Annotated in this window: 48 protein-coding genes (2 of these 48 cut by a window edge); 19 read left to right on the top strand and 29 right to left on the bottom strand. The window is 46.5% G+C overall.

What is annotated here, in order from left to right; genetic code table 11:
* The 4 genes from secA to GK108_RS24045 all read left to right on the top strand — a co-directional run.
* Positions 1-461: the 3' portion of a preprotein translocase subunit SecA gene (gene secA / locus GK108_RS24060; RefSeq protein ID WP_163953991.1), read on the top strand. Its footprint begins 2926 nt before the window's first position; the window shows 461 of its 3387 coding nt (coding positions 2927-3387); the start codon falls outside the window, past its left edge; the stop codon is at positions 459-461.
* Positions 462-552: 91 nt separating this feature from the next.
* On the top strand, positions 553-1635 hold the full coding sequence (locus tag GK108_RS24055; RefSeq protein WP_163953989.1) for a hypothetical protein: 1083 nt from the start codon (positions 553-555) through the stop codon (positions 1633-1635).
* Positions 1636-1676: 41 nt separating this feature from the next.
* Positions 1677-2807, top strand: coding sequence for a glycosyltransferase (locus GK108_RS24050; protein ID WP_163953988.1), 1131 nt, complete (start codon positions 1677-1679; stop codon positions 2805-2807).
* 143 nt (positions 2808-2950) lie between these two features.
* Positions 2951-3889 carry a 3-oxoacyl-ACP synthase III family protein gene (locus tag GK108_RS24045; protein WP_163953985.1) on the top strand — a complete coding sequence of 313 codons (939 nt, stop codon included), beginning with the start codon at positions 2951-2953 and terminating at the stop codon, positions 3887-3889.
* A 74-nt stretch (positions 3890-3963) separates the two neighbouring features.
* Here GK108_RS24045 and GK108_RS24040 read toward each other — a convergent pair whose 3' ends face one another.
* From GK108_RS24040 to GK108_RS23975, 14 genes are all read right to left on the bottom strand, one after another.
* Complete coding sequence (locus tag GK108_RS24040; protein ID WP_163953983.1) at positions 3964-5940, bottom strand: M1 family metallopeptidase; 1977 nt, start codon at positions 5938-5940, stop codon at positions 3964-3966.
* Between the two features lie 73 nt (positions 5941-6013).
* Positions 6014-6622, bottom strand: coding sequence for a cytochrome c oxidase subunit 3 (locus tag GK108_RS24035; RefSeq protein ID WP_163953981.1), 609 nt, complete (start codon positions 6620-6622; stop codon positions 6014-6016).
* A 94-nt stretch (positions 6623-6716) separates the two neighbouring features.
* A complete protein-coding gene (ispE, locus tag GK108_RS24030; protein ID WP_163954137.1) occupies positions 6717-7523 on the bottom strand; it encodes a 4-(cytidine 5'-diphospho)-2-C-methyl-D-erythritol kinase in 807 nt (268 codons plus the stop codon).
* Between the two features lie 100 nt (positions 7524-7623).
* Positions 7624-10023: a carboxypeptidase regulatory-like domain-containing protein gene (locus tag GK108_RS24025; protein ID WP_246225141.1), complete on the bottom strand. Its 2400-nt coding sequence runs from the start codon at positions 10021-10023 to the stop codon at positions 7624-7626.
* A 143-nt stretch (positions 10024-10166) separates the two neighbouring features.
* Positions 10167-12305: a gliding motility-associated C-terminal domain-containing protein gene (locus GK108_RS24020; RefSeq protein WP_163953977.1), complete on the bottom strand. Its 2139-nt coding sequence runs from the start codon at positions 12303-12305 to the stop codon at positions 10167-10169.
* A gap of 271 nt (positions 12306-12576) precedes the next feature.
* A complete protein-coding gene (locus GK108_RS24015) occupies positions 12577-13977 on the bottom strand; it encodes an ATP-binding cassette domain-containing protein (protein WP_163953975.1) in 1401 nt (466 codons plus the stop codon).
* A gap of 64 nt (positions 13978-14041) precedes the next feature.
* The gene (locus GK108_RS24010; RefSeq protein WP_163953973.1) at positions 14042-14566 is read right to left on the bottom strand and encodes a hypothetical protein; all 525 of its coding nucleotides are present in this window, start codon (positions 14564-14566) and stop codon (positions 14042-14044) included.
* Between the two features lie 244 nt (positions 14567-14810).
* Positions 14811-16529 carry a GMC oxidoreductase gene (locus tag GK108_RS24005; protein WP_163953970.1) on the bottom strand — a complete coding sequence of 573 codons (1719 nt, stop codon included), beginning with the start codon at positions 16527-16529 and terminating at the stop codon, positions 14811-14813.
* Positions 16530-16614: 85 nt separating this feature from the next.
* Positions 16615-17256 (bottom strand): gluconate 2-dehydrogenase subunit 3 family protein, encoded by a 642-nt coding sequence (locus GK108_RS24000; protein WP_246225139.1) that lies wholly within the window; start codon positions 17254-17256, stop codon positions 16615-16617.
* A gap of 152 nt (positions 17257-17408) precedes the next feature.
* Complete coding sequence (locus tag GK108_RS23995; RefSeq protein ID WP_163953968.1) at positions 17409-18473, bottom strand: hypothetical protein; 1065 nt, start codon at positions 18471-18473, stop codon at positions 17409-17411.
* A gap of 10 nt (positions 18474-18483) precedes the next feature.
* A complete protein-coding gene (locus GK108_RS23990) occupies positions 18484-19926 on the bottom strand; it encodes an MBOAT family O-acyltransferase (RefSeq protein WP_163953966.1) in 1443 nt (480 codons plus the stop codon).
* Between the two features lie 229 nt (positions 19927-20155).
* Complete coding sequence (locus GK108_RS23985) at positions 20156-22375, bottom strand: sensor histidine kinase (protein ID WP_317166574.1); 2220 nt, start codon at positions 22373-22375, stop codon at positions 20156-20158.
* Positions 22376-22394: 19 nt separating this feature from the next.
* Positions 22395-23594: a M20 metallopeptidase family protein gene (locus GK108_RS23980; RefSeq protein ID WP_163953964.1), complete on the bottom strand. Its 1200-nt coding sequence runs from the start codon at positions 23592-23594 to the stop codon at positions 22395-22397.
* Positions 23595-23663: 69 nt separating this feature from the next.
* Positions 23664-24359 (bottom strand): RDD family protein, encoded by a 696-nt coding sequence (locus GK108_RS23975; protein WP_163953962.1) that lies wholly within the window; start codon positions 24357-24359, stop codon positions 23664-23666.
* A 142-nt stretch (positions 24360-24501) separates the two neighbouring features.
* Between GK108_RS23975 and GK108_RS23970 the strand changes: the two genes are divergently transcribed.
* From GK108_RS23970 to GK108_RS23935, 8 genes are all read left to right on the top strand, one after another.
* On the top strand, positions 24502-25446 hold the full coding sequence (locus GK108_RS23970) for a stage II sporulation protein M (protein ID WP_163953960.1): 945 nt from the start codon (positions 24502-24504) through the stop codon (positions 25444-25446).
* Positions 25443-26336 (top strand): hypothetical protein, encoded by an 894-nt coding sequence (locus GK108_RS23965; protein WP_163953959.1) that lies wholly within the window; start codon positions 25443-25445, stop codon positions 26334-26336. Before GK108_RS23970 ends, GK108_RS23965 begins: the two co-directional genes overlap by 4 nt.
* Positions 26320-27093: a DUF4129 domain-containing protein gene (locus GK108_RS23960; protein ID WP_163953957.1), complete on the top strand. Its 774-nt coding sequence runs from the start codon at positions 26320-26322 to the stop codon at positions 27091-27093. Before GK108_RS23965 ends, GK108_RS23960 begins: the two co-directional genes overlap by 17 nt.
* A gap of 10 nt (positions 27094-27103) precedes the next feature.
* Positions 27104-28285 carry a DUF4350 domain-containing protein gene (locus GK108_RS23955; protein WP_246225137.1) on the top strand — a complete coding sequence of 394 codons (1182 nt, stop codon included), beginning with the start codon at positions 27104-27106 and terminating at the stop codon, positions 28283-28285.
* 119 nt (positions 28286-28404) lie between these two features.
* Positions 28405-29379, top strand: a complete 975-nt coding sequence (locus GK108_RS23950) for an AAA family ATPase (protein WP_163953955.1) — start codon at positions 28405-28407, stop codon at positions 29377-29379.
* Positions 29380-29397: 18 nt separating this feature from the next.
* Positions 29398-30543, top strand: a complete 1146-nt coding sequence (locus GK108_RS23945; protein ID WP_163953952.1) for a hypothetical protein — start codon at positions 29398-29400, stop codon at positions 30541-30543.
* On the top strand, positions 30540-31358 hold the full coding sequence (locus tag GK108_RS23940) for a tetratricopeptide repeat protein (protein WP_163953951.1): 819 nt from the start codon (positions 30540-30542) through the stop codon (positions 31356-31358). The genes GK108_RS23945 and GK108_RS23940 overlap by 4 nt, the downstream gene beginning before the upstream one ends.
* Positions 31355-32713 carry a DUF58 domain-containing protein gene (locus GK108_RS23935; RefSeq protein WP_163953948.1) on the top strand — a complete coding sequence of 453 codons (1359 nt, stop codon included), beginning with the start codon at positions 31355-31357 and terminating at the stop codon, positions 32711-32713. The genes GK108_RS23940 and GK108_RS23935 overlap by 4 nt, the downstream gene beginning before the upstream one ends.
* A 99-nt stretch (positions 32714-32812) precedes the next feature.
* On the opposite strand, the gene GK108_RS23930 is transcribed toward GK108_RS23935, so the two are convergent.
* From GK108_RS23930 to GK108_RS23915, 4 genes are all read right to left on the bottom strand, one after another.
* On the bottom strand, positions 32813-33034 hold the full coding sequence (locus tag GK108_RS23930; protein ID WP_212592866.1) for a hypothetical protein: 222 nt from the start codon (positions 33032-33034) through the stop codon (positions 32813-32815).
* Between the two features lie 80 nt (positions 33035-33114).
* Positions 33115-33969 carry a twin-arginine translocase subunit TatC gene (tatC, locus tag GK108_RS23925; RefSeq protein WP_163953946.1) on the bottom strand — a complete coding sequence of 285 codons (855 nt, stop codon included), beginning with the start codon at positions 33967-33969 and terminating at the stop codon, positions 33115-33117.
* Positions 33970-34062: 93 nt separating this feature from the next.
* The gene (locus GK108_RS23920) at positions 34063-35352 is read right to left on the bottom strand and encodes a serine hydroxymethyltransferase (protein WP_163953944.1); all 1290 of its coding nucleotides are present in this window, start codon (positions 35350-35352) and stop codon (positions 34063-34065) included.
* Between the two features lie 236 nt (positions 35353-35588).
* Positions 35589-36458, bottom strand: a complete 870-nt coding sequence (locus tag GK108_RS23915) for a helix-turn-helix domain-containing protein (protein ID WP_163953942.1) — start codon at positions 36456-36458, stop codon at positions 35589-35591.
* A 146-nt stretch (positions 36459-36604) separates the two neighbouring features.
* Here GK108_RS23915 and GK108_RS23910 point away from each other — a divergent pair, with 146 nt between their 5' ends.
* Both GK108_RS23910 and GK108_RS23905 read left to right on the top strand, forming a co-directional pair.
* A complete protein-coding gene (locus GK108_RS23910; RefSeq protein WP_163953939.1) occupies positions 36605-37438 on the top strand; it encodes a phytanoyl-CoA dioxygenase family protein in 834 nt (277 codons plus the stop codon).
* Between the two features lie 142 nt (positions 37439-37580).
* Positions 37581-39677 (top strand): protein-disulfide reductase DsbD family protein, encoded by a 2097-nt coding sequence (locus GK108_RS23905; RefSeq protein ID WP_163953937.1) that lies wholly within the window; start codon positions 37581-37583, stop codon positions 39675-39677.
* 105 nt (positions 39678-39782) lie between these two features.
* Here GK108_RS23905 and GK108_RS31345 read toward each other — a convergent pair whose 3' ends face one another.
* The 4 genes from GK108_RS31345 to GK108_RS23890 all read right to left on the bottom strand — a co-directional run bounded on the left by GK108_RS31345 (position 39783) and on the right by GK108_RS23890 (position 42683).
* Positions 39783-40163, bottom strand: a complete 381-nt coding sequence (locus GK108_RS31345; protein ID WP_246225135.1) for a hypothetical protein — start codon at positions 40161-40163, stop codon at positions 39783-39785.
* 6 nt (positions 40164-40169) lie between these two features.
* Complete coding sequence (locus tag GK108_RS23900; RefSeq protein ID WP_246225133.1) at positions 40170-41114, bottom strand: hypothetical protein; 945 nt, start codon at positions 41112-41114, stop codon at positions 40170-40172.
* Positions 41115-41224: 110 nt separating this feature from the next.
* Positions 41225-42256 (bottom strand): fatty acid desaturase, encoded by a 1032-nt coding sequence (locus GK108_RS23895; RefSeq protein ID WP_163953934.1) that lies wholly within the window; start codon positions 42254-42256, stop codon positions 41225-41227.
* A 250-nt stretch (positions 42257-42506) separates the two neighbouring features.
* Complete coding sequence (locus tag GK108_RS23890) at positions 42507-42683, bottom strand: hypothetical protein (protein WP_163953819.1); 177 nt, start codon at positions 42681-42683, stop codon at positions 42507-42509.
* A gap of 327 nt (positions 42684-43010) precedes the next feature.
* Between GK108_RS23890 and GK108_RS23885 the strand changes: the two genes are divergently transcribed.
* Positions 43011-43379, top strand: a complete 369-nt coding sequence (locus GK108_RS23885; RefSeq protein WP_163953931.1) for a hypothetical protein — start codon at positions 43011-43013, stop codon at positions 43377-43379.
* Between the two features lie 116 nt (positions 43380-43495).
* Positions 43496-45916, top strand: a complete 2421-nt coding sequence (locus GK108_RS23880; protein ID WP_163953929.1) for a TonB-dependent receptor — start codon at positions 43496-43498, stop codon at positions 45914-45916.
* Between the two features lie 76 nt (positions 45917-45992).
* On the opposite strand, the gene GK108_RS23875 is transcribed toward GK108_RS23880, so the two are convergent.
* The 3 genes from GK108_RS23875 to GK108_RS23865 all read right to left on the bottom strand — a co-directional run bounded on the left by GK108_RS23875 (position 45993) and on the right by GK108_RS23865 (position 48877).
* Positions 45993-47210, bottom strand: coding sequence for a pyridoxal phosphate-dependent aminotransferase (locus GK108_RS23875; RefSeq protein WP_163953927.1), 1218 nt, complete (start codon positions 47208-47210; stop codon positions 45993-45995).
* A gap of 77 nt (positions 47211-47287) precedes the next feature.
* Positions 47288-47767, bottom strand: coding sequence for a 2-amino-4-hydroxy-6-hydroxymethyldihydropteridine diphosphokinase (gene folK / locus GK108_RS23870; RefSeq protein ID WP_163953925.1), 480 nt, complete (start codon positions 47765-47767; stop codon positions 47288-47290).
* Positions 47768-47872: 105 nt separating this feature from the next.
* Positions 47873-48877, bottom strand: a complete 1005-nt coding sequence (locus GK108_RS23865; RefSeq protein ID WP_163953923.1) for a formylglycine-generating enzyme family protein — start codon at positions 48875-48877, stop codon at positions 47873-47875.
* 231 nt (positions 48878-49108) lie between these two features.
* Between GK108_RS23865 and GK108_RS23860 the strand changes: the two genes are divergently transcribed.
* Both GK108_RS23860 and GK108_RS23855 read left to right on the top strand, forming a co-directional pair.
* The gene (locus GK108_RS23860; protein ID WP_163953921.1) at positions 49109-51001 is read left to right on the top strand and encodes an ABC-F family ATP-binding cassette domain-containing protein; all 1893 of its coding nucleotides are present in this window, start codon (positions 49109-49111) and stop codon (positions 50999-51001) included.
* Between the two features lie 78 nt (positions 51002-51079).
* Positions 51080-51721, top strand: a complete 642-nt coding sequence (locus GK108_RS23855) for a DedA family protein (protein WP_163953919.1) — start codon at positions 51080-51082, stop codon at positions 51719-51721.
* A gap of 58 nt (positions 51722-51779) precedes the next feature.
* Here the strand turns inward: GK108_RS23855 and GK108_RS23850 are convergent, their stop codons facing one another.
* From GK108_RS23850 to GK108_RS23835, 4 genes are all read right to left on the bottom strand, one after another.
* Positions 51780-54215, bottom strand: coding sequence for a 3-hydroxyacyl-CoA dehydrogenase/enoyl-CoA hydratase family protein (locus GK108_RS23850; protein WP_163953917.1), 2436 nt, complete (start codon positions 54213-54215; stop codon positions 51780-51782).
* 67 nt (positions 54216-54282) lie between these two features.
* A complete protein-coding gene (locus GK108_RS23845) occupies positions 54283-54870 on the bottom strand; it encodes a nucleotidyltransferase (RefSeq protein WP_246225131.1) in 588 nt (195 codons plus the stop codon).
* Positions 54871-54883: 13 nt separating this feature from the next.
* Positions 54884-55354, bottom strand: a complete 471-nt coding sequence (locus GK108_RS23840; protein WP_163953915.1) for a MarR family winged helix-turn-helix transcriptional regulator — start codon at positions 55352-55354, stop codon at positions 54884-54886.
* A gap of 188 nt (positions 55355-55542) precedes the next feature.
* Positions 55543-56796 (bottom strand): peroxiredoxin family protein, encoded by a 1254-nt coding sequence (locus GK108_RS23835; RefSeq protein WP_163953913.1) that lies wholly within the window; start codon positions 56794-56796, stop codon positions 55543-55545.
* A 129-nt stretch (positions 56797-56925) separates the two neighbouring features.
* Here GK108_RS23835 and rsmH point away from each other — a divergent pair, with 129 nt between their 5' ends.
* A protein-coding gene (gene rsmH, locus GK108_RS23830; RefSeq protein ID WP_163953911.1) for a 16S rRNA (cytosine(1402)-N(4))-methyltransferase RsmH crosses the window boundary here: on the top strand, positions 56926-57671 show its 5' portion. 160 nt of this gene lie beyond the right edge of the window; only the first 746 of its 906 coding nucleotides appear in the window; it begins with the start codon at positions 56926-56928; its stop codon lies beyond the right edge, outside the window.

Here is a 57671-nt window from a genome sequence, read left to right as displayed (position 1 = left end):
TGCAGAATGCCGTATTTGAGCAGAAAGATCCGTTGCTCGTTTACAAATTCGAATCGGTCGAGCTGTTTAAGCGCTTCCTGAACAAAGTTAATTTTGATACGATTAGCTTCCTGACCAAAGCGGATATTCCGGCTCAGGCAGAAGAAGTGGAGCAGGAGATTCGCCAGGCACCAGCCCAACGTCGTCCAGAGCCTCAACCTGAGTTGCATACGAATATGGAAGATTTCGATGACGATCATCTGGCAACAGGTCCGGAAGAATATGCTCGTCGGATGGCCGAGAACGATGCTATGGGCGCCGGAGCCCCGCCAATGCCGCCACGTCAGCCAGTACGCGTCGCTAAGCTCGACCGCAACGCTCGCGTTAACGTACAATATGCCGACGGATCGGTTAAACGAGACGTTAAATTCAAAACGGTTGAGAACGACGTAGCAAGCGGCAAAGCTATGCTGATCGAGTAAATCAATCCTCTAAATTACTATTGCCAGAAAGCCTCCCAAATTGTATATTCGGGAGGCTTTCTGGCAATTAATAAAGACCACGTCAAATTGGATGCATAAAATTCTATGCGGATTGTTTCTGCTGAGTCTGTTTTCATTTCAGTCTCCTACCACCACGATTCGCCTTGCCCCTCAACCAATTTCCTTCACGCCTAAGGAATTTCATATCGCTACCATCACAGATCAACGTAGTGAAAAAGGCGCCATTGCCCGATTAGCTCTGGTGCTGAACCAACCACCTCAACCTGTCGATTTGCAAGGAGGAGTAGTAAACAGTTTTCGTACGTTTATCAATCAGAATCTAAAACAGAATCGGTCACTACGTCCGATTGCGGTTCGCATTCGGGAATGTAAGGTTACTGAAACGGCAGTAGGGAATCGAGTTACCGGCAACATTGCCTTTTTTGTAGCGTTTAAGCTACTGGGCAACGATGATTCTGGCGCTGAAACTAGCACCCGCCTAACCGAATATCGTAGTACGGCTAAATATACTCGTCCACTTGGCCAAATCGACGTTATCGGCACTACGATACGTCAGGCATTAGTTGCTTCCCTTACTAATCTTAATAATTATATGAATCGGGAAGCTGGCCAGAACGAAAAACTGGCCAAGGATCTGACCGTTACGTTTACCGATGACTCCCGAATTACCGACAACGATACTGTTTATTATAATCCAGATCGCAAGCTTACCTGGTCCGATTTCCGTGCTGTTCCGCGAGCGGGGAGCCGATACGCAGCGGAGGTCTTCACCAGCTTCGCTTATGAAGGTAAAAGCTCGGTCAAGAATGGCATTATCAATGTTAATCTGTTACTCAAAGCTTATATGCTTAAAAACTCATCTTGGGGCCGTGCAGAAGCCAAAACGCCCTATTCGCTGAATCATGAGCAACGCCATTTTGACATAACAAAAATCATTACCGAACGCTTTAAGCGAAAAATCCAGCCCGACAGTCTGACCCTGGAAGATTACAACAGCATTATCCAATACCAGTTTATCGAGCAATACCGAGAGATGAGCAAAATGCAGGAGATATATGATAGTGAAACAAACCACGGCATTAATCAGGCAGCACAGGAGCGATGGAATCAGCAAATTGATGCCGAACTACGTAGCTTTGGCGTAAAAAAATGAGGACGTTCTGTATGGTTCGCGAAGGAACGCTGTAGTCTTTCATGGAAAAAGTCCGCATTCTGCATATTAGTACTGCTCACCCTTACCAGGACCCACGGGTAACTAACAGAGTTATCCCTAGTCTTGCTCCGCATTATGATGTCATTGCCGCCTTACCTCATGCCCCAACTGGACGTAATAAGGGCGTTCACTACGTATGGCTCCCAAAATTCAGGAAGTTATTGTTCAGAGTTCTTTTTAGCCAGCCGTTAGCCTTTGGGTATGCTTTATACTTCCGCCCGAAACTTCTGCATCTCTACGATCCCGAACTAATTCCTTTGGCCCGGCTTATTCAACTGATTCTACGCATCCCGGTTATTTACGAGGTACACGAGAATTTCTATAAAAAGCTGGACACGAAGGCTACGAACCAGGGTTCATGGGCAATCTGGCCATTTAGATGGGCCGATAGACTAGCTCACCGACAATTTTATCTCATTTTCACTGAACATGGCTATCTGGACACCTATACCGATTTGCAGAACCCGTATTGTATCATCTATAATTTTCCGCAATTATCGTTTCTGGATCAATTTCGAAAAGCTTATTCACCTAATTCGATAGCTCCTGAATTTTTCTACATTGGCCAGATCAGTCTTGAAAGAGCTTTTGATACGTTGGTTGCTGGACTAGCTCTGGTAAAAACAAAATACCCTGGGTTTATAATGTATTTGTTTGGTGAGAGGCAACTACCGAAAAGCGAGCTGGATCAACTCCCTGGCTATGACTCCATTCGAGATAATCTGCGTTTTTATGGGTATACCGACCAACAAAAGGCTTTTCAGTATATAGACAACGTAACGGCTGGTCTGGCCCTGCTCAAACCAGTTGGCGATTATACGGAATCGTACCCGACTAAGCTTTTTGAGTATATGGCTTTAGGCTTACCCGTTATTACGTCGGATTTTCGGCTGTACAAAGATGTAGTAGAACGCTATGACTGTGGCTTTTGTATTTCACCACATGATCCTGTTCAGGTAGCGCAAGCACTTATCGAGTTGATTGAGAACCCAGAAAAAGCTTTTACGATGGGGCTAAACGGTAGACAAGCTGTGGAGCGTAAGTACAATTGGAGCAGCGAGTCAGAAAAGCTACTAAACTACTATACGCTTATACTTGACAAACGTATATGATGCGGGTAATTTTTTCGTTAAAATAAAAAATTACCAATACTTTATAGTATTGTTCTAATGTTTGATACCATACTTTCCCGGAAGGGTTTAACTTTCGGCGTTAATTCAGGTTATGCCTGCGTTAGCCTTACTTTTTTGACCTGATGTACATCCATGCAGTAAGTCACTATCTCCCAACAGAGATAGTTGGTAACGAACATTTTACGAGGCTAAACGGCCTTTCCAGCGACTGGATTATTGAACGAACCGGAATTGAAGAACGGCGTAAAGCAGCTCCAGGTGAGAATACGAATACGATGACACTCGATGCGGTTCGGCGGCTTATGCCTAAAGCAGACCTGTCGACGGTGGATTTAATCGTTGGAGCTACCTACACGCCTTACGATACCATTGTATCGTTGGCACACGAAGCTCAGCATCTTCTCCAGATTCCAGATATTCCCGTTATTTCAATTTCGACGGCCTGCTCTTCTTTGCTCAACGCCATTGAAGTAGTTGAAGGATATTTCGCACTCAATAAAGCAAGCCGGGCTCTGGTTATCGTATCGGAACATAATACGGCCTACAATAACGAACAGGATACGGTTTCCGGCCACTTATGGGGCGATGGGGCGGCCGCTTTGCTCATCACTAAAGAACGGCAGAGCGAAGGCGACTTTACTATTAAAACATTGTTGACGGGCGGAGCTGCTCATACCCCCAAAGCTACTACAGGGGTAATGATGAAACCGATAGATGGCGGAGTTACGATGCCGTTTGGCCGGGACGTATTCATCAATGCTTGTCAATATATGCCGAAGGGTATTCAGCAAGCGCTCGAACGTAGCAACCTGGCTCTATCTGACGTTGATTACGTATTGCCACATCAGGCTAATCTGCGCATCTCGCGGAACGTAATGAAAACGCTGAATTTACCGGAGGAGAAGCTAATTTCTAATATCCAGCGCTATGGTAATACTGGCTGCGCCGGTTGTGCCATCGCCCTTTCTGAAAATTGGGATACGTTCCAGAAAGGTCAGCACATTGCCGTTACGGTTTTTGGCGGAGGGTATTCATACGGCGCTATGATTATAGAAGTTTAATTGCCCATAAATAGCATCGGGGGCAGCAGTAAGATCGCTTACTGCTGCCCCCGATGCTATTTACTACGTATCATCTACTGAGATTCGGCCCGCCAGACATTATTTTTTTCGTTAATATCGGGGAGCTTTTCATCTGGATCGAGCACTACCGTTTTCAGGGAAGACGTCGAATTGTATTTAAACGTCCAGGAGCCTCCCCGCTGCCATATTTCTATTGGCAGATTCACACGACCTTTCTTACCGTTACTTTCTGTTACTTCAATAGTAGCGGGCATAGCGAACTTATCGAGGTTTTCGATCGTGATCAACGAGCCTTTTTCCGCAGAACCGTCAACGTATTTTACGTCTTTAATGGCCTGATCGAGTTTCCAGGTTTCGTAGAAAAAGCCACGCCAGAACCAGCCCAAATCCTCGCCTGCACCATCTTCTATGCTACGGAAAAAATCATACGGTGTTGGATGCTTAAACGCCCAGCGATTGACATAATTCTTGAATGCAAAATCAAATCGATCGGCACCTAAGACAACATCCCGAAGCAACTTAAGACCCATACCGGGTTTATAATAGGCCAGGATTCCTAAAGCGCGAGCCTGCTGCACATCAGGAATAGTCATGATTGGTTCTGTTGGGTAAAATAAGGCAGGAGCAATATCATGCATGGTGCCCCGCTCACGGTCATACTCGCCTTTGTTGAAGTTAGCCGTAGAGAGCGTATTGATAAACGTATTGAATCCTTCGTCCATCCAGGGAAATTTCCGCTCGTTGTTACCGACAATCATTGGAAACCAGTTATGGCCAAATTCGTGATCGGTTACGCCCCAAAGCCCATCTTTACGGCTTTTGTGATCGCAAAAGATAATACCCGGATATTCCATACCACCTACGATTCCCGCTACGTTAGTGGCAACCGGATAGCTATATTCATAGAGGTATTTGGAATAGAACTCAACGCATCCTTTAACGTATTCCGTTGAACGCCCCCAGGCGTCATTGCCTGCACTTTCAACCGGATATACCGACTGTGCCAACGCAACCTTACCACTTGGTAATGTCATTTTAGCCGCATCCCAGATAAACCCTTTTGAGGATGCCCACGCTACGTCACGGGTGTTTACGCAACGAAATTTCCAGGTTAAGGTACCCGATTTTTTGGGCCGTGAGCTGACATTGTTCACCTCATCTTTGGTACGAATCATGACCGTTTGATCGCTCTGACGGGCCTGCGCCAGGCGTTTGATCTGGTCGGCCGTTAATACGTCGTTAGGATTTAGCAACTCGCCCGAACCAACCACAATATGATCCCAGGGAACAGTAACGTTGTATTCCATATCGCCGTAATCGAGGTAGAACTCACCCGCTCCCAGATAAGGCAGTACGTTCCACCCCTCGATGTCGTCGTAGACACACATTCGTGGGTACCACTGGGCGATTTCGTAGATGATGCCATCTTTACGGGTTACTTTACCCATACGGTCAGAGCCGTATTCAGGAATTTTAAAGGAATACGCAATTTTTACTTTTACTACGTCTCCATTGGCCTTAACCGGCTCAGACAACCGGATCTGCATCCGCGTATCCGTTATTTCGTAAGGTACCGTAGCAAATTTATTACCGCCCTGATCTACTGTTACGCTGGATATCGTTAATCCGCCCGCAAACCCCATATTCCCAAAACGGCCGCCTGTGACCGGCGTCGTCTTAGCCGCTCTCGACGTATCGCTAAACGCATTCTGGTCGAGCTGTAACCAGAGATAAGACAGTATTTCCGGAGAGTTGTTTTTATACGTAATTGTTACGTCGCCAGCAATGGTATTTTGCTGCTCATCCAGCGCTACGTTGATCTGATAATCAGATTTATTCTGCCAGTATCGGGGGCCGGGCGCACCACTACCTGTTCGGTAATCGTTGCCGGGCTGCATATTAAACAGAGGGTGAAACAAAGCCAGTGGATCATACTTAGATCCTGGTGCAGATGTTGACGACGGTGCATTTTGAGCGACTGAAACGAAACTTAACGCCCAAAGCCCCGCCCCAAGAGCAATTTTTCTCATGAAGCGATAAAAGACAATTTTATACAAATAACGAAATAAAGCAGCAAAACCGGATAGCTATACTGTTGAACGGTTAGAGCGGTAATTCCAGATCAAGGCCGTGGTGAACTAACAGAAAGACAAACAAACCGATCCAGAGAATATCAACAAAATGCCAGTATAACGTAATAAGCCTAATTTTCAGTTGATTTGGTGGGTTGACGCTATACACAAATGAATCAACGTATAATCGGCGACGTAATGCTTCGACTAAGGCAATTCCTAAAAAAATCAGGCCAATCAGGATATGTAATAAATGAATTCCGGAGATAATATAGACAAAACTGCCAGCCGGATTATTGTCTAATCCAATACCCGCCAGAATCATTTGGCGCCAACCCCAGGCCTGTAAACAAATGAACAATAAGCCTAATACAAGCGTAGAGGCCATATTGATCCGGTAGCTACTAAAACGCTCATGCCGAAACGCCTGATTAGCGTTATTAAGCGTAAAGCTGCTCAACAAAATAACGAGCGTGCTTACCAGGAATACGTTAGGAAGTTTTACATCAGTCCAGCCAGAGCCAGTTCGGCGAACAATGTAGGTTACCAGAAGCATCGTAAACAACAGTACGCTACTGGCAATACCTAGCCAAACCATAAAGCGGAACGGCTCCCGCCGTTTCGTGATGAAGTTGCTCATTTACCTTCATTTACCGGATCGCCGGTACCGACTTTCATCTTACATAGGTTTAGCTGACCTGTTGTGTCTCAGCCGAAGGGGAGTAACAAGTAGATCAAAGCTTTCCTAGCCAAACGTTGTAACTGGTAAATTGGTTTGGGATGGCAGGAGGTGCGTCAAAAATCCCATAGATTGTTGAGCCAGAACCACTCATACTCGCATAAACAGCGCCCATTCTATAGAACTGTTGCTTGATCTCTTGCAGAATAGGGTATTTCGGAAACAGGCTATCTTCGAAGTCATTATGAACGTTGGTTCGCCAGGTTTCAATTGGATTCTGCAAATAATCACGTAATGGTTTTTCAGGCTGGCGCGGACGTATGTTAGCGTAGGCCTCCGCCGTCGAAATAGCCAGATTGGGATAGATTAGTACTATATGGTATCCCGTTAAATCGACATTAATTGACTCAAATGCATCGCCTTTTTCAAGACAATAAACAGGCTTGTTTTCAACAAAGAATGCGCAATCACTACCAAGCTGACGAGCATACTCTTCTAATTGATACGTAGTTAAGGCTAATGAAAATTGCTCGTTAAGAAGTCGCAGGGCAAAAGCAGCATCGGCCGAACCACCACCTAAACCAGCCCCAATGGGCACTAGTTTATGCAAATGCATCTGAACGGGTGGCAACTTAAAATCTCGCTCCAACAACTGATAAGCACGAACACAAAGATTTGTATGCGCATCACCCGGAATAGGTAATCCGCTACTAGTAAAGGAAAAAGCTGGTGCTGGTATTATTTCTAATACGTCTGTCCAGCCAACCGGATAAAAGCAGGATTGCAGATTGTGAAAACCATCGGGCCGTTTTTCGGTAATGAACAACCCAAGATTAATTTTTGCGTTAGGGAAACCAAGCATGTACTCAACGTAGCAATCGTTTGCCGCCCATTGGGCCGATTCCTGGCTATGAATGTAAGGCAGGCGTACCATTATTCATAACTACGCCTTACGTTAATCCTTATTTTATGGCAATTACCCGAAATTCTGTCCGCCGGTTTCGCTGATGTTCGGCCTCGGTGCAGATGACCCCATCGGTACAATTATTAACCAGTTGCGACTCACCCATGCCTATAGCAACCAATCGTTTAAGGCTTACTCCTTTCGAATTCAGGTAGCTGGCTACCGCCTTTGCCCGTTCAGTCGATAGAGCTTTATTACGGGCAGCATCGCCACGGCTATCTGTATGCGACCGAATTTCTATCACCAGCGACGGATACTTACGCATAATCGCTACTAACCGCTCTAACTCACGAGCCGCGTCGGAGCGTAAGCTATACCGATCAAGATCATAGTAAATGTTATCAATGGTGATGACATCTCCTACACTCAGCATTCTCAAGTCAGCCGATAGTTCCTTGGGTTTTTCTTTCTTTGGCAACCGCTTGATCCGGTTTGTGTTGGTACCAAATTCAGGTTTTGAAGCCACCAGGGTATAGTCGCAGCCCGGATCAAGATCGAAGCTATAGCGACCATCAGCACCCGTTACGTATTCAAGCTGAGAACGGTTGCATTCATTTCGAAGCCGAACCGTTACGCCTTCAATAGGTCTGCGATCTCGTTCACTGACGACTACGCCCCGAATTCGGGAACGATTTAATACTGAGACCGAGCTGACTGGTGTTTCCGGAATAGTATCCATAATAACCGTAGGCTTCATCATCGACATTTCGAGCCGGGTCGGCTGATCGTCGGTTAAGGCTCGTGTCCTGAACCCTATCGTGCTATTGATGTAACCATCGCGGCTGGTCTGGAATGTGAAGTCATTACTTGCTTCCAGACAAATTCGTACAAAACCATTCCGGTCAGTTGTGATGGTCTGATCGGGGCGGCCTTCGCTTTTCGCTTTAACCAGTACGTTTACGCTATCTAAAGGCTGATCAGTATCGGCATCATACACTCTAATTGTTAAATCACGACAGCCGTATAGTGAGCTTTCTCGGACGAAACGATAGATATCGTCGTTGCCATCCCGACGGCTACTGCTGAAATACCCACCCCGCCGACTGGCATCAGTAATAAAGCCAAAATCGTCTTCCTGCGAATTTATGGGCATATCCAGCCGCTCCACTGACGACGTAGCGGCTCCGTTAACTATAGGCACAAAAAAGATATCCAGCCCGCCCAGACCACCTCTCCCATCGGACGAGAAATATAGATTCCCGGCTTCATCGACAAACGGGAATAACTCATTGCCTTTTGTATTAACAGCCGACCCGAGGTTAGTAGGACGGCCCCACCTTCCATTCTGATACCGACTTACGTAAATATCGGTTCCTCCGAAGCCGCCTGGCATGTCAGAAACGAAATACAACAATTGCTCGTCGCGACTTAAACTAGGATGCCCAACCGAATATTCATCGCTGTTGAATGGCAACTCCTCAACATCTACCCATATACCATTTTGCTGACGAGCCGTATATAATTTGAGTTTATTTACGCCTTCGGAGCTTTTCCCCGAACGTCCTTCGTTGTAGTTGTTACGTGTAAAAATAATTCGGGAGCCATCGCGTGAGAACGTAGCAGGGCCCTCATGGTATTTGGTATTCAGCGTTTTACTAAATCGCTGAGCTGAACCCGAGCCAGCCGATCGTGCGTCATAGCCCAGACCTTCCGATATGTTGATGCCTTCGGTAAAACCGGGTACCGTCCTGGAATCATTGGCCGTCGATCGGGTATAATCGTCGCTACCAACACTTCGTTCCGTCTTTATGCGTTCGGCAGGTGGCTTTGAGATCGATCCGTCCGCATTGATGAAATAAGATGCCTTGATATTGTTGCGGTTAGGTACGTAGAACAAATCAAGATAGCCCGATCCGCCACCTCCACCCTTTGTCTCAATAGCAGAGCCTCCTTTTTTACCCGATACGTATACTAACCCGTCCTGATAAAAAGCCGGGCTAAACTCTTCGCCTTGTGTATTTATGGACAGATATTCTAGCCGATATTTAATAACCTCCCTCCTATTCGCCTGAGTAGGAATACGTTCTTCAGGGACTGCTGACGAACGACTCGACGGCCCTTTTTCTTTTAGCTGGAGATATCGATCATATTGCTTCTGAGATTCCTGAAATTTACCATTGCCAGCCAGTATCTGAGCAAACTGTAGTACATGTTGGGGATCTTCATCCAGTCCACTGCTCAACGCTTCTTTATAATACCGCTCAGCTTTTACGCCATCGCCAACCTGTAAATAAGCAAAAGCCAGTTGCCGTTGGGCTGTAGCTTTCTGAACAGAAGTTAGTTGCTCACCCTGCTCATTTAAAATTTGCGAGTAAGCATCAATTGCCCGGCCATATGCTTTGTAGCCAAGCAATCGGTCAGCCTGCCGTAATAGCGAATCAATCTGTGCAGAAGCCATTGTCGAACAGCCTGCCCACAACAAAACGCCCATAAGTAGCTTTAACCAACTAGTCCTCATTCGTCTCTTCCTTACATCCGGCCAGGCCGGCAGCTGCTCTATAAATCGGCAAACGAATTTGCCCTTACTTCATTACAAAAACTTCATCGCGACAACATCAAAAAGCGCACAAACTCGCGGCCGTCACTCAGACGAATCTGGTAATAATAGGTACCATCTGGCAAACCCTGTTTAGCCTCGGCTGTTTTAAGACCCTGATTTGCGGTTCCATCCCAGTCATTTTTATAGTCGTTACTCCGATATACTGCATGGCCCCAACGATTAAAAATCTCTACCTGAGCCGTGACACCGGCCGGTATACGCTGAATTACAAACCGATCATTTATACCATCACCATTGGGTGAGAACCCTTCCGGAATAAAGACAGTTTCTGTTTCTTCAGGACGTAACGAATGTAACGTAACACTTGTTGGCTCCTTATTATCGGCAGGGTCGCCATTTTGATCAGGATCAGCCTCCGTACCATTGGTAGACTCGTCCGAACAAATCCCCCCATTAGCATCAACCGCTTTTACAAAAGCTTTATTGGCGAAGGTCAACGTACTTGCCTGACTGACATCGACCCGGACGGTTAACCACAGTTTAGCCTGTCCTCCGGCTGGCAACTGGTCCGCCCCTGTTAGCAACGTAGTATCTGCTCCGTAGCCTTTGTAGGCTGAACTGGCAGTCAATGATCCGTCTGTCCGCACAGCTACCGAGTGAATTCTGGCTCCTGCGGCCATAAATACAGGCTCCAGGTCATCAGCGATCTGAACTTGTGTCAGTGGGTGTTTCCCTAGATTGACCACGGTAAATTGATAAGCCAATTCGATCAGGCGCACGCCTGCTTCTGATACCCAAACAGGTTCACTAACCTTTTTACTAAGCCCCACAATTTCTCGAGTCGTCATGGGTAAGGCTACGTTTGCCTGCGCCGATGCCCCTACACATGGACCAGTACCATCAGGATCGGGTACAACAAGCGTGAACGTAGCATTCCCGGCCTGCCGATCAGCCTCAGATAGCAAGTAACGAGCCTGTAGACTTTCGTTCGTGAATAAACCGCCCCCAGTACTCTGCCAACTAGCTGACTCTGCAGAACCGCCAAGCTGACCCTGGAGCGTTATAACTCCCTTCGACCAATTGACCGAATCTAAGCGAACAGCTACCGTAGCCGGATTGCTTAAACAGGGAGGAATTGCGTTTTCACAGGAAACGATCTGAACTGCTATGGTATTGGGAGCTGTATAGCAACCATCTGCGCTACGGCCAAACACATAATACGTACCCGCTTTTACCGCTCCAGGCGATTGAACAGCAGCGGTTTCAATCGAGGGACCAGTGCGGAACAAATAATGCAGATTGGCATTCGAGCTATTGATGGCTTTTGACAAATCAGCAGTTAAATAGGGACATGCGTTTGTTAACGTCGGGTTTATCCGTACTTGTATATTCGCCGGTCGAATTGCTACAGGTACAGACAAGGAACTATCGCTACGGCAAGACCCTATCTGGCAGACGGCCCGATAACTCACAGAAGCAGCTGGAGACACCGATCGAATACGGCCTTCCCCGCCATCAGACCAAAGCACTTTTCCAATACAATTAGTGGCTGTCAACTGAACAGATTGCCCAACACAAATGGCTGCCTTATCGACTGAAACAACTGGCACAGTTGGCGATGCGACCTGTACCAGTACGTTTGTCGACGTATTGCTAACACAGTTATTCTGCTCGCAGGTGGCGTTAAATACAGTAGATTCTGTCAGCTTGCCAGTCCAGACCGAACCAGTTGACTGATCTTGCCAACGGACTGTTCCTGCACAATTTTTAGCCGTAATGGTCACTACGTCCCCAGCGCAAACCAATGACGAGGCTGCTGTCAGGACAGGCGCATCCGGCGTATTTACTGTAACTTTCCATACGTCCGCAAAACAGCTTATACACCCCTGCTTTGCCCGGCAAATAGCGGTATACTTAGTCGTTTGTTGCGGCCGAACGGTAATTTTATTACCTATTTCCCCATTTGACCATACTACTTCGCCTGTGCATCCGGTTGCGGTCAACGTAACAGATTCACTACGACAAATATCTTTTGTAGAGCCTACAATTACGGGAGGTTCTGGATGCCGGCACGTATCAGCTAATAGCTGTCCTGAAGCCATTGTTGGTGTCGATGCCAACAGTCCAGCTAACAGCCATAAACTAAGTTGTGTAAATTTTTTCAGTAGCCGTTTTATCATATGATGTGCATGATAGCCAGCTTATGACGAATATCATGCCAAGCGTTCATGTAATGCGGCCACAGAATGCATCGAGGTAGTATATATTTTAAAATTGGCTACTTATTGTTTCAGTGGTACGCAATAGATCAACTTTAGGATCATCAAAAAAGCAGACCCTTGATGTATCATAAACCATGCCAACATACCATCGCTAATTCAATCAAATAAATAAAACCACATTTTTACATAAGTACAATAATCGGTTGCTCTTGCTTTAGCAAAACCCGTACTATTTTTCCAGATCAAAAATTTGCTCAATACTATCAGGTAACTCCCGTTTGTCGTGTGTAACGAACAAAATAGTTTTTTGCGTAAATGAATCCAATAGATGGCGGGCAAGCGCAACACTACGCTTATCTAACGCCTGAAATGGCTCGTCGAGAATGAGCATAGGTGGATTTTTAAGCAGCGCCCTTACTAACAAAGCCAGGCGTTGTTCGCCAACAGAAAGGGTTCCGAAAGGGCGGTTCACTAAAGACTCGGCACCAAAATAAGCTAATAATTGCTGCAGGTCGGTTTGAGCTTCGGCAGGCACACGGGCTGGTACAGTAAGCGTATCCGTTAAGCCGGTAAAGGCAACCTGCGCAACTGTCAGATGCTGCGGGAAGTATAAATGTAGTTCGGGCGAAACAAATCCAATCCGGCGCTTTACGTCCCATATACTCTCTCCTCTTCCACGTTTGTGGCCAAACAAACGAATATCGTTAGCATAAGCCTGTGGGTGATCACCGTATAAAAGACTTAGAAGAATAGACTTACCAGCGCCGTTTCTGCCCATTAATGCCCATCGCTCGTTGGCACGAACTGTCCAGTTGATGGCCTCTAAAATGGATTGATCACCGTAACGAACGTGTACATCCTTAATGCTGAAGGCCTCCGCAAAATCGGCTGGTTTCGACGGGGTTGCCAGCCTGGGGGCAACAGGTTTTTCTGTTTGTACAGGATCTGGTTTAAACGATTCTTTGATGCCTGCCCAGGTTATTCTTCCCTTATCCAGTGCCAAAACATGTGTAATAAAGGGCGGTAAATTGTCAGGCTCAACGGCAATTATTAATGCTAATCCATGTATCATCAGGTCGCTAAGCCAATTGCTCAGATCAGCGCGGAACGTAGCATCCAGCCCAACAAATGGATTATCGAGTAATAAAAGCTGTGGGTGTTGTAATAATGCTTTCCCGATCCTTGCTTTACGTGTCTGTCCATTCGACAGCTTTATGAAAGCAGAGTCGAGTAATGGTTCGAGGCCTAAACGCCGAACCAGAGCAGTGTTTTCTGGAGACTCGGTATAGCGTAAATAATCGCGAACAGTGATCGCTGGCTTACCTTCGTGCGAATCGCTTAACGTAGCGTGATACCGTTGCTGGTAAAAGTGGCCGTTGTAGGAAAACTTGCTTGACTCTTCTTTAAATGATACAAACGAAGCCGTCAGAGCGCGGGTAATCATACCAGGCATTACGGCTAGTTGACCAGCAATCGCTTGTAGAAGCGAGGTTTTACCACTACCAATCGGCCCAACCACGGCCCAGCACTCACCAGCGTGAATTGTTAGGTTAAGGTCCGATAATACAATCTGACTGCTTCGACGTACTGATAGATTCTGTAACGTAACTAGATCGACTGGGCTATACATAAAAAACTGGGTGAAAAACTTCGCAAAGTTATCCACCCAGTTCACTTCTCACGAATTGCGCTCATTAATTCGTCATGGAAGAAGGTCTCGTTGTTGTCGAAGAAGGTCGACTGTTTGTACGGGTCGGAGGATTACCTACGGAACCTGCACCGGTCCGATCGGTAGATCCGGTTCCATAAGTAGAGCTAGCTGGTGTACCGCTGCTCATTGAACCCGTTCCCGTTGAATATGTCCCCGTGCCAGTATTGGTTGGACGATTATTCATTGTTGGCTGTGTGGTACCCGTACTGGAGCCCATGTTTCCAGAGTTGACGGGCGGCTGATTAATACCAGTATTGACACTAGAACCAGTATTCGTAGGTGTAGTACCGGTATTCATCGTACCCGTACTATTGTTCATTGTACCCGTATTGGTAGGTGGCTGCGTTTGATAGGTACCAGAGTTAGTACCCGTGTTCTGGCCATTTGAGTACGTGCCTGTGTTGGTTGTACCTGTGTTACCAGTTGATCCAGAATTGGTCGTTTGCGCTTGCGCATTTAGGGCCAGGCCGGCTGCCAGCATGAAACCCATTACAAATACTTTTTTCATCGTTGAGTTATAGTTAATATCTGGCACATCTATTTTACCTGATATTCTATAGTATAACTCGTCTAATAGCCAGTTGTTCAGATTTTTTTCATTTTCAATTCAGCTTTTTCATTGGCAATCAGTGACGTACCAGCAAAAAACAACATTAAATACTGATTAATAACCAGTTACACATTTACGTTTAGCTTTCATTTTCACAAAAAAAGGCCGACATTGTCGGCCTTTTTTTGTGATCCAGTACTGACTACAGATTTCCTTTCTTCATTTCTTTTACAGCAAAGTCGGCCGCGCGGGCTGTCAACGCCATATAAGTCAATGATGGATTCACACAGGAGGCCGATGTCATACAAGCGCCATCCGTATTGAATACGTTTTTAACCGTATGAACCTGATTGTGTGCGTTCAGCACTGAAGTTTTAGGATCACGACCCATCCGTGCCGTACCCATTTCGTGGATACCGATACCTGGGTTTTTGGTCATATCATTGTAGGGCGTAACGTTTTTGAAACCAGCTGCTTCGAGCATTTCGGCAGCATCATTCATCATGTCAATACGCATTTTCTTTTCGTTCTCGCCATAAGCAGCATCAAATACGATAAGCGGTAAGCCCCACTTATCTTTCTGATCGGGCGAGAGCGTCATCCGGTTGTTTGGATCGGCAATCATTTCACCGAATCCACCGAGGCTCATGGTCCATGGACCTGGCTTGGTCAGACTTTCTTTGAAATCAGCGCCAAAGCCTTCCATACCATTGCCGCGTCCCCAGCCACCACGACCCGCACCACCCTGATAGCCAAAGCCACGTACGTAATCGCGTTTATCACCGTTCCAGTTACGGTAGCGTGGAATATATACACCGTTTGCCCGACGTCCATAGTAGTACTGATCTTCCATGCCTTCAAATGAACCAGCGGCACCAACTGCCAGGTGATGGTCCATAATATTCCGACCAAGCTGGTCAGAATCATTACCCATACCATTCGGGAAGCGATGCGACTTCGAGTTCATTAGAATGGATGTACTGGCAAAGGCCGATGCATTCAGGAAAATAATCCGGGCGTAATATTCCCGCACTTCCTTGGTGTTCTGATCGATAACCCGAACCCCTGTTGCTTTGCCTTTCTTCTCATCATACAACACCTCCGATACAATCGAATCAGGACGTAGCGTCAGGCGGCCTGTTTTAACAGCAGCTGGCAACGTAGCCGACTGCGTACTGAAATAGGCTCCGTATGGACATCCACGCATACACTGGTTACGGAACTGGCAAGCTGCCCGACCCAGATCGTAGTGCAATTGTTTGGGTTCAGTGAGGTGAGCCGTCCGACCAATCGTAACGACGCGCTTCGGAAACGTCTTTTCGATTCGTTTTTTCGCTTCTTTCTCAAGACAGTTCAACTGCATAGGCGGCAGGAAATTCCCGTCGGGCAGTACGTCGATTCCGTCTTTATTGCCAGAAACGCCCACAAACGTCTCTACGTAGCTATACCAGGGGGCCAGATCCTCATAGCGAATTGGCCAGTCAACGCCAATACCTTCTTTACCATTCGCCAGAAAATCTTCTTTGTTCCACCGATAGCTCTGACGGCCCCACATCAGCGAGCGGCCCCCAACGTGGTAGCCACGTATCCAGTCGACTTTCCGTTTTTCGAGATATGGATTTTCTTTATCATTCTCGAAAAAATGGCGCCATTCTTCGTTGGCTGTATAGCCCGTACGCATATTTGCCCAGTATTCTTCAGCAGCGAGTGTTGTTACACGGCCACGATGCGGAAAATCCCAGGGATTATTGGTAGCCGTCGGGTAGCCTTCAATGTGTTTTACATCGCGGCCCCGCTCCAGCATTAATACTTTCAGACCTTTCTGGGTTAACTCCTTAGCAGCCCAGCCACCCGAAATTCCTGACCCTACGACGATAGCGTCGTAAGTCATATCTTTTTTTGCGTCTATATTGAGATTCATTATTTGAAGAAGTTTTCGGGTTTACAGTTCACAGTACAATAGTGTTTCACGACTGAATACTAAAAACGATGAACTATAGACCAGTTTAGATTGCCCACGCTTTTTGGCCCGGTTTGAGGGTAATGCAACCCTCGTAACGACCTGGCACCGGTACGTATTCCAGAGCCTGCGTACAGCCGATTTCAGACGTGAAATAGCCTGTCAGGGTCAGATCCTTTAGAATCGTGTAAAAAGGCGTATACACTTTCTTGGCATCGGTTGGCATTTGTAGGTCCGCCTGCGAGTTTTCTACTTTCGTAGCGGCTTTGGCGGCTGCCATCTTGGCCAATTGCGCTTTAGCATCGGCTTCTAGCTTCTTTACAATCTCAATACGTTGTGCTGGATCGAGCTGAACAAACGCCTTTCCGTAGGCATCCTGACTCAGCTTATTGGTTTGGGCCAAGCCCTCCACAAAACGTTGCTGATCGTCAGGCTTATAACAATCTTTCAGGAGAATATCAATGACCTCATTCACTTTAGCGGCTTTAGCACCGGGCGTAGTAGTCGTTGGTATTATCGTATCAGCCAATTCAGCAACGGTTGCGTCCTGATCGGCAGTAAAAAAGAGCGGCTTGCCTGTTAAGGCTCGTCGGGTTGCTGAGGCTTCGAGCGTATCAGCCAAAGCAGGTAACGACATGGTTACTCCAGCCAACGCAGCCACCCGCATAAGGGCGTCTCTTCTGTTCATGTGCTTAAAGCAAGTTAGACTTTCAAATAGAACGATATAAGGAATTACAAATGTATAACTTTCAAGGAATGGATTGACCTATTTAGCGATACACTTCCGCAAAATAACTAATCTAATTTGACAGACAGAAGATCCCATCTACTCGCCTAAAATTACTGCCTTGTATTTGGGTTTGATGCCCATTGAGCAACGAGACTATTGACTCGTCTTAACCAAAAACGTTTTCCCTGATTATTCCAGTGTCCATCGCCCAAATGATACCACTCCTTATGGTTACGTAACGTATCAATCGTAGAAATGACAGGGGCTTCTAAAGCGGGATTGGCTTCAATACGTTCTATCTGATGATTGTAAGGCCCATGATTAGGCTCTAGAATCGTTACTTTATTCGGTATCATGCAGATATATACTTCGTCAAATCCCATAAGCAGGTAATACTGGCGAATGTCGTTCAGATTTGCTACCAGCTCATCAATTTTTCGATCAGTGAGGTGGCGAAATGCACTCAGCACATAACTTGTATCGGCCTCTGCCTCATAAAATAAATGCTGCTGATTATGCGAAATCACTGCACCTGGCACTCGCCCAAAACCGCCGAGCATTAGTTGAGCCTTCAACTCTTTAAAACGCATGAAAAAAGGACTATTGAAAAGTAAGAACTCTAGCCGCTGATTTATTTCGGAGCCAAATCGTGCAAATAATTTACTTTCCTTTTCGTCGCTTTTAGCAGGATGCGAAGAAATAGGTATAGGTCGATTAGCCCGAGCAATACCATTTTTCATATAGATTCTTTTATAGTCTGGGTCATATAAACGTTCCTGAAGAACACGTTCCACGAATTCTATAACCAGAACATTCGTTTTTGTCGTATCCAGATCAACAACAAGCGGATGATCGCCACCAACCCATACATGCTTATTTCGCCCACCAGCGTAGTAGGACGTATCGATGTAGGTGAAACTATCGCCTATTGTATATAGGTGTACATTGTTGTAATGCATCTTGGGTTTGTCGACTTCTGTAAGATCTCGATTAGTGGAAAACAAAACTTCCTTAAAGGCACCCAGATTCGTTACATTATATAAGTCGCCATAGCTATACTGATCAGGAATAAATCCGTGATGGTCCAACCAACGCTGTAGCGCAGGCGTAAGCCCAACCATTAATATGCCCCCCGACACAAGCAAAAAGAACCATTTAATAAGCGTACTAAACATGCCGAAGAAGCTAAAATTGAAAATAAATGAATTGATTGGCAGTAAATACGCCAAAAAAATAAATGGCTAACAGGATTACTGGTAGCAGCAACCAGAAACGTTTGTTAGTCACTTGCTTGATAAGGCTTGCCCAACGCTCTTCTAGCAGTAGAGAAAAAATGAGTACAAACGAAAAAAGTAATTCTGCGGGCTGAATTGCCGTTTGGAGTACTCCCATATCATTCAATGCCATCACTTTTTGCAATACAAGCAAGGCATCGTTGGTCGTAAGTGCACGAAAAAACACCCATGTAAGCATTACCAGTAAAAAGGTCAGTAACTGATTAGCAGACGAACCAACCAGATTGGCCTGCTGCCTAATGTCAGGCTGTATAGCACTGGCTGACTGAGAGCGATGACGACTAATAAATTGTTCTATAATTAAGTAACATCCGTGCAACACGCCCCAGATTATAAATTTCCAATCAGCCCCATGCCATAAACCACTAATCCCGAAGACGATTAACGTATTAAAAGCGGCTCTGGAGGCTGACACCCGATTACCTCCTAGTGGAATGTATACATAATCGCGAAACCAGGTTGACAGCGAAATATGCCAGCGACGCCAGAACTCAGAAATAGATTGCGATAAATAAGGCGTCCGAAAATTCTCCATCATGTTAATACCCATTACTTTGCCGGCCCCAATAGCTGTATCAGAATAGCCCGAGAAGTCGCAGTAAATTTGAATGGCATAAAAGAAGACCGCTAACAGCAAGGTACTACCAGTCGCTTGATGAACATTGGCATAGGCAGGATCGACCACTAGAGCCAGCCGATCAGCAATAACCACTTTTTTAAAAAGTCCACTCGCCATCAGCAATAATCCGGACCTCGCCCTTGCCCAATCGAACGAATGGGTTAGATGTAACTGAGGTAAAACATTTTGTGGACGCTCAATTGGCCCTGCTACCAACTGCGGGTAGAATAATACGTACAGCGAATAAATGCCCAGATTCCGCTCAGCAGGATAGTTTCCGCGATACACCTCAATGGTGTAAGACATTGACTGAAATGTGTGAAAAGAAAGACCTATAGGCAGTACAATACCTGGTATTAAATCCTGAAGCGTAGGGATGGAATTTGACGAACCCGTTAGCGAAAAGAAAGCACTAAGGTTATCAGTAAAGAAATTGTAATATTTAAAGAAAGCCAGAATCCCAATATTTGATAGCAAACTGGCAATCAGCAAAACTTTCCGTGCTGTCCCGGTTGTCTGTTCGATCCAGATTCCAGCGATATAGTCGATTGCTATAACACTGAAAAGAATTAGTAAATAAGCTGGAATAAATGCCGCATAGAAATAACAGCTAGCCAGTAGCAATACTATCCATTGGGTACGTTTTGGAATGGTGAAATACAGTAGAGTAACAAAAAAGAAAAAAAACAGAAAATGTAAAGAATTAAATAGCATACAAGTACGGATTGGTAAACACGCTGATTTAATTAAAATCAGCAACTCGCAAAATTGCACATTTACCAACTTTAGTTACTTATAAATACATCAAAATCTATCTATCGTACAACAACCGAGTTCTACTATGGATAAAGCCTAAAAAGCCATTCCACGGGCAGGTAAGTACTTAGTTGATCTGAAGAACAGTGTACGTATACTGCTAAATGATTAGAGGGAGAGGGCCGTATTAGATTTCTGGCTCAATGAGGACAACTGGCAAACGAATAATAAACTCAGTGCTTACTCCTTCAATGCTCTCAACCATCAGTTCTCCGCCGTGCCCTTTCGTAACAATATCATAAGAAAGGGACAGGCCCAGCCCCGTGCCCTGGCCAGTTGGCTTTGTGGTGAAAAAAGGCTGAAAAATTTTCTGCCTGATTGCATCGGGAATGCCTGTACCATTATCCTTGACCCGGATTTCGATACGTTCCGATGGCAGTAGCTCGGTGCTTATCCACACCGTAGGCTGGTATTCCGGATTGGTTATAAACTTATTTTTTTGCTCCTGAACCGCGAAAAAAGCATTAGCAAACAGATTCAGTAAAACTCGGCCTATATCCTGCTGCACTACCAACGTAGCAGGCACTTTCTCGGATAGGTTGATAATGAGCTCACAATTAAAACTCTTATCTTTTGCCCGCGCTCCATGATACGCCAGCCTGACATATTCGTCAACCAAATCATTGATATTGGTTGGCTGCTTTTCCCCCGAACTGGCGTGGCTATGTTCGAGCATGCTACGTACAATAGACCCCGCCCGCTTGCCGTGTTGATTGATCTTCTGCAAGTTCTGCTCGATATCGGCCAGAATTTCGTGTTCCAGGTCTTCATCCCGATCCTTTTTTTGCTGCTCGTCGCGAAGTTCATCAATGAGCTCAATACTGACTTCGGAGAAATTATTGACGAAGTTGAGCGGATTCTGAATCTCGTGGGCGATTCCAGCCGTTAGCTCACCCAGACTAGCCAGCTTCTCCTTCTGAATAAGCTGGTTCTGTGTATCTCTGAGTGTCCGAAGTGATTGCTGTAGTTCTGCTGTTCGTTCCTGAACCTGTTGTTCTAACCGTTCGTTCTGGCTGGCCATTATCCGGTTACGTTCAATCTCGCGTTCTTTTTCGTATTGCTCTTTTTCGATAGCTTGCTGTAAGACCTGCCGGCGGGTCAGATTATAGCGATTAATCAGAGCACCTGAAAAGAAAATGATCATCCAACTCAGGCATATACTTTCTGTATATTGAAAGAAATCGGGTTGTAAGTTTCTTAAATTAATATCAAAATATACCCCAAGTATATTACTTAGTAACGTATAACACCACCATATAAATAACGGAACGATAGCAATAAAGACGAATCTTGCATCAGCCACTCCGCGCTTCATCATCCGATACGTCATGATCAACACCATTACATACACTACCCGAATACTGATTTCGAGCGCTATAATGACATTATTAATTGGTACAATCGGATACCGAAAAACCAGCAGTTGAAACAAATTAAGAACAAGCGTGCCCCCAAGCGCAATGCTCGTTACGTTGTTGAGTCTGTCCAGCGATTGATCGGGTTGAATAAACTGCCGAACCGATTGAATAAAATAGACAAAGAAAACGATGAAAAATGCGTTGGCAGCAAGCCTGAACCAATAGGGATATTCAGGAAAAAAAGTGATCTGAATATAATAGGTATTCCGATCAACCACGAAAAAAAGCAGACACACGCAAAAATATAGGTATACCCGTTCTCTCGTAGAAAAGAAAATCAGCAAATTATAGCCAACGGCCAGTATCAGAATACCAATACCAATCCCGCTAAACCAATCATCTTTCCACCCCTCGTTAACCTGAACTCTATCAAAAAAACTTTTAATATGCCCTTCTTCCGTTTGAAGTTGAGGAACCAGATAAGTCACTGGGTAGCGCCACAATACATTGGCTGCCCGCTCATATATAGTGATCTCCTGACCGGGTGCTAGCTGAAAGTAAAGACGGGTCTGCTCTCTATTTCCCTTATGCCCTGAAATCTGGCTTTCTGGTACTAAATAGCCAGCCCGCAGGTGTTGCTGGCGATTGCTGGAATCGCGCCAGTACATATCTATGTAATCGTTGTTGAAATTACAGAGATATAGATTCAGCTGGTGAGGCAAGTCATTTCTGACGCGCATCCGCATCCAGTAGACATGCCCCCGTCGATTGGGATTATGAGGAGAATCTGTATAGAAAGCCTTGCTACGTTCTACCTGCTCAAACGTATAGGCTCCCGTTGGGTCTTCGAGAATCTGGAAATAGGTCGAATCGAGTGTAAAAAAAGAGGAATCTGTATGGATCGAATAAACGGGTGGCAGCCCGGATTGAGCCACCACTACGTTTAGAAAACCAAGTGTGAGAAGTATCGACCAAATGTACTTTTTCACCGAATTGCGTTGGGTCACTTTAGTGAATGTTAAGCTCCTGCACAGCTAGCCAGCTCATTAGCCCCGCACCCGTTTCCAGAGCAGCCTCGTCAATATCGAACGTTGGCGTGTGAACTCCAGAAACGATACCTCTGGCTTCGTTACGTGTGCCGAGACGATAGAAGCAAGAATCGACCACCTGCGAGTAAAAGGCGAAATCCTCTCCAGCCATCCACAAATCAAGATCCACTACGTTCTCAGCGCCCATGTACTCAACAGCCTGAGCCCGTGTACGTCGTGTTAGTTCGGGGTGGTTTTTCAGATACGGATAACCATGAACAATCTCAAAATCGCAGGAGCCGCCCATTGCTTCTGCCATTCCCTGAGCCAGTTTCACCATACGCTTTTTCCCTTCAGCACGCCATTCTTCATTCATGCAGCGAAACGTACCCTGAATCGTTACTTCGTTTGGGATTACGTTCGTTACACCATCGGCAATGAATCGGCCAAACGACAGCACCGACGGGCTGGCTGGTGGCCGATTACGGCTAATGATCTGTTGCAGGGCTACAATAATGTGCGATGCAATCAGCACGGGATCGACCAGATTGTCGGGCATGGCTGCGTGGCCACCTTTTCCGCGAACAGTCATGTAAATCTCATCCGTACTGGCCATGTACATCCCTTCCCGGAAGCCTATTTTACCAACCGGAATATTGGGCGCTACGTGTTGTCCCAGCATACTGATCGGGGCCGGATTTTCCAGTACGCCTTCTTTGATCATTAAGGATGCACCGCCCGGCGCTTTTTCTTCGCCCGGCTGGAAAACGAGTTTAACGGTACCGTCGAACTCATCCCGTAGTACGTTCAGAATGCGGGCCACACCCAGTAAACTCGCTGTATGAGCGTCGTGTCCGCAGGCATGCATAACTCCATCGACCGTCGACTTGTAGGAAACATCGTTGGCTTCGTGAATCGGTAATGCATCCATGTCGGCTCGCAGGCCTACTACTTTCGAAGCGGTCGATAGGCCGGATTTTTTTCCTTCAATAATGGCAACCAATCCGGTATCGGCTATGCCTTCCTGCGGGGTAATACCAATGGCCTTAAGCTGATCGGCCACAAATTGAGCCGTATTGTGCTCATGAAAAGAAAGCTCAGGATGGGCGTGCAAATGACGACGTACCTGAACGATATCGGCTGCATACTGTCGCGCCAGTGATTTAATTGAATCAAGCATAGTTGTCTGGGTCAGCCTATCGCTGGCCCGTTAAATTTATCATAGGTCAGCTACAGGCTGACCCAGACCTTATTGTACTGTTATAAATTGATAATCACTAACTACCGTTTCCAGGAAAACCCGGTTCGTCAGCTGACTGTTAATCCCCGTTACGTCTTTTATCTTATCGGCAGTACGTATCAGTATGCCCTCATCACCTATTCGTAACGCTTCCCGAACGATACCGATATCGCGATCGCTCAACAACCGGACCTCTGGGAACTGCACTACGTAGCTCTCATCGAATGGACGTAACAGAACCTCATCGAGCGAAACAGCTGGCTTCAGCTTAACAACGGTTGTGCCGGCAGCCATATCGCCTAATCGCTGGCCCTTGCCATTGACTGCTATCGTAATGACAGGAACAATTCCGCCTATGAACGCGCCCGACTCAATAATTCGGAATAACCATCGAATCAAATAGGCGCCTAATCCCGGCTGCGATCCATCGAGCATAACGACCCGAATTCCCAGTGCTATTTTACCGATGCTACGTCCATTCAATAGCCATTCTGACAATAGGTCATACACAACAATCGGAAACATGACGCAGACAACATACACGTTTCCGGTCCGAATATGCAATTGAGCAGGCACAGCCATAACCAGAATAATCCATCCGAATATAACCAGATAATCGACAATGGCAGCCAGAATACGCTCGCCAAGGCTGGCAGGCTCATATTCCAGTAAAACATTTTGGGAAGTACGGACAGCTACGGACATTGATAGTGGCTGGCAATTAATCGATAATCGATTACATCATGTTATGTCTCAAAAATAGCAACCTTTCTTTGCTTCTTTGTTAACTAATACCCAATTTTCAGCATAGGACGGTTTGCTACAGTCTACAAGCCATGTATAATTTATGCGCGAAGCCCAATTTGTTAAACGTAATACGGATAAGTGGCGTGATATTGAGCAAAATCCAACGAAAGACCCCGATGAGCTGACCAATCGGTTTGTGGAGCTGACCGACGATCTTTCGTATGCCCGTACCTTCTACCCGAACTCGAACGTAACGCGCTACCTCAATGGGCTGGCTGCCCAAATGCACCGGGGGCTTATGCAAAACCGACGCGATGATCGGAGTCGGTTCATTACGTTCTGGAAATACGAGCTACCGCTGCTTTTTCGGCAATCACACCGGCTGCTGGCCGTTTCGGCTGGTATCTTTCTGATAGCCTGCATTTTGGGCTGGGTATCGGCGGCTCATGACAATACGTTCGTACGGCTGATTCTGGGTGACCAATACGTTAACATGACGCTCGAAAACATCAAGAAAGGCGATCCGTTGGGCGTTTATAACAGCCGCGATCAGGCTTCTATGTTTGTTCAGATCACGCTGAATAACATTTATGTATCATTCCGGACGTTCATATTTGGCTTGTTCGCGTCATTCGGGACAATGGCAATGCTCTTTTACAATGGCGTGATGCTGGGTTCGTTTCAGTACTTTTTCTATGAACGCGGTTTGTTGCTGGAATCGGTTCTGAAGATCTGGATTCATGGTACGTTGGAAATATCGGCCATCGTTATTGCCGGTTGTGCAGGTTTAACTGTGGGAAACAGCCTACTGTTTCCTGGCACGTATTCACGGCTGGAATCATTCAAACGGGGCGTTAAACAAGGGCTGAAAATTGCGATTGGACTGGTCCCGATTTTTATCACGGCCGGATTTCTGGAAAGCTTCATTACCCGATTAACATTGCCGCCTATTATCAGTGGCGGTATTATTCTGATTTCCGCTTTTTTTATAATCTGGTATTTTATTCTCTACCCTATTTTACTTAACCGTAAGCGCACACCATGATCCAACTTTTTCAACAACGCGATTTTGGGAACAAAATCAACGTAACGTTTCAGTATCTCATCCAAAACTTTCGAAGCCTGGGAACAGCGCTGCTCTATATTGTGGGGCCGGTTGCTCTGGCCGCCGGAATTATGTCGGGTATTATGCAGTCCAATATGCTCAAACTGGCAGGCTCTTCCCGATCATCTGACCCGATGATGTTTTTGCAGATGATCACTCAGTTTTTGTCTCCTGCCTTCTGGGTAACTATTCTGGCTGGCTTCCTGGCCAACATTGCGGTTATTCTGACTACGTACGGCCACATGAAAATTTACAATCGGCTTGGCCAATCGGCTATGTCAGATTCAATCGCAGTGGCCGATGTGTGGGAGGAAATACAGCCAGCTATTGGACGTATCGCCATTATTTCGATCCTTAACTCGATCATTACGGGCGTAGCCTGTGTGTTCTTACTTATTCCCGGCATTTATGTCGGTGTAGTGCTGTCGCTCTCGCTGGCCATTTCGGTCTTTGAAGAAACCGATTTCGGCGCTACGTGGGAGCGGTGTTTTAAACTCATCCGCGACAAATGGTGGTCTACGTTTGGACTGATCCTTGTCATGGGCATTATTACAGCTTTGGCAGGAATCATTTTTGCGATTCCGAATGGTATCATTGGCTTTCTGATTGCCGGGAAACTAATTCCCGATGTATCGACTCTCTGGCTTATTATCGGCAATGTTATCGCTATTGTAGGCCGCACCTTACTCAACACGATTATTTACACAGCCATTGGCTTTCAATACACTAATCTGGTGGAGCGGCAGGAAGGCCGGGGCATGCTTTCAGCCATCGACTCTATTGGAACAAATCCTGCTCAACCTCGCGCAACGGATGAAGGCGGCTTTTAATCGGTTCGGCCATCGCTTTTGGCTTTTTGTGCTGGTCATCGGCCTATCAGTCATACATCAGCCAACGGCGGCCCAGACAACGATTCCTAAAAGCGAGTCCATCTCAGCACCGGATGACCGTTCGTCGGTTCGGGTACGCTACCCGAGTCCCGAAAAACTACGTGACTACCAAAACGATCGCGATTATCAATACAACAACGAAGCTCCACCGCCAGAGAATCCGATTGGGCGTTTTTTCTATTGGCTCTACAGTAAGTTCATCAAGTTTTTAACCAGTAAATCGTATCGGTCTGTCTGGCAGTACGTAGTATTAGCCTGCATTGCAGCGCTGACCATTTATTTACTGATGAAAGCAGAGGTACTGGGCGTTCTTTTCCCCAGGAAGGCGGCCACCAACAGCCTGGATTATGAAAACCTGTCCGAAAATATCCATGAGATCAATTTTGAACAGGCTATCGAGGAAGCGGTTTACCAACGTAATTTCCGGTTAGGCGTACGATTACTGTATCTGCAAACACTCAAACAACTTGCCGACTCAGGTCAGATTGCCTATAGACCCGAAAAAACAAATCGGCAGTATGTTTATGAGCTGGTCAACCGCCCGTACCAGTCGGATTTTGAACGCCTGACCCGTCAGTTCGAATTTGTGTGGTATGGCGATTTCCCGATTGATGAAAACCAGTTTGCTCAGATAAAAAATGCCTTCAGTACGTTTACGCTGAACGCTCAGCCCAATCTTTCTACGTTTAACCAATAAGCCTGTTCCGTTGAAGCCCAACAAATACATAGTTATTCTTCTGGCGACCATTACGGCCTACATGCTCTTTGAGTATTACCGCCCAAAACCAATCGACTGGCAGGATACGTACGAGAACGACGATAAAATTCCTTTCGGAGCAAAGGTTGTTTATGATCTGTTGCCCGACATCATGCAACAGGCAACGATCCAGACAATCCGGCTGCCGCTCTATAATTTTTTCACCGAAAAAAAAACGACCGAACCAAGCAATTACGTAGCCATTTGCCGTGATTTTTCCATCGATGACAATGATCAGGAAAAGCTACTTCGCTACGTAAAGCGAGGCAACAACGCGTTTATTTCGGCCTATGGTATTCCCGATACGCTCGGGTCAGTATTAGGATTCAAGGCTTCCGTGAAAGAGCTAAAACTGCGCGACACGACACTTTTGCAGAACTTTTCAAATCAGAAGCTACGTAAGGCCAGCGGTTATAACTTCCTGCATGACGACGGGCGCAATTACCTGGAAATAATTAAAAATCAGCACATAACCGTTTTAGGACGTAACGCCCGGAAAGAGCCGGTTTTTATTCAGGTTCAGTATGGGAAAGGCAACTTTTTTATTCATAACCTACCCATCGCCTTTACCAATTATTACGTGTTAGCCCCTAAAACCTCCGACTACCCATTTAAAGCGTTGTCGTATCTGCCTGCTTTACCGACATACTGGGACGAATACCAGAAACAAGGGCGCTTTGATGAAGATCAGCAATCTATTTTTCGGTATATTCGTAGCCAACCTGCCTTGAACTGGGCGTATTACCTGGTCGCTTTGGGGCTTATTTTTTATGCCCTATTCGCAGGTAAGCGTACACAACGTATCATTCCAGTGCAGGAACCGTTACGTAATACGTCCCTGGATTTTGTGAAGTCGGTTGGTCGATTGTATTTTCAGCAGGGCGATCATGACAACCTCGCCCGGAAGAAGATTCAATTCTTTCTGGCCGAAATCCGGGAACGGTATGGCCTCAATACAACCGTTCTTGATAAAGAATTTACAGAAACGTTAGCCCAGAAAAGCGGGGCACCACCTAACGAAACTCGTGAGCTGGTTCAACTGCTGCGCAATGCTCAAAAAAGTATTTCGCTCTCAGAGTTTGACTTGCTGACACTAAATGAAGCGATTGAACGATTTAAACAAACCGTCTGAACCGGGATTTATCAGATTATGGGATTAAAACGAATTTTGTTTTCGCTTCTTCGAAGCGCTTTTCTGAAGCAAAATCTGGTTAATCCTACAATCCCTAAATCCCGGTCTGGAATGATTTTATGGAAAATTTAGAAACCCGCCTGGACCTGACACCCCTTAAAAATGCTATCGACGCCATACGTACCGAAATAGGGAAAGTTATTGTGGGCCAGGGACAAACTATCGATTTGTTACTGACCGCATTGCTGGCAGACGGCCACGTTCTTTTGGAAGGCGTGCCGGGCGTTGCCAAAACCCTGACGGCTAAACTACTGGCGAAAACTATTTCGGTAGGGTTCAACCGGATTCAGTTTACGCCCGATTTGATGCCATCCGATGTTCTCGGTACGTCTGTTTTCATTCCTAAAAACGGCGATTTCGTTTTCAAACAGGGCCCTATTTTTTCCAATCTGGTACTTATTGACGAAATAAACCGGGCTCCTGCCAAAACACAAGCGGCCTTGTTTGAAGTCATGGAAGAGCGCCAGGTCACAAACGACGGAACTACGTACCGGCTCGATGAACCTTTTATGGTGCTGGCGACTCAGAACCCAATCGAGCAGGAAGGTACGTATCGGTTACCCGAAGCCCAGCTAGACCGTTTCCTGTTCAAAATAGTAGTTGGCTATCCCGACACCGATGCAGAAATTGATATTCTTCGCGGTCATCATCAGCGCCGAAGTCTGACTGATGCGCTGGACGCGGTTACGGCTGTGCTCTCCGCCGAGCAACTCGCTACGTTACGTCAGCAAGTACATCAGGTGCATGTTGAAGACAACCTATTCGATTACATTACGAAGATCATTCAGGCAACACGTAGCAACAAATCGCTCTATTTAGGGGCTTCTCCTCGCGCATCCGTGGCGTTGCTGAATGGAGCCAAAGCGCTGGCCACCTTACGCGGCCGCGATTTCATTACGCCCGAAGATGTACAGGAACTGGCAGCACCCGTATTACGTCACCGCGTACTGCTGACTCCCGAGCGGGAAATGGAAGGCGGTACTGCCGACGACGTAGTAACTCAACTTGTTCAGAAAATAGAAGTTCCCCGCTAATCCCTTGTAAAATTGACGATGAAAGCCGACTGCATTCTGCTACTCAATCGGTTTTGCCCTGGAGTTTTTCACGTAATAAACTCCAGTTCGTTCATCCTATTTTTCGCAGCCTCCTCTCTGTTAACTTCGTTACTTTTTGCCCAACCCTCAAATCGCGACCAGCTAGTTGGTACCTGGATTGGGGTTCACGCAGAATGGGATATTGATTTCGTTTGCCCGCTTCCCACCTATATTCGGCTGAACGCAGACAGTACGTATCAGTTGGGCATGGTAGATGGCTCTGCCTCTCCACTCACATCGACCTGGTCGGTGCAGGGCGAGTCAGTACGTATCGATACCATTCATTACGCGCCAGAGATGGTTCGTATGCAGGGCGATTTGCTACGTATCGGCACTACGTATCCGTTAGTCTTTCGGCGGTTTACCGACATTCCCGCCGATTCGGCTCAGGTGCATCGACAGCTAACAGCTAAGAGCTGGCAAGCCGGGAACGTAGTGATTAATCTGTTCGCTAACGGCAAAGCCAGTCTGGAAGACGTAGTTACCAAACAACGCACGGCGCATTTTTGGCGACTGGCTCGTTTCGGCTCATCCGTTTTTCTGATCATCCGAGGCAATCAATATACTCGTGATGGCAACTACAAACCGATCTGGCAAATAGTGGCGAACTCAGCCAAATCGGTTAAGATGATTGGCTGGAATGGAAAATCGATCTCAACCGAAACGTTTCAGCTACTAAAACCACTATCACCGACAGATTCGTGTCGGGCCAGCGGCTTCCAAACCTGCGACAATTGTTACCGATCCATGTGGCACGAAGTTGCTCTCGGGCGTTCGCACAAACGATACGATGTGCTTCAGCTTCTGACCAAATACTATCAACCCGTTCATCGGGCAGGTCAGTCAGGATTGATTCAGATAAAATTTGTTGTGAATTGCAATGGTGAATCAGGCTTATTTTCTACGACTGGTTTTGACGAAGATTATTGTCCTAAAGTCTTCGACGAACGTATCACGACGCAATTATTAACGTTATGCCGCAACCAGATTGCCGTTGATGAGTCTTTTCGGGCCAACCGCAATCCAGACTCACGGCCTCAGGATGCAGCTATTACGTTGGCATTTCGGCTTAAAGACGGAAACATAACCGATATTCTGCCATGAAGCCTATAGTCTATTTACTGTTGCTGTTATCGGCTTCAGCATTTGCGCAAGACGGAGAGCGTTTTCTAAAGTCCTGCGCTTCTATGATGGCAACTAATCGAGCACCTCAAAGCCGGTTCTTTTTTGCGGAAAGGCGGGAGAAAAGCCGTTTGGACACCTTAACTCGTAACGCTCAAAACGACCGCTTTCGGGCCATTAACTACTTATGGCAAAGAGATTATGAACAAGCGGATCTCTGGCTGGAGAAAACCTCCGTTACGTATCCGAAAGAAAGCGGTGCTATTGGTGAGTTATACCTGTTGGAACTACGTGACTACCAGCGGGCTTTAAAACATTTTGACGCTTATGATGCATTAACCCCCGCCTTCGACGACATTGTCTACAACAGTCCCGTCAGTTATTTTAAAGGGCTTGCCTATCAGGGATTGGGCGATCATCAACGGGCCATCGAGCAGTTTTCGGCAGGCATTGATTCACTCGTACACAAACATGGGGCCGAGTGGGTCAACTATCGTCATTTTATTAGCCGAGCCGTAAGCTATATTGCCTTACAGCAACCCGAAAAAGCATTAACGGATCTGGGATTTGCGCTGAAGAATTTTAACCGGAGCGCTTTGGCGCAGTATCATCGAGGCCGTGCACTACGTCAGCTAAACCGAACTCAGGAAGCCCAAACGGCTTTTCAGGATGCATCGTTTTTCTTTAAAGCACTACGTGCCGAACGTACCATTGATTTTCAGGAAGACGATCACAATTTGTTATACGAACCTGACATTGACGAAGCTCTCCAAAACCTTAAAACGCTGAATCGTTGACGTTTCTCCGACCCTTATTTATAGCTACCCGCCTGTGGTTTTCTCTGATAGCATTTGTTTTGCTGTTCGTAGCGGCTTATGCTTTTCCAGTCTTGTTTCCGCTGGTGCAGCTGTTGTTTGCCGCCTTTATGTTGCTGATTGCTATAGACGGCTGGTTACTGTTCAGAAAGAACAAGGTAAAGAAACCTGTCTTCTTCGCCCGTCGTGACGTTCCCGACCGACTCTCGAACGGCGATGCCAATCCGCTGACGATTTACCTCGAAAACTACTATCCGTTTCGGGTAAACGTAGAAATCATCGACGAAATCCCCTTTCAATTCCAGCGCCGGGACGTACTGTTCCGGGCCGGGCTCAATCCGCGCGAAACCCGCGCTATTCGGTACGAACTTCGCCCCACTCGCCGGGGCGAATACAGTTTCGGAGCCGTTAATACGTTTGTTCTTTCGCCAATAGGATTACTGAAGCGACGGTTTCAATTCGAGGAGGGAAAGATGGTTGCTGTTTATCCGTCTTTTCTCCAGATGCGCCAGTATGAACTCCTGGCAGCAACCAATCGGCTCAATGAAATTGGTATCAAGCGGATTCGTCGGATTGGTCATAGTATGGAATTTGAACAGGTACGCCCCTACTCGACTGGTGACGATGTTCGTACCGTAAACTGGAAAGCGACCTCCCGACGTAGCGATTCGCAGGGTGCTACGTTGATGATTAACGCTTATCAGGACGAACGCTCACAGCCAGTCTACTGCCTGATCGACAAAGGCCGTGTTATGCAATCGCCTTTTGATGAGCTAACCCTGCTCGACTATGCCATTAATGCCAGTCTGGTGCTGAGCAATATTGCCATACAAAAGCAAGATCGTGCAGGCATTCTGACGTTTTCCGATCACGTAGGTCAATTGTTACCAGCCGACAATCGTACGGGGCATATGCTTAAGATTCTGGAGTTATTGTATCGCCAGAAGACGAAATTTCAGGAAAGCGATTACGAAAGTCTGTATGCCAGTGTGCGCCGACATATACGCCAGCGAAGTCTATTATTACTGTTTACTAATTTTGAGACGGTGAATGCCATGCACCGACAGCTACCCTTTCTGCGTCGGCTGGCGAAAGATCATCTATTACTGGTTATTTTCTTCGAAAACACCGAACTCCGCGATCTGCTGGACAAACCAGCCACCGACACGGAGCAGATTTACCTGAAAACCATCGGTGAAAAGTTTGCTTTCGAAAAAAAGCAAATCGTCAAAGAGCTAGCTCAGTATGGTATCCAATCTATTTTAACGGCACCCAAAAATCTGACAGCCAATACCGTCAACAAATACCTTGAGTTGAAGGCCAGAGGCATGATTTAAGTGTTGAAGAACATTAAAAACGAAAGTAGAACATACAATACCAGAAATGCCATGTCTTCAAGACATAGCATTTCTAAGTAGGTTGTGGAATACGTAGCGTCAATTATCGCTCGTGCTTCCTTTGATCGACTCATAATCTGATTTCAGGCGGCCCATTTCTCTGGCCAGAAAAGTTTGTAGTTGCCGATTGAATTCATTTTTTTCTTCCTCGGACAAGGATGCGTACAACTCTTTCAGCTCCTGGTTAATGGCAGCTCGTTCAGCATCATCAGCTGCGTTGATAGACCGATAGTGGTATTTTCGAAAATCGTACTGATTCATCTGTTTTGTAAATAAGTAGAGGATACGTATTGAGCTTGTTAGTTCGATACGTATCCTCTCTCAACTAAAATCATTAACGCCTATTTCATCAACGCTTTTTCGTCAGCCAATCGGGCTTTTTGCACCGACCCGGAGACTAAAATACTGACCTCATACAGCATTGCTAATGGCAAGGCAACCAGAACCTGGCTATAAATGTCGGGCGAGGGCGTAATGATTCCGGCTACTACCAGAATGACAATCCAGGCATGTTTCCGGTATTCGCGCATAAAAGCAGGCGTTAAGATACCTACTTTCGATAGCACAAAGGCTACTATTGGCATCTGGAACATTAAGGCACAACCTAATGACAACGTAACCAGAATACCAATGTAAGACGTAATGTCAAACTGGTTTTTAATCTCAGGCGTGATCTGATAATTGGCCAGGAAGTTGATCGCCAACGGAGATACAATAAAGTATCCAAAAAGTAATCCCATCAGAAACAACGACGACACATAGAATACAGCTCCACGAGCAGCCTGCTTTTCTGTCTGACGTAACCCAGGCTTAATGAATCGCCATAACTCCCAGAAGGCGTAGGGGAATGCAAAACAAAGGCCGATAATTAACGACGACGTAAGGGCCATCGTAAACTGATCCGATACGCCGAGCGCCTGCAACTCAAAATTTAGTTTCTTAACGCACAAATCGGCGTAGCCTGTCGCATCAGACAGTTTACACATCATCCGGTACGTCCAGAAATTAGGACTTTTAGGCCCCATAATCACCGTGTTCCAGATATCTTCAATGAAGACAAAGGCAATGATCGCAAACACGAAAATGGACCCAACGGCCCGGATAATGTGCCAGCGGAGTTCTTCCAGATGGTCGAGAAAGGACATCTCCTTACCCTCTTCTTCAATCTCCTCGTCGGTCAGTTGATCTAGCGGCATGTTTCAAATTGCGAATGATTGAATGATTGGATGATAGAGTAACTGCTACGTAAAGACTACTAGTCAATCATTCTATCATCCAATCATTCACAATTAACTTTTATAGAGCGGAAATGCTTTCATCCACTCATTAATTTCTTCTTTTACGGTCGCAAGCGTCGCTTCATCGTCATGATTCATCAACACTTTGTCGATATATACGACGATTTGCTCCATATCCGATTCTTTCAGGCCGCGTGTTGTCATGGCAGCCGTTCCAACCCGAATACCCGACGTTACCATCGGTGATTTATCATCGAACGGAACCATGTTTTTGTTGATCGTGATATCGGCTTTGATCAACGTATTTTCAGCCAGTTTACCCGTCAAGCCTTTCGACCGTAAATCAATAAGCATCAAATGGTTATCAGTACCACCGGAAATAATTTCATAGCCCCGGCTTAGGAATGCATTCGCCATTGCCTGTGCGTTTGCTTTCACCTGAACAGCATAATCATAGAAATCGTCAGATAGTGCTTCGCCGAAAGCCACCGCTTTAGCTGCAATAATATGTTCCAACGGCCCACCCTGCGTACCGGGGAAAACACCCGAATCCAGCAGCGATGACATTGTCCGCAGTTCACCTTTAAGGGTTTTGATGCCGAATGGGTTTTCGAAATCGTTCCGCATCATGATCATACCACCGCGCGTACCACGTAGCGTTTTGTGGGTTGTAGTTGTCACAATGTGCGAATGAGCCAGCGGATCATTTAATAATCCTTTCGCAATTAGTCCGGCAGGGTGCGATACGTCGGCTAGTAACAACGCGCCAACTTCGTCGGCAATAGCCCGAAGCCGGGCGTAATCCCAATCGCGGCTATAGGCCGATGCGCCACAGATAATCATCTTCGGCTTTTCGCGCTTGGCCGTTTCTTCAACCACATCGTAGTTGATCACGCCCGTTTCTTTTTCTACGCCATAAAACGTAGGGCGGAAATACTTACCCGAAATATTTACTGGCGAACCATGTGTCAGGTGACCACCGTGCGACAAATCGAATCCCAGAATAGTATCGCCGGGTTGCAGGCAAGCCAGGAAAACGGCCGTATTAGCCTGCGCTCCCGAATGAGGCTGAACATTAACCCACGTAGCGCCAAACAGTTCTTTGGCCCGGTCAATAGCAATTTGTTCGATCTGATCAACTACCTCGCAACCACCGTAATAGCGTTTACCAGGAAGGCCTTCAGCATATTTGTTGGTCAAAACACTCCCGGCCGCTTCCATAACAGCGGGCGATACAAAGTTTTCTGACGCGATTAGTTCAATACCCGACTCCTGCCGATGTTGTTCTTTGGCAATCAGGTCAAATACCTGTGTATCGCGGGTGGTGGTGACGGTTGTCATACTGCGAGCGGTTTGTGCATTCGTGTTTCAAAATCTGGTTGCCAATCACTAAGCTGCAACCAAACAAGCAATCACTTACAAAGGTACAGCGGAAAATGGTAGAATGTAGGAGATTTTTAGTCAGACTATAGATCAACCTCTTTAATGCCTATCAGAATGAAATTTACCGGGCAATAATGCCTATTTACCACACCCTCTACTTTTTCCTGATATTTCCTGTTACATCGGTAGCCTCTTCATTTTTGTCGTGCCATAGTCTGGTAATGCAACGGAGTTACACCCGTGTGGAGTTTAAACTGACGATGAAAATGAGAACTATTGTTGAATCCGCACTCCAGTCCAACCTGGCTGATGCTCAGATCAAAATCAGTTAACAGTTTCCGGGCATGACTGATACGTAGTTCATTTAAGTATTCCACAAACGATTTACGGGTTCTCTTCTTAAAATAACGGCAGAACGCAGCCTCTGCCATGCCCGCCACCGACGCAATCTGCTCTACTCTAATTTCCTCCCGAAAATGGTTCAGCATATGGTCGAATACCCGTTTCATTCGCTCCGTTTCAGCAGCGCTGGGCGCGAGCTGATATCCATCACTAGCCAGCAACGTAGCGTCTCGATCATTGCTAAGTTCGTTTAAAATCTCTAACAGGCCAAGAAGTGGTAGCAGACCTGTTTTCTGAGGAAGACGCTCCAGTTGATCAACTATAGCGCCGATACTCGACGAACTAAACCGTAGTCCGTAGCGAGATCGATCCAGTAATTGTCGTACAACCATGGCTTCAGGAACCGTCGCCAGCCCCTGCTGTATAAAATCATTCGGAAACTGCACAACAATCGACTCCGACTGCAACTCTGCTTTTCCCTGATAGAATTCGTCGTCGCTCCGCCAGAAATGAGGCAGATCAGGTCCTACTAATACTAAATCACCAGCCTGAAACGACTCAACATGATCCCCAACAAACCGCCGTCCGTAGCCCTGCACGATATACGTCAGTTCATACTCTGGATGATAATGCCAGGGCGCATCGAAATAGGGTAATTTAAATTGCCGTACGAGCACAGAACTTTGCTCTCCAAAAGTTAGCTTCTCAAATAAAGCCCTCATTTATCATCCTATTTTAACTCTCATTCATATCAATAAACCCGCAACAGGTCAAAATTAAATACAAATAAGATAAAACCGTCCTACCTAGACTCTTAACAAGTATATATTTTTGTATTGGTCCTTGTAACCCAACCTTATCTAGTTTTATGGAAGCCATTATCGACAAAACAGACTTACTCAACGAACTCGATACGCCTTACGAAGTCAGCCAGGAAGCCATTTCGTTTTACCGAAAAAACGGCTTCGTCAAATTAAAACACGTACTGAGCCCAAGGGTACTGGACTATTATGGCGATATTATCACGGAGCTGGTTTTTCGCCTGAATACGCTTATAAAACCAATGGAAGAACGTACTACGTATGAACGAGCATTCCTGCAGATTATGAATCTATGGCGCGAGGATGACCGAGCCAGGGAGTTCGTTTTTTCAAAACGGTTAGCTAAAATTGCTGCGGACCTGATGGGCGTCGAAGGTGTCCGTATTTATCACGATCAGGCTTTATACAAAGAACCGTCGGGAGGGATTACGCCCTGGCATGCCGATCAATTTTACTGGCCTTTAGCCTCCCCTCATACCGTAACGGTATGGATTCCTTTACAGGAAACCCCGATGGAGATGGGGCCACTGGCGTTCGCAGAAGGTAGCCAGCACGTAGCAATTGGCCGCGATATAGAGATTAGTGACGAGAGTGAGAAAACGTTATCGGACGAACTACAGCGGCAAAACTTTACCGTACACGATACGCCATTCGATCTTGGCGAAGTTAGTTATCATGCTGGCTGGACGTTTCACCGGGCAGGGCCGAACGTATCAGACCGCCCTCGCAAAGTTATGACCATGATTTACATGGATAACGATCAACGTATTATCGAGCCACGCAATCCCTATCAGGTAGCCGACCATGCCAAATGGCTTAACAATGCCCCGATTGGCGGTGGCCCGCAGGATGAATTAAATCCGATAGTATTCACCTACTGACCGTAGAATTTAAATTTATTAGTCGTCAAACGCTGGCAGTTATATCGATAAAACTGTCATTGTTTGGCGACTATTGGTTTTTATGGAAATATTTTTGCGGGATTTCTGTTGTTCAAACAAACCATCACTTACCCAAAGCGGTATGAAATCTATTCTCGCACTTGTTGTGGGGCTGTTGCTGCCTCTTGCTACGTTCTCGCAAATTATCAAGCCCGCAACATGGACATATAAGCCAGCCAAGCCATCCGCCAAAATCGGAGAAATAATCGAAGTACGATTTACGGCAACTATTAAGGCCGGATACCATATTTTCTCATCCGACGTTAATCCAAAGCTAGACGGAGGCCCCTTACCCACTGTTTTCAACTTTACACCGCATGCATCTTATGAGTTAGTAGGCAAGGTAAAGCCTGCTAGTAAGGTGGAAACTAAGTACGAAGAGGTTTTTGAGGGCGATGTATATCAAATGCACGGTCCAGCTCAATTCGTGCAAAAAATAAAGGTCTTAAAAGAAAACCCGACCATAAGCGGAACACTTGAATACCAGGTCTGTACAGACAGCGATGGTCAATGCATACCAGGAAATGAAGATTTTGCTATTACTGGTTTAACGGTTAGCGGACCGCCCACCACCACCGCTGCTGTGGCAGCTACTCCTCAGGCTACATCGGACGTAACTACTACCAATACAGAAACGGCCGTTGCGGCTACCACACCCGATGCCGACACTGCCGTTGCACAAAGTGGAACAGCCGAAGAACCAACGGTTGTTGAAGCCCTAAAAAGACCAGAACAGACGCTGAATGAATCGGCAACGGCTGACAACGGTTCCTTACTTGGCTTTATGCTGGCCGCTTTTCTATCCGGTTTAGTTGCTTTGCTGACACCCTGCGTTTTCCCGATCATTCCGGCCACCGTCAGCTATTTTACTAACCAGGAAGGCGGTCAATGGAAAGCACTTCTTTACGGAGCGTTTATTATCGGTATTTATGTCATTGTGGGCACAGTGGTATCCCGTATTAATGGGCCCGCTTTTGCCAATTTCGTTAGCACCCACTGGCTTCCTAACATTCTGTTTTTTGCAATCTTCTTTGTTTTTGGTCTGTCGTTTTTAGGGCTTTTTGAGATTGTCCTCCCAAACTCGCTGATCAACCAGGCCGACGCCCGCTCCGAAAAAGGGGGTATTCTCGGTATCTTCTTCATGGCTTTTACGTTGGTGCTGGTATCTTTTTCCTGTACGGGTCCAATTGTAGGAAGCCTGCTGGTAGCGTCGGCAGGTGGCGAAGTAGTCAAGCCTATTCTGGGTATGGCCGCGTTTTCATCGGCTTTTGCTGTACCCTTCACCTTATTTGCGGCTTTTCCACAATGGCTTAAAAACCTGCCTCGTTCGGGTGGCTGGTTAAATTCGGTGAAAGTAGTGCTTGGCTTTCTGGAATTAGCCCTGGCCCTGAAATTTCTGAGTGTGGCCGATCAGGTTTATCACTGGGGCTTACTCGACCGCGAAGTTTTCCTGGCGATGTGGATCGTTATATTCACCTTGCTCGGGTTTTATTTCCTAGGCAAAATTCGTTTACCGCACGATAGCGAAGTCAAATTCATCAGCGTTCAGAAATTATTGCTCGCGATTGTTACGTTGTCCTTCGTAGTATACATGATTCCTGGATTGTGGGGTGCTCCCCTGAAAGCCCTGTCTGGTTATTTACCACCCGAATCCACCCAGGATTTCAACCTGCATAATCGTCCCACAGCTAACGTATCAGCGTCCAATTCGTTAGGGGAAACGCCTAAATACGCCAACCTGTTTCATTTGCCCCACGGCCTCCAGGGGTTCTTCGATTATAAACAGGGGCTCGCTTATGCGAAAAAAGTAAACAAGCCAGTTTTCATTGATTTCACCGGTCACGGGTGCGTTAATTGTCGTGAAATGGAAGCACGGGTTTGGTCAGACCCAACCGTTTTGTCACGCCTTCAAAACGACTTTGTGCTTATTGCTCTGTATGTTGATGACAAAACAGAACTGCCCGAATCAGAATGGTATACATCGACCTACGATCAGAAGGTTAAGAAAACCATTGGCGCGCAGAATGCGGATCTGCAAATCACGAAATACAATAACAACGCCCAACCGCACTATTGCCTCGTTGACAGCAATGGTAAGCTATTGGTAGCTCCTAAAAACTACGACCGTAGTATCGAAAACTTCGTTACGTTCCTGGAATCAGGAAAAGCTAAGCTCTAAAGCTCTTTAGGTATTCTTATAAAAGCCATGTTGTCCTCAAGGGTAGGATGGCTTTTTTATAACTGCCTAAAATACCGCCTAACCATTCTTATACACAAACATGAGTCATCCCGAATTTTGAGCCCATAAGTGGGTGAAGGCAATTCGGATTCGGTAAAGCGGTGCTGAGGCTTCTCGGCACCGCTTTCCAGTTCGGTGGCAACCCATCCCCAAGAGTAGTTGTTGCCAGTGGCTAAGCTCAGCCCGTAGTAAGGAAAGTAAAAAGCCGTATAACAAAGCGACGATCATCATCAACTTAAGTCGGTTTTCCCAAAACCACAAGCGAGGAGATTCTAAAGCCAGTTCCGATTTAGTATAGCGGAAGGCCGTTTCAATCTGCCACCGGCGGGCGTAGGCAAACACCATTTGCCAGGCTGAGTCCACCGAATCAACGACCTCATTAGTAAGTAGATAACAAGGCGAACGGCCCTTGCCAGGCCGGGACACAATCAACTATAGGGGCACATCAGGGTAAGCCGGATGCCGTACAGGCTGGTAGACAATACCTGTTTTTCGATGACACTTGTGGACCGCATCGTAGACTAGCCGATGATCGACCGAGCGTTTGCCCCGGATTAGCTCCCAGGTTTTTATGGAGACACCTGCCTGATTGAGCAAGTGATAATGGGTTTGCCACCGGATGAGCCCCCTCAGCTTGGCTGTCAATAACTTCCCTAACCAAGCCTGAGAAGCATAGCCTCGATCAAAGACATGCAAGACACTCTGACCAAAACGCTCGGTCAGTTCGCTCAACGTCTCCTTGAGGACATCCGCCCGTTGACGGGCATGCTCACCTCGTCTGGTCCACCACTCAAACTCATAGAGGCAAGGAGCTCCGCTCGTACCCGCCAATAAGATGCCTAACCACTCTAGGCCAGGTACACAAATAGGTTTGCCATCTGGTGGGTTGAAGTAGCCGGGTCGAATGCGTTTAAGTCGGCGGGCTTTACTACTACGCACAGCGCCCATATCCTCACTGGCCAGTGTCTCTGGTTTTTCCATCACACTTTCATCCCAGAGCACCAACACGCGTTGCCCTTGTTGATGAAGTTGCTCATAAAACGTCTGGGCTTTGGCCCGAATACCTTTCTGAATTAAGGTATGACTCCAATGGGGGCATCTTAACAGATTGGCGATTCGTTTGGTGCCCGCTGGGGCTTGACGAGCGGAGAGCAGATGTTCACCTAATTCACTCAAAAGCAGGCCATTATTTCGGTGCCGAAAGCGTAGCAAGGTAATCAGCAGTTGGCTAAATGTGCGTACTAGCCGCACATCTATCAAGGCAGTCAACTCATCAAGAATGCTTTGGGTGAACTGGGTCAGGCGCTGTTGATAAAAAAGGGCCACTGATGGTGGCCATTCTTGCTCAGAATTGGTTTGTTTTGCAGTAGTATTCATGAGAAAACCTCCTGTTTTGTAGTTTGGCGACCACAAAGTTCAGGAGGTTTTCGCTTTGTTAGTCAGACCCAAAATTCGGGATGACTCATGTTTGTATCTATAGCCAATTTTTACGCAGTCACCTTAGCTGGATAATCCTGCGATTCAACAAATTCAATATCTGGTTTCGACTGATCCGCAACCGTTACGCGTCCACGTTCTTTACGAACAATTCGCGAATACAACGAAATTTCCTGATCGAACAGAAAGCGGAAAAATAAACGAACGTAAGACGTATGGTATTTCAAGGTATCGTAATACTCGGGAGCCGTTTTCTTAATTTCTGGCAGTTTATTCCAGGGAATAGACGGGAAATCGTGGTGCTCGTTGTGAAAGCCAACGTTCAGGTTTACGCCGTTTAACTGGCCGTAATAACTATAGGTTTCCTGCTCCGGGTCAAGTGTTAGATAGTGTTCCTGAATCCAGCGGGCTCCCAGTGGATGAAAACCTACCGAGAAAAACAGACATAATAGCAAAAAGACCAGCGCTTTCCAGCCAAACAACGTAACGATCAATACGTCAAAGGCCAGCTGTACAATGATGTTGGCAGCTACCCATTTATCGATAACAGCCAGCTCCCGGCAACGTATCGTTCGGATCGCCTGAAAAATGGGGAAGAACAATAACCAAAGTGCTTTGCCTATCGAGTAATTGTTGATCAGTTTTGCTTCGTACCAGTCTGGCAAATCAGCGTCCAACTCATGTACACCCTGAAAAGCATGGTGTTTGATATGGAAATTTTTGAACGACAATGCTGTTGGCAACACAGTCGGCAAATTAGCCAGGATAGCAGCCCACATGTTAGCCGCAGGTTTGCGGAAGATCAGATTATGCGCAGCTTCGTGAATACAGACGAACAGCGTATGAGCCGGAAACGCACCGATAAACCAGGCAGCCGCTACTACAATCCACCAGGACTGATCACGAACCAAATAAGCGATGCCAGTCATGAGAGATACACAGCCAAGAATGATCCAGAATGTGCTGGGGTTTTTCTGGCCAATCAGTTTTTTAATTTCAGGATGGGATTTCAGGATTTGCCGCGTACGGATACGATGTGGTTCAGTTGAATTTGAACGGACAAAATCTGTTAGTACTGCCATAAGTCAATTATGTGTCGCTGATACAAGACGGAGGATAACGGACGGTAAATTTAACACATTTTCCGGTTCAAATACGCTTGCTCAGACTAGCAACCGGACAATTATCTACTTTAATAGTATACTTTAATCAAAAGCTTACTGGTATTAGTATGTATATCTATATATAAATGACTCACAAAGCCAATAAAAAAGAGCCAACTGCCCTTATAAAGAACGTTGGCTCTTCTATGTTTATATAGCCCATAATTAGTTAATCCATTGTAGGTTGTGTTTCGCTTTGTGATAGTACATCGGCCTTAATTTGCTCCATTACTCGTTCGGCCATTTGAGCAGCACCACGTAGCGCACCGAAAGCAATGCACAGTGGCAAAATAACGGGTAGAAAGAATACCCACTGGAAAATCATGTACAAACGAAATTTTCTCATTGGTTCAAAGGTAATTTATTAGATTAAGTTAACGGTATTTATATTTAGTAACAAATATAAGTTCTATTCAAACACAAAAAACTTTTCATATTCAAAATAAAACTTAGATCAATCCAAAAACAAGACGTTTATCGAAAAAATTCACTCCCTTTGGATTCACTCCCCTCTAATTCTATGGAATTCTTATTGATTGACCCTCTTTTTCAAAATTAATCAATTTTGGTGCCAAGATCTACAACCGTAAAATTGATAAACCATTAATTAGTGATTAAATCATAATCATTGGATATTTTTACCTATTAGATTGATTCTCAATACAAAATAATTGTGTTTCGGTTACAAAATTTTCGGTTTGGAATAGCACGCTTTCTACTTGGGCTGTACATAGCAGTACTGACCAATGGAGTTGCGTTTCGCCATGCCCACCGATTGTCCGACGGCACAATTATCTGTCATGCGCACCCTTACAAGTCTTCCGGGTCCCAATTTCCCCAGCACGCACACAGTCGTGATGAATTAATCTGGCTCGACGGCATTGCCAATGCGATTTATGCCAATCCAGACTTCGTAATCTGGGTGCCGCTGCTGCTTACGGTCGTCCTATTCAATAGCAATGGACGCGCAGTAAAGCATTTCCATTTTGTCTCTTCTCATTTCGCATTTCGTCATCGCGGCCCACCCGCTCGTTTGGTCTGATTCCTTCTTGTCGCTTAACCCGAATACAATTCCGCTGGTGAATTCTGTAGAGTTCACTGGCGTGGTATTGCGTGCGTATACAGCCTGTTCATTTACCAAACGATAACCAACGTTACATGCCTCTATTATTCCTTATTTTTATGCTGCTGCCGGGTCTGGTGGCAGCTCAGACAGTTATTTCCGGTACAGCCATTGATAAAAGCTCTCAGGAACCACTTATCGGCGTGACTATATATTTCCCAGGCCTGAAAAAAGGGACGCTGACTGACAATACGGGACACTACAGAATCACTGATATTCCCGCCGGTGTGCACAAAATCGAAGCCCGTTTTCTAAGCTATAAAACTCAAACCCAAACAATACGTATCGCCACGGGGGAAACAACCATCAACTTTTCTCTCGACCCAGACGTATCACAACTTCAGGAAGTAGTCGTGACGGGATTAACTACGGGCTCTACCGTTAAAGACAGTCCGATTCCTATAATGACATACAATAAAATTCAGTGGCTCCAGACGAGTTCTACCAACCTGGTCGATGCCGTGGTGAAATTGCCGGGGATGTCGCAAATCACAACCGGGGTCGGTCTTTCGAAACCTGTTATTCGTGGATTAGGCTTTAACCGAGTCATTACGGTCCACGATGGTGTTCGGCAGGAAGATAATCAGTGGGGTGAAGAACATGCCTTACAGGTTGACGAATACAGCATTGATCGCTACGAAATCATCAAAGGAGCCGGAAGTTTGCTGTATGGTTCCGATGGCCTGGGCGGTGTGATGAGTCTCATTTCAGCTCGCCCACCGGAAGCGGGTGTTATCCGCGGGCAAATCCTGACGAACTACCAAAGTAATAATGGTATGATTGGCTTATCGGGCGTGGTAGAAGGAAGCAGCCGAAAAGGACTATTTGGCCGTGTGCGTGTCAGCACCAAAAGCGCTGGTAACTACCGCAATCAATACGATGGTCGTGTTTATGGCTCGGCTTACCGCGAATTCGATATAAACGGAACAATTGGTATTAATCGCAAATGGGGCTATTCGCAACTATACGTATCAAACTGGCATCAGGACATTAATATCGTTACCGGCGAACGCGATCCAACCGGTCGCTTTACGAAACTCGTTCGGGTAGCCGCCGATTCCGAAGCCCTGGTCCCTACTACCGATGCGGATTTACGCAGCCGAATGATTGATCCATCAAACTATCAGAATCTGAACAATTTCAAAACATCGTGGAATACGTTCGCCAAACTCGGCGGAGGTAATTTATCCGCTATTGTCAGCTATAGCCAGAACCGTCGGCAGGAATTTGCCAGTACGCTCACGCCGGGCCAGCCCGCTTTGTATTTCTATTTACAGAATGTCTTCTACGACCTGAAATACTATTTTGGGGGTAAAAATGGCTGGGATTTCACCATTGGGGCCAATGGGTTGTGGCAGAAAAATCAGAACCAAGGTCTACAGGTTCTCTATCCGGGTTATCGTTCGCTGGATAATGGTCTTTTCCTCTTTGCGCAGAAAAAAACGGATCGGATGACAATCAACGGAGGAGTCCGTATGGATATCCGAAAAATGGAAATCAATCAGCTCTATGCCGACAGTGAGGGAGTGTTCAGCGAAAAACCCATTGCTGGGGGACAGATACGCTTCCAGGGACTGAACAAGACGTATTCGAACCCAACGGCCAGTCTGGGTGCTACGTATAATTTATCGAGTCGCTGGATCATCAAAGCTAATATTGGCCGAGGCTTCCGGGCTCCATCAACACCAGAGCTATCGGCCAATGGCGAGCATGCTGGTACGTTCCGATACGAAATCGGTAGTCCGAACCTGAAATCCGAAACATCGTTTCAGACCGATTTAGGCATCAATTACGAGTCGCAGGACGTATCGATTACGGCTAGCTTGTTTCAAAACCGAATCAACAATTACACGTATTCCGAGAAAGTTCTGGATCGGTTTGGCCGAGACTCCATCGTTGATCCGGCGCGGCCCATTCTGACGTATCGATACACACAGGGCGACGCAGTTCTGTACGGTGGCGAAGCACAACTAACGGTCAATCCGCATACCGTTCGGTGGTTCCATTTTACGGGGTCATATTCGTTGGTACGTTCACGCAATTTGTCATCGACGACCGATTCAACTCGTTATTTACCTTTTTTACCTCCTCCACGCGTTATTGCGCAGGTTAAACTCACAAAAGCTGAAGCGGGAAACCATTGGCGGAATATGTACGCATCGGTTGAGCTGGAACACAACTGGCGGCAAAATCAGGCCTTGTTAGCCTATGGCACAGAAACTCAGACACCTGCTTACACCTTAATTAATCTGGGGGCTGGTAGCGACATAATCAATACCAATGGCCGTACGCTTTTTTCGCTATACGTAACCCTACAGAACCTGTTCGACGTAGCGTATCAGAGTCATCAGAACCGGCTGAAATACTTCGGCATTAATGAAGCTACGGGTCGGCACGGCGTGTTCAACATGGGTCGCAATGTTAGTGTAAAGCTAGTGGTTCCAATTGGTGGCTGATAAAAGCTAAAAGCAGCAATGCCGATTAAGATGAACGTTCACCTTAATCGGCATTGCTGCTTTTATATGTCCTCCGTTATTTCAACGTCGCAACTGCGTCTTTGATACGTTGCACCGCTTCGACAAGTGATTCGTCGGAAGCAGCTGTTGAAATACGCAGGCAGTTAGGTGCTCCAAAACCCGATCCGGCAACCGTTGCTACGTAAGCGGTGCTCAGCAGCCATCCTGCAAAATCGTCAGAATTCTGAATGGTTGTTGTACCATCAGATTTGCCGTAGTAATAGCTAATATCCGGGAAGGCATAGAAGGCTCCTTCCGGTACGTTGGTGCGGAAGCCAGGAACTTCTTTCAGCAATTTTACAACCAGATCGCGACGACGATGGTATGCTTTCGTCATCTCCAGCGACGGTTCAAGGGTTCCAGTCAAGGCTGCAACGGTAGCTTTCTGGGCAATCGAGTTTGTGCCTGACGTTACCTGACCCTGCAGTTTCTCCACGCCATCGGCAATCCATTTAGCAGCACCGATATAACCAATACGCCAACCCGTCATAGCAAAGCCTTTCGCTACGCCATTAACGGTAATAACACGCTCAGCAATTTCGGGAATGGAGCCAATACTGAAATGTCCTTCTGGTGTGAAATTGATATACTCATAAATTTCATCGGCCAGTACGTACACGTTTTCGTGGCGAGCCACTACGTCGGCAATAGCGCGAAGTTCAGCTTCTGAATAAATCGAGCCAGTCGGATTATTTGGAGAAGCATACATAACAATCTTCGTGCGATCGGTAATGGCTGCTTCAAACTGCTCGGGGGTTACTTTGAAATTGTTCTCAAACGAACCGTCGACAACTACGGCTTTTCCTTCAGCCAGTTTTACCATTTCAGAATAACTAACCCAGTAAGGCGAGAAAATAATTACTTCGTCGCCTGGATTAATCAGCACCTGAATGACGTTGGCCAGCGAATGTTTAGCGCCGGTAGAAACAACAATATTTTCAGGCTTCCAGTCAATATTATTATCGCGCTTGAACTTATCAGCAATGGCTTTGCGAAGATCAGGATAACCCGCAACGGGCGAATAGCCGTGGAAACCATCATCAATGGCTTTCTTAGCGGCCTCGCAAATGTGTTGAGGAGTTTTAAAATCCGGCTCTCCGACACTCAGGCTGATTACTTTGTGGCCCTGAGCGGCCAATTCACGTGCTTTTTTGGTCATCGCCAGCGTGGACGATTCCTCCAGCGCGTTGATGCGGTCGGCTAACAAACTCACGGTGTCAAGCGTGGCAGACATAATCGGTGGTGATTTTAAGAAAATGATAACAAACTGGCGGCAAAGGTACTATGTTTTCAGCGGAGAGGCTCTATTATTTACAAATTAAAAATTTCTACCTCGCCCGTATCCTCACAGCCAGCCAGCAGCTCCAACGTTGTTTTTTGTAAAACGGGATGAACAAAATCTGGCGCTACCTCGGCCAGCGGAACGAGCGTAAAACGGCGCTGATGCAGATAGGGATGCGGAATCGTTAAGGTTTCGGTAAGTATGATACGTTGGTCGTAGTACAAAATATCGATATCAATAGCCCTGGCGCCCCATTTTTCTCGCCGTATTCGACCAAGCTCCTGTTCGATACGTTGTGTTTGTTCAAGTACCGATTCAGGCGTCAAATCAGTATCAATACGAACAACCTGATTCAAAAAATCGGGTTGTTCCGTAACGCCCCAGGCGGCTGTTTTGTACAAGCTAGATTGCTGGTCAATGCTACCGATCCGCTCCTTAATTAAGGAGACAGCCTTACGTAACGTATCGACCCGATCGCCCAAATTAGCACCAAGAAGCAGAATAAGCATGAAAGGTGAGATTGATGTATGAAGTATGATATGGGATGTATATAGGTAGCTAGTTCGTTAGTTTATACATCCTATATCATACTTCATACATTCTAGATACATCAATTAGTAGTCTTTAATCGGTTGAACGTCGTAATAGGCTTTAATGTCGGCTTCGCTGGGTGTTTTAGCCGGGCGAACGATACGGAAGCCAACAAACGATGCCGAGGTTAGCCACCAATCAGACTTAGGGCTTTGCGGATCGAGTACCTTCCAGGCTGGTGCCGATGGTGTACGCGCTGCCGACCGAAGCACCTCCGGCTCATCATCCCACGATCCACCCCGAACCGAGTTCGGATAAAGCGTAGTGGTCGGCGCGTAAGGTTCCTTAGTTGTTCCCTTGACAACCGTTGCATAATAGTCTTCAATGTATTGGTCCTGCGTCCATTCCATTACGTTGCCATGCATGTCATATAAACCAAACGGATTGGGTTTCTTTGTGCCCACTTTTTTATAGCCTCCCCCACTATTGCCATTGTAAACGGCATATTCACCCAATTTCTTTACATCGGCTCCAAACGAATAGGGAGTGGTTGTTTTTGCCCGGCAGGCATATTCCCATTCTGCCTCGGTCGGTAAGCGGTAAAACACGCCCGTTTTGGCGTATAGCCACGCACAGAACTTAATAGCCGCATATTGCGTCATATTAATGGCCGGATGGCCAGCACGACCCATCCCGAACGACATGTCTACGTAAGGTGGGCTAGGGCGGGTCGTCGCATCGGTTTTAGCCAGATTGGCATCGGCTTTAGGGTATTTTGTTGCCATCTCCTTTTCCATATTGGTAAAGGCAAACAGGTCGTACAGATCCCAGGTGATTTCGTATTTTCCCATATAAAATGGGTCAATCTGAACCTTGTGCTGGGGCCCTTCATCAGCCTTACGGCCTTTTTCTGCGGCAGGACTACCCATTAGATACGTTCCACCGGGGATTGCCACCATTTCATAAACCTGATTACTGCCGGGAACGACCTGGGTATATGACTTCAAATCGGTAGTGGTCTGCGCCTGAGTGCTAACGGATGATAGACTAGCAACAACTAAAGCGGCACCGAGGTATTTTAAATGCATTGTTGGTCAGTAGGGAAAGGATACATACAAGATGTAAAAGTACAAACGATTGCTTTGTTGTACCTTTGTGGGAATACAGTTTTATTTTTTTCATGTAATGTGTTCTATCACAGCAATCACATTAAATAAAGCTAACTCTTAGCCTAAAAAGCTCCGTCAATTGACGCAATCTAAAGGACCAAAGATTCTTTTACCTCCTCGTGAATAATTAGAGGAAGGTTACTATAACTTATGAATTACCTTTCAGCCGAAAATCTAACCAAATCATACGGCGACCGCATCCTGTTCCGCAACCTGACGTTTGGCATCAATCGGGGCGATAAAGTAGCTATTGTCGGTGCTAATGGCTCCGGAAAAACGTCCTTACTATCTATTCTGGCGGGAGCAATGCCTCCCGATGAAGGTATTGTCAGTCATCGTAAAGACATTAGCATTGGCTATCTCGACCAGCAACCCGACCTGAACGATGCGCTGACCGTCATGGAGGTCGTGCTGGCGGGCGAAAGTGCCCAGCTCGATGCTGTACGTGCTTACGAACACGCCTTGGCACACAACGATCAGGCAGCTCTTGAGCGGGCCATGTCGGAGATGGAAAAGCAGGAAGCCTGGGATTATGAGTCACAAATCCGGCAAATTCTGGGCGAATTGGGCATTCAGGACGTAGAACAACAGGTGGGTTCTTTATCCGGTGGCCAACGTAAACGAGTTGCGCTGGCGCGCGTACTGATTCAGAACCCCGACTTACTCATTCTGGACGAGCCAACGAACCACCTGGATCTGGAAGCTATTGAATATCTGGAAAGCTTTCTCAATACCAATAACGGTACGTTATTAATGGTTTCTCACGACCGTTATTTTCTGGACCGTGTCTGTAACCAGATCGCGGAACTGGATGGTGGTCAACTCTACACCTACAAGGGTAACTATGCTTACTTTCTGGAAAAGAAAGACGAACGCGAAATGGCAGCCGCTTCTGAGTTGGCTAAAGACCGCAATACATTCAGGCGCGAGCTGGAGTGGATGCGTCGACAGCCAAAAGCGCGTGGCACCAAAGCACAATATCGGATCGACGCTTTTGAGGAATTGAAGGATAAAACCAGCGGCAAACGTAGCGATGGTGACCTTGATCTAAACTTACGCACCTCCCGTTTAGGCACTAAAATCCTTGAAGTCGAAAATCTAAGTAAGCAGTTTGGCGAGAAGGTTCTGCTCGATCATTTTACGTATACCTTCAAGCGATTCGACCGGGTTGGCCTGATCGGTAAGAATGGCATGGGCAAAACCACGCTCATGAACATGTTGACCGGGCAGCTACGTCCCGATTCGGGAAAAATCACAACGGGCGGTACCGTTAAGTTTGGGTACTATACACAGAATGAGCTGAGCATTCCCGAAAATCAGCGCGTTATCGACGTAGTACAGGACGTAGCGGAAGTGATGAAACTGGCCAATGGCGACACCGTTACGGCCAGTCAGTTGCTCAGCCGTTTTCTCTTCGACCGAGCGAAACAGTATGATTACGTCGCCAAGTTGAGCGGGGGCGAAAAACGACGGCTGCAATTACTTCTTGTATTGGTTCAGAATCCTAATTTTCTGATTCTGGATGAGCCTACCAACGATCTGGATATTTCGACGCTGAACGTACTGGAAGAATTTTTGCTTAATTTTTCGGGCTGTATTCTGATCGTTACGCACGACCGCTATTTTATGGATCGGCTGGTAGAACACGTTTTTGTGATGGAAGGTGAGGGTAAAGTCCGCGACTTTCCGGGCAATTACACCGACTATAGGGAATGGCGCGATGACCAGCCCAAGAATACATCACAAAATGATAAAGCCACCTCAGCGAAGTCTAAGAACCAATCGGTAACGCCAGCGGTTTCATCGCAAAGCGGCAGTACAAGTACTACCAAGAAAAAGCTTTCGTTCAAGGAAATTAAAGAATACGAAACCCTTGAAAAAGAAATCGAATCGTTGGAGCAACGTAAAGCCGAAGTAATTGATCTACTAAATACGGGCGGCCATCATGAGCAACTAACGGCCTGGTCGCGCGAGATTGAACAGATCAACCAAAGCATTTCCGAAAAATCGGATCGCTGGCTTGAGTTGGCCGAATACCTTTAATTTTGAGTGACTGATTGATAGGATAATCGATAAAACTGTGCTACGTTATTCTATCAGTCAATTAGTCTATAGTTCAGCATGCACCAGATAATTGATTTTTTTCAGTACCTGCTCAATTCAGAAGAGATCATTCGAACGGGTGGTCTAGTGCTGATTACGCTTATTATTTTCGTGGAGAATGGGATCATTTTCGGTTTCTTTCTTCCCGGCGATTATTTGCTTTTTTTATCGGGTGTATTTGCGGGTACGAAAATTCTGAATGTACCGCTCTGGCTGCTGCTCCTCTGCATTTTCAGCGCTGCCGTTCTGGGATCGCTAACGGGTTACCTGACAGGCTATTATTTTGGGGCACGCATTAAAAACCGGCCTGATTCGCTGTTTTTCAAGCAAAAATACATCGACGATACCCGCGACGCTTTCGTTCGTTATGGTAACGGGGCTTTAATTGTGGCCCGCTTCTTACCCGTTGTTCGGACGTTTGCACCTATCCTGGCCGGGCTTATCCACATGCCTACCCGCTTTTTTCTACTCTATAATGTAATTGGCGCGGCTATTTGGGTACTTACGCTGGTGGGTGGCGGATTCTATTTTGGCGAGAAATTTCCGTGGATTATCAACTACGTCCACTGGATCATCATTTTCTTCCTGGCCATTACTACGTTTACGGTCGTTCGTGGATATTTAAATGCTCGAAAAGAAAAACGAGCGGAGAACGTGTAGCAATAAGAAAGGTTAACCACTCGTGGTTAACCTTTCTTATTGCTACAATAAATGCGTCTTAATTCCGCAACGGCTTGCCACCCGTCAGCAGACTTTGAATACGCTCAAGTGTTTTCTTCTCGCCAGTCAGCGATAAGAATGCTTCGCGTTCCAGATCGAGTAAATATTGCTCCGATACGTTCTGGGGAGTACTCAAATCACCACCACAGATCACATAGGCCAGTTTATCGGCAATTTTCCGATCATGATCAGAAATATAACGGCCCATGTGCATAGCCGTGATGCCAGCCTTAAATAGGGCAATACCTGTTTTACCCTGCACCTTAATATCAGTACGTGGTTTAGGCTGCGTATACCCATTTTCTGCCAGTTCGATAGCCGCCTGTTTGGCCTCTACAATTAAACGGCTCCGGTTCAGCACAATCTGATCCGTCGCACGTAGATAATTCATTTCACGAGACTCCTGAGCAGAGGTCGATACTTTAGCCGTCGCAATATTCATGAACACATTCTGTAGAATGTTCAGTTCAGGATCTCCGGTTTGATAGAGGTCAGATGCACGCGCGGCCATTTCTTTCGTACCACCACCAGCCGGAATCAATCCAACGCCGACTTCTACCAGGCCGATGTAACTTTCGGCGTGGGCAACGGCGCGGTCTGCATGTAATACCGCTTCGCAACCGCCCCCAAGCGTGAGCGTATGCGGAGCAACAATGACCGGAATAGACGAATACCGTAGCCGCGTAATGAGTTTCTGGAACTGAGCAATCATCAGGTTAACTTCGTCGAACTCCTGCTCAACGGCAAACATGAAGAGCGTTCCAAGATTGGCTCCGGCGGAGAAGGCTTCGGCAGAATCGTTCCCCACAACCAGGCCCCGGAAATCTTTCTCGGCAAGCGTAATACCCTTCATGAGCGCTTCCGATACCTCCGGCCCAAACGTATTCATTTTGCTCCGGAATTCGACGTTCAGAATACCATCGCCCAGATCGATAACATTAGCTCCGGCGTTCTTCCAGACTATGTTGTTGCTCAGATTTTCCAGAATCGTGAATGTTTCCGTTCCCGAAATGGCCTTGTAACTCTTGCTCGGAATATCGTAATACTTCCGCTTGCCATTCTCTACGGTGTAGAACGAGTCAAAACCAGCGTCGACCATATCGTATACCCATTGAGCCGGTTTCTGGCCGAATGACTCAATCAGTTCAACACCTTTTTTCAGCCCGATAGCGTCCCAGGTTTCGAAGAGGCCAAGCTGCCAGCCAAAACCCGCCGTAATGGCCGCATCGATCCGATATAGTTCATCCGAAATTTCGGGAATTCGATACGTAGCGTAGCGGAACCCATCGGCAAACGTTCGACGATAGAATTCACCAGCCTTATCTTTCCCGGCGATCAATACCGGAAAACGTTTTTTCAGATTGTCGATCGATTTCGTACCCTCCAACGTAGCGAATTTGACTTTCTCTGATGGCTTATACTCGAACGTTTTTAGATCAAGGGCCAGAATCAGCGTTTGCCCCTTATCGTCTTTGGTTTTCTTATAGTAGCCCTGACCGGTCTTATCACCGAGCCATTTGTTTTCCATTAGCTTCTGTACGGAAGCTGGTAACTCAAAGGATGCTCGCGATTCGTCGTGTTCCATTTTGACGAGGTTGCTGGCTACGTTCACTGTCGTATCCAGACCTACTACGTCCGACAAGCGGAACGTGCCTGATTTAGGGCGACCCACAACTGGACCCGTCAGCTTGTCGACTTCTTCGACCGTAAGACCCAGTTCTTCGGCCACCCGAATCGTCTGAATCAACGACTGAATACCAAGGCGGTTCGCAATGAAGCCGGGCGTATCTTTACACAAAACGGTCGTTTTCCCCAGATACAGATCCCCGTAGTTCATCAGAAAATCGACAACAGCCGGGTCGGTATCAGGCCCCGGAATAATTTCCAGCAAACGCAGATAACGGGGCGGATTGAAGAAGTGCGTACCGCAGAAGTTACGACGAAAATCGTCACTACGTCCCTCCGTTAGCAAGTGCATTGGAATCCCCGACGTATTGGACGTAATAAGCGTTCCGGGTTTCCGGAATTGCTCCACACGCTCGTAGACCGACCGTTTGATATCCAACCGTTCAACAACTACCTCAATAACCCAATCGTACGTAGCGATATCGTTTAGGTTATCGTCGAAATTACCCAGCTTAATCCGGTCAGCAAATTTAGGGCTGTAGAGCGCGGCCGGACTGGCTTTCAACATCGTCTGAAAGGCATCGTTGACAATACGGTTACGTACCGCCGGACTATCTGTTGTAAGGCCTTTTGCCTGCTCAGGCCCAGTGGGCTCTTTCGGCACAATATCCAGCAACAACACATCTACGCCAATATTGGCAAAATGGGCCGCAATACGAGAGCCCATAATACCGGAGCCTAAAACGGCTACGCGCCGGATGGTACGATTCTTTGTCTGCGTTTTGGGTTTTTCCAGGGTTGCTTCCATGGTTTTCAATAATAGGAATATGTATTTGACAGATTTACTACGTTCCGGGTAATCGGTTACTCACACCCTACTCCGGATTCCTGCCTTTTATTTTAATTAACTCCTCTGCGTCACCAATGTCTTTCGCTCGTCCAGTTGCCAGTTTCTCCGTAATTAAATCATTCAACTGAATCACCCTGAAGGATATGCCATCGAACGTAACGTCGATAGCACGTTGGTAACAGGTATCAAAATCGACATCCCGAAACGCTTTCAGACTATAGCCCATATCCAGCGTGAAGCCGTACTTTCCCACTGAGACAGAGGTCAAGCCAAAAATTAACGGAACATCTTTCAAGTAAGCCGCTCCGACAACATCGTTTTCTTCCAGAGCGCGAATCAGATTTATTTTATTAGGCTCATCCGATTTGATCCATAAATCCATGTCCTGCGTTGTCCGAACATGGCCATGAATAACGCCTGCCATTCCCCCCACCAGCAAAAATTGAACGTTATGCCGACTAAGACTTTCTAACAAGTGTTGTACATCGTCGTCAGCAATATTCATATTCTTAGGAGGATTTTTGGGATTAGCATGGTATAGTACCGACGCCATTCTCATCAGCCGCGTAAACGCCTTTAGTCGATCTTCTGCGGAATTGATAGTTAAGGCCATAGTAATTCAGCGATTACTCCAACGGCAATTCTTCAATTTCCGAGGCTTTAATCTTCGCGTTTTCATCCTCTACCATGCGGTTGATTTCTTTAATTACGTCGAAGAAAACAACCAGTTTCTCGAGCGGAATCTTCTCGCGAATCATATTATTAAACAAAATCACGCCATCGCGGGCCATTTCGCGTTTAACCTTACCTTCCTCGGTTAAATAGATTCGAACAAAACGCTTGTCGTTCCCATCGATTTCACGCCGAATCAGCCCGCGCTCTTCCAGATTTTTTAGCATCCGGACCAATGAACGTGGCTCCATCCCCAGCAAAGGCCCAATTTTCGTAGCGGGCGTACCTTCATCGAGATCAATATTGAGCAACACGTAGCCGATTGCCATCGTGATGTCGAAACGGCCCGCGTAGGCATTGTACATACGTGAAATAGCATGCCAGGCCCATTTTATATGAAAGTCTACAGTCTTCTCTTTCTTCATAGCTGGTGTCACACTGTCCAATTTCAAAACGTAAATCTACTATTTTTTTTGAAATAGTATGCATGCATACCATCAGGACTAAAATTTAGCTGACTTTGGGAATAAACAGCTTTTGGTTCGCTTCAAAGAAGCGCTTAGGTTCCTATAAAATCCGTTTAATCCCAAAATCAGCTAAATCCCGGTTCTGATTACTCTGATACCAGCTTATCAATCAACCGATTAAATTCTTCTACGTATTGATCGTAGTATTTGCCCGTGCCGGGGCCTGAAAACCCGGTATGGATATGGCGAACCTGTCCTTTCTTATCAATGATGATGGTTGTAGGAAAAGCCACCACGGCGTTCAGATCTGGTAACGCTTTAGATGCCTGTGCTTTGTCGTTTGTACCAGCCAATACGATGGGATAATCAATTTTGAAGCGCTGCTTCATGCGCTCAATTCGTGGGCCCGATTCGGCTATTTCCGCTGAGCGCTCAAACGCTAGCCCCAGTATTTCAACGCCACGTTGTTTGTTCCGTTTGTACCAGGGGCTCAGGAAATTGGTTTCGTCCATACAGTTTGGGCACCATGAGCCCAGAATCTGAACGATCGTTACCTTATTCTTAAACCGAGGGTCGTTAAGTGAAACAACCTTACCGTTAGGCTCAGGAAACGATACGTTCAGTGTTTTTGAACCGGGTTTCAAATAGGTCAACGTAGCTGCATCGGGCAAGTCGGCTTTAGGGTCGAAGCGAGCTACCCACGATTCGTAGCCCGAAATACCAGCCCACAAGCCACCCGTTAGTGTTTTCGTAGCCGGATCATGTTTGGCTTTGAACAAATACACATGAGAACCGTCGAAACAAGATAGAAACAGGCTATCGCCTACTACGTTACCATCCAGGTAGCGATAATCGCCGGTTGGTGTCAAGAAGGTTCCGCTTAGCTTGCTACCCTTCTGATCGAATACGCCAACGGCATTAACCGTATCGACTTTACCGGTTTTACTGCCAAAATTAGTGGCCCATTTACCCGTCAGGTTTACGGATGTTGGCTTTTCCTCTTTTATAAAGCGATACGTTTCTCCGAATTTCGCTTCAAAGGGCAATGATTGGAACTGTTGTTGCGCTCGACGTCGACGCCAGACGCCACGGAGCGTATTATCCTCTATCTTTGCAATTAATTCCGAATCAAACAGTGCCATCGGGATTCGGATCGAATCGCCCTGAACAGTTGCCTGGTCCATTGGCAACCGTTCGCTACCATTTAAGGCGAAAACAGCGTATGTCTTGGTATCGCCTGCGGTTGGCTGGATATCCAGGCCAAAGGGCAAGTCGCCACCACGCGTTTTCAGAACGGCCCGATACGTACCGGGTTTAACAGTGGCCGGAGCGGATTGACCTGAACAGGCCGATGGCAGGGATAACAGCGCAAGCGCTGCTAAAGGAAGGAGTTTTTTCATGTTTTGCTATAATTCAGGATGCCAGTTGTAGTCATTGGCCCAGAACACCTTGTTGAAGGCTAGTTCTGCCGTCTAGTGACTGAGCGTCAACGTCCAACATAACGACCTCTTATAAAGGTTAGTTTCTGAATGACAAATTACCACGAACCGGTTTTATTACAAGCCTGCATTGACGGTTTACAGCTACAAACCGGCGGAACTTACGTCGACATTACGTTCGGCGGAGGGGGGCACAGTCGGGAAATCCTAAACCAACTCGAAGGCGGCAGGCTCTTTGGTTTCGATCAGGATGCCGACGCACGCGCCAATGCCCAGGCTATCGACGATTCTCGTCTGACCTTTGTTGCCTCAAATTTCCGCAATATCAAGCGGTATCTGCGGCTGTACAAAGTGGAGCAGGTCGATGGCATTTTAGCGGACTTAGGCATATCGTCACACCAGATCGACACGCCGGAACGCGGCTTCTCGACACGCTTCGATGCCGAACTCGACATGCGGATGAATCAGCATGCCGAACGTAGCGCCAGAGAAGTGGTGAATGAATATTCCGAGGCTAATTTGCACCGTATTCTGGGCATGTATGGTGAGATAACGAACGCCCGAACGGCAGCCAGCGCTATCGTTTCTGCTCGCTCGAACCGCCCGATCAAAACGATAAACGATTTAAAAGCGGCTCTACAACGCTATGCGCCCCGGGGCAAGGAAAACAAATATTTCGCGCAGGTTTTCCAGGCACTACGTATCGAAGTCAACGAAGAGCTACAGGTACTGGAAGAGTTTCTGGAGCAGGTTCCTGATCTACTAAAGCCAGGAGGTCGATTAGTAGTGATGTCTTACCATTCGCTTGAAGATCGGCTCGTGAAGAATTTCATCAA

Source organism: Spirosoma terrae (assembly GCF_010435915.1).
Taxonomy (GTDB): Bacteria; Bacteroidota; Bacteroidia; order Cytophagales; family Spirosomataceae; genus Spirosoma; species Spirosoma terrae.
The sequence above is the reverse complement of the archived record's forward strand: the minus strand, read 5'-3'. Positions and strand labels throughout refer to the sequence as shown.

What these genes read in the sequence shown, in the direction of transcription:
- tatC (WP_163953946.1), bottom strand. Translation starts at nt 33,969, where the DNA reads ATGCCGCTAGATCAACTGACCGACGAGGAGATTGAAGAAGAGGGTAAG.
- GK108_RS24035 (WP_163953981.1), bottom strand. Translation starts at nt 6,622, where the DNA reads ATGAGCAACTTCATCACGAAACGGCGGGAGCCGTTCCGCTTTATGGTT.
- GK108_RS24050 (WP_163953988.1), top strand. Translation starts at nt 1,677, where the DNA reads ATGGAAAAAGTCCGCATTCTGCATATTAGTACTGCTCACCCTTACCAG.
- GK108_RS23905 (WP_163953937.1), top strand. Translation starts at nt 37,581, where the DNA reads ATGAAATCTATTCTCGCACTTGTTGTGGGGCTGTTGCTGCCTCTTGCT.
- GK108_RS23920 (WP_163953944.1), bottom strand. Translation starts at nt 35,352, where the DNA reads ATGACAACCGTCACCACCACCCGCGATACACAGGTATTTGACCTGATT.
- GK108_RS24000 (WP_246225139.1), bottom strand. Translation starts at nt 17,256, where the DNA reads ATGAACAGAAGAGACGCCCTTATGCGGGTGGCTGCGTTGGCTGGAGTA.
- GK108_RS23900 (WP_246225133.1), bottom strand. Translation starts at nt 41,114, where the DNA reads ATGAATACTACTGCAAAACAAACCAATTCTGAGCAAGAATGGCCACCA.
- ispE (WP_163954137.1), bottom strand. Translation starts at nt 7,523, where the DNA reads ATGCTTGGTTTCCCTAACGCAAAAATTAATCTTGGGTTGTTCATTACC.
- GK108_RS23980 (WP_163953964.1), bottom strand. Translation starts at nt 23,594, where the DNA reads ATGCTTGATTCAATTAAATCACTGGCGCGACAGTATGCAGCCGATATC.
- GK108_RS23835 (WP_163953913.1), bottom strand. Translation starts at nt 56,796, where the DNA reads ATGAAAAAACTCCTTCCTTTAGCAGCGCTTGCGCTGTTATCCCTGCCA.
- GK108_RS24020 (WP_163953977.1), bottom strand. Translation starts at nt 12,305, where the DNA reads ATGATAAAACGGCTACTGAAAAAATTTACACAACTTAGTTTATGGCTG.
- GK108_RS23915 (WP_163953942.1), bottom strand. Translation starts at nt 36,458, where the DNA reads ATGAGGGCTTTATTTGAGAAGCTAACTTTTGGAGAGCAAAGTTCTGTG.
- GK108_RS24045 (WP_163953985.1), top strand. Translation starts at nt 2,951, where the DNA reads ATGTACATCCATGCAGTAAGTCACTATCTCCCAACAGAGATAGTTGGT.
- GK108_RS23850 (WP_163953917.1), bottom strand. Translation starts at nt 54,215, where the DNA reads ATGGAAGCAACCCTGGAAAAACCCAAAACGCAGACAAAGAATCGTACC.
- GK108_RS23960 (WP_163953957.1), top strand. Translation starts at nt 26,320, where the DNA reads ATGAAGGCGGCTTTTAATCGGTTCGGCCATCGCTTTTGGCTTTTTGTG.
- GK108_RS23855 (WP_163953919.1), top strand. Translation starts at nt 51,080, where the DNA reads ATGCACCAGATAATTGATTTTTTTCAGTACCTGCTCAATTCAGAAGAG.
- GK108_RS24005 (WP_163953970.1), bottom strand. Translation starts at nt 16,529, where the DNA reads ATGAATCTCAATATAGACGCAAAAAAAGATATGACTTACGACGCTATC.
- GK108_RS23845 (WP_246225131.1), bottom strand. Translation starts at nt 54,870, where the DNA reads ATGGCCTTAACTATCAATTCCGCAGAAGATCGACTAAAGGCGTTTACG.
- GK108_RS23990 (WP_163953966.1), bottom strand. Translation starts at nt 19,926, where the DNA reads ATGCTATTTAATTCTTTACATTTTCTGTTTTTTTTCTTTTTTGTTACT.
- GK108_RS23895 (WP_163953934.1), bottom strand. Translation starts at nt 42,256, where the DNA reads ATGGCAGTACTAACAGATTTTGTCCGTTCAAATTCAACTGAACCACAT.
- GK108_RS23880 (WP_163953929.1), top strand. Translation starts at nt 43,496, where the DNA reads ATGCCTCTATTATTCCTTATTTTTATGCTGCTGCCGGGTCTGGTGGCA.
- GK108_RS24040 (WP_163953983.1), bottom strand. Translation starts at nt 5,940, where the DNA reads ATGAGAAAAATTGCTCTTGGGGCGGGGCTTTGGGCGTTAAGTTTCGTT.
- GK108_RS24055 (WP_163953989.1), top strand. Translation starts at nt 553, where the DNA reads ATGCATAAAATTCTATGCGGATTGTTTCTGCTGAGTCTGTTTTCATTT.
- GK108_RS23840 (WP_163953915.1), bottom strand. Translation starts at nt 55,354, where the DNA reads ATGAAGAAAGAGAAGACTGTAGACTTTCATATAAAATGGGCCTGGCAT.
- GK108_RS23965 (WP_163953959.1), top strand. Translation starts at nt 25,443, where the DNA reads ATGATCCAACTTTTTCAACAACGCGATTTTGGGAACAAAATCAACGTA.
- GK108_RS23995 (WP_163953968.1), bottom strand. Translation starts at nt 18,473, where the DNA reads ATGTTTAGTACGCTTATTAAATGGTTCTTTTTGCTTGTGTCGGGGGGC.
- GK108_RS23865 (WP_163953923.1), bottom strand. Translation starts at nt 48,877, where the DNA reads ATGCATTTAAAATACCTCGGTGCCGCTTTAGTTGTTGCTAGTCTATCA.
- GK108_RS23940 (WP_163953951.1), top strand. Translation starts at nt 30,540, where the DNA reads ATGAAGCCTATAGTCTATTTACTGTTGCTGTTATCGGCTTCAGCATTT.
- GK108_RS23910 (WP_163953939.1), top strand. Translation starts at nt 36,605, where the DNA reads ATGGAAGCCATTATCGACAAAACAGACTTACTCAACGAACTCGATACG.
- GK108_RS23975 (WP_163953962.1), bottom strand. Translation starts at nt 24,359, where the DNA reads ATGTCCGTAGCTGTCCGTACTTCCCAAAATGTTTTACTGGAATATGAG.
- GK108_RS23930 (WP_212592866.1), bottom strand. Translation starts at nt 33,034, where the DNA reads ATGAATCAGTACGATTTTCGAAAATACCACTATCGGTCTATCAACGCA.
- GK108_RS23890 (WP_163953819.1), bottom strand. Translation starts at nt 42,683, where the DNA reads ATGAGAAAATTTCGTTTGTACATGATTTTCCAGTGGGTATTCTTTCTA.
- GK108_RS24025 (WP_246225141.1), bottom strand. Translation starts at nt 10,023, where the DNA reads ATGGCTTCTGCACAGATTGATTCGCTATTACGGCAGGCTGACCGATTG.
- GK108_RS23860 (WP_163953921.1), top strand. Translation starts at nt 49,109, where the DNA reads ATGAATTACCTTTCAGCCGAAAATCTAACCAAATCATACGGCGACCGC.
- GK108_RS23970 (WP_163953960.1), top strand. Translation starts at nt 24,502, where the DNA reads ATGCGCGAAGCCCAATTTGTTAAACGTAATACGGATAAGTGGCGTGAT.
- GK108_RS23945 (WP_163953952.1), top strand. Translation starts at nt 29,398, where the DNA reads ATGAAAGCCGACTGCATTCTGCTACTCAATCGGTTTTGCCCTGGAGTT.
- folK (WP_163953925.1), bottom strand. Translation starts at nt 47,767, where the DNA reads ATGCTTATTCTGCTTCTTGGTGCTAATTTGGGCGATCGGGTCGATACG.
- GK108_RS23950 (WP_163953955.1), top strand. Translation starts at nt 28,405, where the DNA reads ATGGAAAATTTAGAAACCCGCCTGGACCTGACACCCCTTAAAAATGCT.
- GK108_RS24015 (WP_163953975.1), bottom strand. Translation starts at nt 13,977, where the DNA reads ATGTATAGCCCAGTCGATCTAGTTACGTTACAGAATCTATCAGTACGT.
- GK108_RS24010 (WP_163953973.1), bottom strand. Translation starts at nt 14,566, where the DNA reads ATGAAAAAAGTATTTGTAATGGGTTTCATGCTGGCAGCCGGCCTGGCC.
- GK108_RS23875 (WP_163953927.1), bottom strand. Translation starts at nt 47,210, where the DNA reads ATGTCTGCCACGCTTGACACCGTGAGTTTGTTAGCCGACCGCATCAAC.